Source organism: Oerskovia flava (assembly GCF_026163685.1).
Taxonomy (GTDB): domain Bacteria; phylum Actinomycetota; class Actinomycetes; order Actinomycetales; family Cellulomonadaceae; genus Oerskovia_A; species Oerskovia_A flava.
In genome coordinates this window covers 1-56,910 of record NZ_JAOXSR010000009.1, presented here as the reverse complement: position 1 = coordinate 56,910, position 56,910 = coordinate 1, and the positions used below count along the sequence as shown (strand labels likewise).

Here is a 56,910-nt window from a genome sequence, read left to right as displayed (position 1 = left end):
GTCGCTGCCCGGCGACCACCCGTCGTCGGGAGGCGCCGAACGTTCCGGTCCTCAGTGTTTTCCATCGACAAGTCTGCCCTACGACCGCAACTTCGCGGGGACGACCGTTCGCAGAGCAGCCCACGGCGTCGGGGAACAGGTCCCAGGGCTGGGCAGGGGGTCCCGAGCGACCCGAGACGCGAGTACGCTGCGACGATGGCGATTCGACGTGTGGCGGGTCTGCCCGCACAGCCCGACCCCGAGCCAGAGCTCGGACCTCAGCACGAGTCGCACCTCGCTCTGGTGCGTCGGGCACGGCGCATCAACCGGGAGCTGGCCGAGACGTACCCCGACGCGCACTGCGAGCTGGACTTCACGACCCCCCTGGAGCTCCTGGTCGCCACGGTGCTCTCCGCGCAGACCACGGACAAGCGCGTGAACCTCACGACGCCCGAGCTGTTCGCGTCCTACCCCGACGCGGCCGCGTACGCGTCGGCCGACCGGCTCGACCTCGAGGAGGTGCTGCGCCCGACCGGCTTCTACCGGGCGAAGGCGCAGTCGCTGATCGGGATCGGTCAGGCGCTGGTCGAGCGGTTCGGCGGGAAGGTCCCGCGCCGGCTGGACGACCTCGTCACGCTGCCGGGGGTCGGTCGTAAGACGGCGAACGTGGTGCTCGGCAACGCCTTCGGTGTCCCGGGCCTGCCGGTGGACACCCACGTCGGGCGCCTGGCGCGCCGACTCGCCTGGACCACGGACGAGGATCCCGTGAAGGTCGAGCAGGCGGTCGGCGAGCTGATCGAGCGCAAGGAGTGGACCATGCTCTCGCACCGGCTGATCTTCCACGGGCGCCGGGTCTGCTTCGCGCGCAAACCCGCGTGCGGCGCCTGCACGATCGCGCAGTGGTGCCCGTCGTTCGGGGTCGGCGAGACCGACCCGGCGGCCGCGGCGAAGCTGGTCAAGAGCTCCTGAGCCGGACGGGTCAGCGCCCGACGCCGCGGAGCCAGTCGATCAGCAGGTCGGCCACCGTGCCCGGGGCCTCCTCGGGCAGGAAGTACCCCGCGTCGTCGACCACCTCGAAGCGGAAGTCGCGGGCGAGCGCGGCCCCGTCGGCGTCGGCGAGCTCGCGGCGCAAGATGCCGTCGCGCCCGCCGTGCACCTGCAGGACCGGGATCGCGACGGGGCGACGCAGCGCGGCAAGGTACCGACGGCCGTCGGGACGCGGGGTGGAGCGGACGGCCCAGCGGATGGACTCCATCGCGGAGTGCGCCGCGAACGGGATCCGCATGACCGTCCGGTAGGTCTCCACGACGTCGTCGTCGAACGGGGCGGCGGCGCCCTCGGCGAGCACCCGGTCGACGAGGTCGCCGGTCGTCAGCGCCCGCTCGGGCAGCGTCGGGAGCTGGTAGAACGCGAGCTGGCGCAGCGCCACGGGGGTCAGCAGGCGGCGGCTCGAGGTGTGCAGGCGGGCCGGGTGCGGGGCGGACAGCGCCGCGACCCCGGCGGTGACGGCGGGCTGCAGCGTGGCCATCGCCCAGGCGAGGCTGCCGCCGGTCCCGTGCCCGACGACGACAGCCCGGTCCGCGCCGAGGGAACGGATCACGCCGGCGACGTCACGGGTGCGGGTCGGGGCGTCGTAGCCGATCGGAGGCTTGTCCGACGCGCCGGTCCCGCGCAGGTCCATCGCCGCCACGCGGTAGCCGGCCGTGGTGAGCGCGGTGATCTGGTGGCGCCACGCCCACCAGAACTGCGGGAACGAGTGCAGCAGCACGACGAGGGGGCGCTCGTCCGCGGCGCGGTCAGCGGCAGGACCTGCCGTCCGGTCCGTCGCAGGCGCCGAGAGCGCGACGTGGAACCGAGCCCCGTTGGCGGGCACGAACTCGTGCCGCCACGGGCCGTCGAGCAGGGCGGATGTGTAGTCGCTGGAGGTGGTGCTCACCCCGCAGAACCTACCTCCTCGGCGTCGCCACCCCCGGCGGGCCGTGAGCGCTCGTCCGGCTGCTCGACGCTGGGGCGCAGGTGCTTGGGCGGGTCGAACCGGTAGCCGACGTTGCGGACGGTGCCGATGAGCTGCTCGTGCTCGGGGCCGAGCTTGGCGCGCAGGCGCCGCACGTGGACGTCGACGGTGCGGGTGCCTCCGTAGTAGTCGTAGCCCCAGACCTCCTGCAGGAGCTGGGCACGCGTGAAGACGCGCCCAGGGTGCTGCACGAGGTACTTGAGGAGCTCGAACTCCTTGTAGGTGAGGTCGAGCGGGCGCCCGCGCAGACGGGCGGTGTAGCCGCTCGCGTCGATCGCGAGCTCGCCCGCGGAGATCTCCTGCGGGCCGTCGTCTCCGGAGACCTTCGACGACCGCTCGATCACGAGGCGCAGCCGCGCCTCGACCTCCGCCGGGTTCGCGGTCTCCAGCAGGAGGTCGTCCGCGCCCCACTCGGCGGTCACGACGGTCAGGCCGCCCTCGGTGAGCACGAGCACGAGCGGCACCGTCAGGCCCGTCGCGTGGAGCAGCCGGCACGTGGTGCGGGCGGCGACGAGGTCGCGGCGGGCGTCCAGCAGCACGACGTCCGAGTCCGGAGCGTCGACCAGTGCGGACGGCTCCATGGGCAGCACCCGGATGCGGTGGGACAGCAACCCGAGCGCGGGCAGCACCTCCACGGATCCACCCGTCGCCGGTGTGAGGATCAACAGCTCTGCCACTGAACCACCTCCTCCTCGGGCGCCTGCTCCCGACTGACCGACTGGATGGTTACCGTATCGCGTGGATCAGAGGTCATGGAGGTGACGTCCACGCCCGCAGCGTCACAGCAGTGTTTCGGACCGCAGCACCATGGTGGTGTTTCGGACGGCCTCTGAGAGCTCGCCCGCGGATCTGGGAGACTCTAGGCGTGCCGACCGCCGTAAGACCTGGACCCGCCCTCGGGCCCGTGCCTGCCCCGCGCCGTTGTGGCGCCCGTCGAGAGGCTCGCGCCTAGTGGACCTCTCGACCCGTGCCGTCGCGACGGCGTGCGTCGCGGCCGCCGTGGCCGTCGCCGCCTTCTTCGGCCCGCTCACCCTCACCCTCGCGGCCGGGGCGCTCGCGCTCCTCGTGGCGATCGGCTGGCCCTCCCTGCTCGACCACCCTGCACCGGGTGGCTCGCGGCTCGTGGTCGCGCTCGCCGGTCTCGGCGCGGTCGCCGCGACAGGCGCGACGCAGGGCGAGCCCGCGCTGCGGAACCTGCCCCTCGTCCTGGCCATGGCGGTCGTGCTGGCCTTCGTCGCCGAGCTGCTGCGGACGGACGGACGACCCCGCCTCGTCGAGTCGCTGTTCGGCACGACGAGCGGCGTCGTGGTCGCGGTGTCCTGCGCCGGCTGGATCGCCGCCGGGCGGAGCGACGCCGGTGCGTCGCTCGTCGTGACGTGCGCGGTGGCCCTCGCGGTCGCGTCCGCCGTCTCCGCCCTGCCCCTGCCCGGCTGGTGGGGCGCCGTGGCGACCGTGGCGCTGGCCGTCGTCGCCGGCGGTGTCGTCAGCGCGGTCATGCCGATGCTGAGCGTCCTCAGCGGGCTGTGGTCGGGGGTCGTGGCCGGCCTCCTCGTGGCGGCGCTGCACACGCTCTTCGACCAGCTCCCAGGCCTGTCGCGGCGGACCGCCGCGGCGACCGCGATCGTGCTCCCGGTCGCGGTCGGGGGGACACTGATCTTCGTGGTGGGACGGGTGATCGTCGGATGATCGAGCGCGTGGTGGTCCTCCTCGCCGTGCTCGCCGTGAGCGCCGTGCTCGGCCTGTGGTGGCAGCGCCGCCAGGGTGCCGTGCGGACTCGCCACCACCACAACCCCGCGGACGACGACGGGTTCGACTGGCTCGCGCACGGCGTCAACCTCGGCGCGCACCGCACGTTCGTGCAGTTCTCGAGCGCCGTGTGCTCTCCGTGCCGCCAGACGGCGCGGGTCCTCACCGAGCTCGCGTCCGCACGCCCGGACGTCACGCACCGCGAGCTCGACGTGGACGACCACCACGAGCTCGTGCGCGACTTCGGCGTGCTACGGACCCCGACCGTCCTCGTCCTGGACGCGACCGGGCACGAGCTCGCCCGCATGAGCGGCGCCGTCGACCGGGCGCACGCCCTGCAGGCGCTCGCCGCGGCCCCGAACGCCGGTGACCCGCAGGCCACCGAGCACACGACCACCCGCTCGCACTGAGCGACCCACACGGAGGAGCACCATGGCGTACAACACGTCACCCGACGAGAAGGCCACCCCGCCGGGCATCGACGCGCGCGGACCGCGCGTCGGGGCGGGCATCACGGCCCTGCTGCTCGCCGTCGTCATCCTCCTGGGGCAGAGCACTGCGGCGCTCGTGCTGCTCGCGGTCGTCGCGGCGAGCTTCGCCGTCGGTGCGGTGCTCGGTACCGAGCGGACGTGGCAGAGCTGGGTCTACCGGGTCGCGGTGCGACCGCGCCTGGGCCCGGCGACGGAGCGCGAGGACCCTCGTCCGCCGCGGTTCGCGCAGTCGGTAGGGCTGGTCATCACGGGTGCCGGTGTCGCGCTCGGCGTGGCAGGCGTCGCGGTGGCCGTGCCGATCACCGCGGCGATCGCCCTCGTGGCGGCCGTGCTCAACGCTGCGTTCGGCCTGTGCCTCGGGTGCGAGATGTACCTGCTCCTCAAGCGCCTGGCTCCTGAGCACCGGCAGGGCCGGTAGCCGGCAGGGTCAGTAGACGAGCGCCTGCGCACCGGGTCGCAGCGACTCCTCGACGAACACCGCCGCGCCGGCGATCCGCACGCCCGGCAGCACGTCGTCCTCGGTGATCCCGCGCCGCGCGGCGCACTGTGTGCAGACGGTGAGGGTGCCCGCGGCGAGGACGACCTCCAGGAGGTCGGGCAGGGGTGCTGCGTGCTCGAGCTCGAGGTCCGCCGCGCGACCAGGGAGCGCGAACCACGCGGACTCGCCCGTGAGCCAGAGGCTGACCGTCGCCCCGGCCGCGATCGCGGCCGCCGCGACGGTGAACGCCTGGTTGGTGGCCTCGGGGCGCTCCAGGCCCGACGTCGTCTTCACGACGAGGGAGCGCTCGGGGGTCGTCGTCGAGGTGCCGGGTTCCGGGGAAGCTGCCGATGTCACGTCCCTGAGCCTATGCCGTGGACGGTCAGTCCATGCCGTGGACGGTAGGATCGACGCCATGTCGACACACACGCTCGAGCTCATCTTCCTGGGGCTGCTGATCGCCGCGACACTGACGATCACGTGGTTCGCGGGGTACGTCGTCTACAAGCTGTTCAAGGGCCAGCGCTGATCACCGTCGGCGCGCCGAGAGGTAGCACGCATGGCATTCGCCTTCCCTGACGGACTCGCTCCCGAGGTCTACCCGCTCGCCTGGCTGGTGGGCTCCTGGCGCGGCGAAGGGGTCATCAGCTACCCCGGTATCGACGAGACGCCGTTCGTCCAGGACGTCGTCTTCGACCACGACGGCGGCCCCTACCTGCGGTACACGTCGACGCTGCGCGTCCTCGACGCCGAGGTCCCGTCGACGGTCCCGGACGAGGGGCAGTGGCCCGAGCGTGACGAGGCGGCTCTCGAGACCGCGGCGTCGCAGGGCACGGTGTGGTCCACCGAGACCGGGTACTGGCGGGTCTCGACCGAGCGTCCCGAAGGCCTGGAGGACGACAAGCACCCGGTCGAGGTCCTGCTCGCCGACGCGTCGGGCCGTGTGTCCGTCTATCTCGGCGCCGTGGGCAACGGCAGGGTCGACCTCGCCAGCGACCTCATCGCCCGGACCGCGACGGCCTCCGAGGTCGCCGCGTCCAAGCGGCTCTTCGGGCTCGTGCAGGGCCAGCTCCTGTGGGTCTGGGAGCTCTCGGCGTTCGGTCAGCCGCTGCAGTCCTACGCCTCGGCGAAGATGGACCGGCAGTAGCCCGCACCGGTAGCCCGCACCTCAGCCCGGTCCGCCGACCGAGGAGCCAACCCACCAGCGACTCGAGGAGCCGTACCGTGACACACCACCCCAGCCCTCTGCTCTCCCGCCACGGGGCGGTCGAGGCCGCCGGCCCCGACGCCGGCGTGGCCTGGCACTACGGCGACCCGACGGGTGAGCAGCGTGCGCTGCAGACCGGTGGCGCCGTCGTCGACCAGTCTCACCTGGGCGTCGTCCGTGTCACCGGCCCCGACCGGCTCTCCTGGCTCCACTCCATCACCTCGCAGGACCTGCTGGGCCTGGAGCCGCGCACGTCGACCGAGCTGCTGGTCCTCAGCCCGCAGGGGCACGTCGAGCACGCCGCGGGCGTCGTGGACGACGGCGAGTCCACGTGGCTCCTCACCGAGGGGTCGCACGCGGCTGGGCTCGCCGCGTGGCTCGAGCGCATGAAGTTCATGATGCGCGTGGAGATCGCCGACCTCAGCGACGAGCTCGCCGTGCTCGGCGAGCCCCTCGACGCCGAGGGCGCGCCGGGCGAGCCCGTGACCTGGCGCGACCCGTGGCCGCACGTCGCCCCCGGCGGCACCCGGTACGGACCCGCCACGGACTCGCACCCGGGTGCCGAGCGGCCCTGGCGGCTGGTCGTCGTGCCGCGGGCGGAGCTTGCCGACGCCGTGGCCGCGCGCGAGGCGGCGGGCTGGCGGCTCGTCGGCACGTGGGCGAGCGAGGCGCTGCGCGTCGAGGCCTGGCGGCCACGGCTCGCCACGGAGGTCGACCACCGCTCGATCCCGCACGAGCTGGACTGGCTGCGCACCGCCGTCCACCTCACCAAGGGTTGCTACCGCGGCCAGGAGACGGTCGCGCGGGTGCACAACCTCGGCCGTCCGCCGCGCCGCCTCGTGATGCTGCACCTCGACGGGTCGGGGCACCTGCTGCCGACCCCCGGTGCGGAGGTCGTGGTCCGCACGGCCGAGGGCGCACCGGCGGGCCGGTCGGTCGGCACCGTGACGACCGTCGCCCGGCACCACGAGCTCGGCCCGATCGCCCTCGCGGTCCTCAAGCGCAGCGCGCCGGGCGACGTCGAGGTCCTCGTCGAGTGCGACGGCGGAGCCGTCGCCGCGACGCAGGAGGTCGTCGTCCCGGCGGAGGGCGTGTCGGTCGACCGCCCGGAGTCGCGCGGTCAGGTGGCGCGCGGGCTCACGCCCCGCGGCGCGGACGCACCCCAGAACATGCTGTGACCTCCGCGGCGCCCGGGCCGGACGAGCCGCGCGCCGTCGGCCTCGCCCGTTCGGCCTTCCGCAGGCTGCTCCTGCGGGCCCGGATCCGCCAGGGTGCCTCGCGGGTCCGGGTCGGGTTCTGGCCGATCGTCCAGGCGTCCCTCGCCGCGGGCGTCGCGTTCGCGATCGCGTACTACCTGCTGGGCCACGAGTACCCGTTCTTCGCCCCGGTCTCGGCCTGGGTGTGCCTCGGCTTCAGCCAGGACCGTCAGGTCCGCCGGGTCCTGGAGCTCGCGGTCGGGGTGGCGGTCGGTGTCGGGCTCGGGGACCTCGTCGTGCACGTCATCGGCACCGGCTGGTGGCAGGTCGCCCTCGTCCTGGCCGCCTCCGCGCTCGCGGCGCGGTTCATCGACCGGGGGCCCCTTCTCGCGACCCAGGCCGGGGTGCAGGCGATCGTGATCGTCGGGCTGCCCGCCGTCCAGGGCGGGGGTCCCCTCGGCCGGTGGACGGACGCCCTCGTCGGGGGAGCGATCGCCCTGTTGGCTGCGGCGCTCACCCCGGGCGACCCGCGGCGTCGGCCCAGGATGCTCGGCGCCGAGGCGACGACGGAGCTGGCGGAGACCCTCGACCTGCTCACGCGCGGCCTGCGCTCGGGCGACCCTGACGACCTCGAGGCCGCCCTCGTGCGCGGCCGGGCGTCCGAGCCCGCGCTGGAGGAGTGGCACGCGAGCGCCGTCAGCGCGCGGGAGCTGGCGCGGGTGCGCGCCGTGGCGCGCAAGCACCGGACCGAGCTGGGTGACACCGAGCGCCGGGCGGTGCTGGTCGACCGGGCGATGCGCTCGACGCGGGTCCTCGCCCGGCGCTCGCTCGCGTCGGCGACCGGTGAGCACGACCTCGCGCCGGTCGCCGAGATCACGAGCCGGTTCGCCGAGGCCGTCCGGGTCCTGGCCGAGGCGATCGGCGCCGGCCGGGACCCTGTGGTCGCCCGCGAGATCCTTCTCGAGACGGCCGCGACGCTCGACCCGCGGGTGATCGGCGCCGGGGACTGGCAGGTGCAGTCGCTCGTCCTGCTGGTGAGGTCCCCGCTGGTCGACGTGCTCGAGGTCGCCGGGGTCCCGCCGCAGGCAGCGCGGGACGTGCTGCCGGAGCTCTGAGGCGTCTCCCGGGGCGCCGCAGGGCACGGTCGGCGTTCGGTGCACGTGATCCGGGCGGGAAAGGTACCTTCGGGGGATGGAGGTTTCCGTCAGCGCCCTGCGGGCCGAGCTCAAGTCGTGGATCGAGCGGGCGAGGGCGGGTGAGGACGTGATCATCACCGAGCGGGGGGTGCCGGTGGCACGGCTGACCGGTGTCGCGACGGCGGACCTCGTCACCGAGCTGACCCGCGACGGGCTGCTCACCCCGGCGGGCGCCGAGCGTCCCCTCGCCGCCCCGACGGAGCGCGACGAGCGAGCAGCGGGCAGGCCCGCGAGAGGGTCCGGGGTCTCCGGCCTCGTCCGACGTATCCGGCGCTGAACGGGGTCTCGATGGCACTGGTGTACTTCGACGCGAGCGCTCTTGTGAAGCTCTGCGTCCCCGAGAGCGGATCGGTCCTGGCGAGCCGACTCTGGAACGGTGCGGACCTCGTGGCCACGAGTCGGTTGTCGGACACCGAGCTCCGGGCAGCGCTCGCCTCCGGTGCGCGCAGCGGGCTGCTCGACCGGTCGGCGCACGACGACGCGCTCGCGACCTGGGAGAGCCTGTGGCCGGCGCTGCACGTCGTCGAGGTGACGGCAGCCGTCGCCGACCGCGCGGGCGCGATGCTCGGCGGGCCCGGGACGGCCGCGGGGGCCGACGGGCACGCGCTGCGCGGAGCGGACGCCGTGCACGTGGCGAGCGCGCTCACCCTCCAGCACGAGGACACCCTCGTCGCGGCGTGGGACGAGCACGTCTCGCGCGCAGCCCGGTCGCACGGTCTGCGGGTGGTCCCGGAGGCCTGAACCCGGGCGCAGCAGGGAACGGCACGTGCGGTCGCTGCCGTAGGCTCGTCCCGTGAATCTCTTCGGTGCAGCGCAGAACTTCGTGCTCCTGGTCCTGACGATCGTCGTCTTCGTGACGCAGCTCGTCGCCCTCATCGACGCGGCGCGTCGCCCGGCGGGCGCGTTCACCGCCGAGGGCAAGCTGTCGAAGCCGATCTGGCTGGCCATCCTGGGCGTGGCCGCGGCGATCGGGTTCATCGGGATCGGCGGAGGGATCGGCTTCTTCAGCATCATCGCGGTCGTGCCCGCGATGATCTACCTCGTGGACGTCCGTCCGCGGCTCACGCCGTACTCGCGGGGCCAGGGCAACGGCCCGGCGGGCGGTTCTGGCTGGTGACGCCGGACGTCGCGCGCGCGGCCGTCCCGTTGGCCGAGGTCGTCCGGGGCGGGCTGGTCGAGTCCGTGCACCTGGGCCACCTCGTGGTGGATCCGGCGGCCGGTGACCGGCTCGTGCTCGGTGACCCGGCCGTCGTGATCTGGCCGCGGTCGAGCGTCAAGCCGCTCCAGGCGGTGGCGATGGTGCGGTCCGGCCTCGACCTGCCCCCGCGCCTGCTGGCCCTGGCGGCGGCGAGCCACAACGGGGAGGCCGAGCACCTCGCGGGCGCACGCGAGATCTTGGCGAGCGTCGGGCTCGACGAGGCGGCGCTGCGCAACACCCCGGACATGCCCGTGTACGCGCCCGCGGCCTTCGAGTGGCAGAGCACCGGTCACGGTCCCGCCCCGATCACGCAGAACTGCTCGGGCAAGCACGCGGCGATGCTCGCGACGTGTGTCGTCGCCGGGTGGGACACCGCGGCCTACCTCGACGCCGAGCACCCCTTGCAGCAGGTGATCCGCTCGACGCTGCTGGAGCTCACCGGTGACGAGAGCACCCGGGTCACGACCGACGGCTGCGGTGCCCCCCTCTTCGCGACGTCGCTGGCGGGGCTCGCCCGGTCGTTCGGGCGCATCGCCTCCGCGCCGGTCGAGGCGCCGACCTCTCCCGAGGCGCAGGTGGCCCGCGCCCTGTCGGCGTTCCCGGAGATGGTCGGCGGGACGGGCCGCGACGCGACGGACGCCATGCGCGCGGTCCCGGGTCTGGTCGCCAAGGACGGCGCGGACGGCGTGTACGCGGCGGGCCTGCCCGACGGCGGGTCGCTGGCCTTCAAGGTCCTCGACGGCTCCGCCCGCCCGCGCCCGGCGGTGCTCGTGGCGGCCTTGCGGCACCTGGGCGCCGAGCGGCTGGGTGGGACGGACGCCCGGGCGTTGGCCGCCGTCGGGCAGACCCCCGTGCTGGGTGGTGGTGTCCCGGTGGGCGAGGTCCGCGCGACGTTCTCCGGCGCCTCGGCGGAGGCGGCCCGATGAGGGCGGTCGTGCAGCGCGTGACGCACGCCGCGGTCCGGGTAGGCGGCGAGGTCGTCGGCCGGATCGACCGGCCGGGGCTGCTCGCGCTGGTCGGGGTGACGCACGACGACGGCCCCGAGCAGGTCGAGCTCATCGCCCGCAAGATCGCGGAGCTGCGGATCCTCGCGGGCGAGCGCTCGGTGCTGGACGAGGGTGCCCCGGTGCTCGTGGTCAGCCAGTTCACGCTCTACGCCGACACCCGCAAGGGACGCCGCCCGTCGTGGAACGGTGCGGCGAAGGGGGACGTCGCCGAGCCGCTGGTCGACGCGGTCGTCGCCCGCCTGCGGGAGCGCGGGATCGAGGTCGCGACGGGCGTCTTCGGTGCGGACATGGCCGTCGAGCTCGTCAACGACGGGCCCGTGACCCTCGTCCTCGAGGCCTGACGCCGGGGGCGCGCAAGCCTCGACGGCTCTGTCGCGCCCCTCGGGCGGCGTCGTCACCTGCGGAAACATCGTCGTGACACCCGTGACCCGCCGTCGTCACGCGGAGATTGTTAAGATCCCTCATAGTCGTCCGGACGCCGTCGTCCCCGGACTGGAGGGGGTCCGTCATGCCAGGCAGCACGCTGGGCAGCCAGCGCACCACCACCGGTGCGGCCGCAGACCACGGCGGTGGGCCGGTGGGCGGCCCGGTCGCGGGCGGACTGCCCGCCCGGCGGCTCGAACGTCTCTCGTCCCGATCGAGCGAGATCGAGCTCGCGCTCGACGCCGTCTGCGACGGGCGCGGGGCGTTCGTCTGGACGGCCGAGCAGGGCATGGGAGCGAGCGCCACCCTCGAGCTCATCTGCGAGTCGGTCCGCGAGCTGCGGGTCCCCCGAGCGCCCGTGCTGATCCGCTGCCAGCCGCCGTCCGCACCGACGCGGCCCGGGGCCTGCGCCTCGTCGGTGGTCTCGCAGCTCGTCCAGCTCACCGGGCACAGCGTGCCGCCCGAGCTCGCGAAGGCGCTCGACCTGGACCGCGCGGACTACGGCTACCTCCCGGAGGTCGCGGCCGTGGCGCTCGCCGAGTACCTCCTCGCCGCCGCCGAGGGAGCGACCGTCGTCCTCGTCGCGGACGACTTCCACCGGGTCGACGAGCTGAGCCGGTCGATCGTCGTCAGCCTCGTGACCAACCGCCGCAGCCCGGTCGTTCTCCTGGCGACGGCCCCCGACGACGCGTTCCCCCGTCCGCTGCCGCACCCTGTCGAGATGCGTTCGGTGCCGCGTCTCGGACCGGCCGACGCGCTGCGCCTGCTGTCGGTCGACTGCCGGCTCGCGGTGGCTCCGCACGTCGCGGCCCGCCTCTCCGCGCTCCTCGGTGGGAACGCCGCCGCGATCGCGCAGACGGCTCGCCAGCTCACGCCCGAACAGCTCCGCGGCGGTTCGCTCCTGCCCGACCCGCTGCCCGTCGTCCCGGCCGTGCGCGGGCTCCTCGGAGACCGTCTCGCGCACCTGACCGACACGCAGCGCGCGGCCCTGCTCGTGGCGTCCGTCGCCGTGGTGGACCGGACCGACGTCCTGCTCGAGGCGGCCGGGCTCGAGATCGACGACCTGCTCGACGGGCCGCTGGCCGAGCATCTCGCGCTGGTCTCGGGTCGCTTCTCGGTCGTGGACCCGCGCGTGCGGTCCCTCGTGCACGGGGACGCGTGCCTCGCGGAGCGCACGCACGCCCACACGGCGCTCGCCCGGGCGCACGCGCACGCGGGCGAGGCGGATCTCGCGGACTGGCACACGGCGCTCGCGACGCTCGCCGGCGACCCGGCCCTGGTGCCTGCGCTCCTCGGACTGGCTCGCCGCCTGCTGGAGCACGGCGACGTGGTGTGGGCGCACGAGGTCGCGCGCGAGGCGGCGAGCCAGGGCGTGGGTGCCGACCGTGCGGAGGCGTACGCGCTCGCCGGGGTCGCTGCCCTGCAGTCCGGGCACGTCCTCGACGCGGCGGACTGGCTGCGCAAGGCCGCCCGCTCCGGTGACGACGACGTCCGACGTCGTCTCCTCGCCCCCCTCGTGTGCGCCCTCACGTTCGTGGAGGGCCAGGTGCCCGACGACGTCGTCGCGTCGCAGGTCGCCCCCTTCCTCGTGCCGGGGAGCCCGGCCCCCGGGCGCCTGGACGTCGTCCGCGGTGTGACCTCTGCTGCTCGCCTGCACGCCGAGCGGGGTGACGGCACGTCGGCGCTGCAGATGCTCGACGTCGCCGCGCAGCTCGTCGAGGGCGAGCCGGCGGGTGCGCCGGACCTCGCGCTCGCCCGCGCCTGGGTCGCGATCTTCGGCGTGGGGGAGCGGGGCGAGCCGGCCGCCGTTGCGGGGACGGGCACCGAGTACGAGGCGTACGCCCAGGTGTGCCGTGCGCTCGCCCATGCCGCCGACGACGCGCACGACCTCGCTGCCCAGACGCTCGCGAGCGCCGTGGCCGGGCTCGCTCCCGTCCAGCCGGGCGGGCGGTGGTTCGACGGCGCGGACGCCGCGGTCACACCGTTCGTGGAGGCGCACCTGCGTCTTGCGCAGGTCCTCGTGCACTTCTGGGCCGGTGACCTCACCAAGGCGGCGCGCGGGCTCGCCGACGCGGCCTACCGCCTGCCCGTCGGCCTCCCGCTCGCAGGCCTCGGCGTCGCGCTCGCCCGCCGCCTCGACATGGCCGTCACCGGCACGACCGGTACGCTCGCGACCGCGCTCGAGGAGACGTGCGTGTGCCCGACGGCGCGGCCGGTGCGTCTCGGCCTGCTTGTCGACCGGGCGATCGGGGCCGCGTTCTCGCACCGCCACACCCAGGCGGCGACCTTGCTCGAGCTGGCGGCCGAGCGCGAGCGCACCGACTGTGCCCACCTCATCCACCTGCCGGGGCTCGACGACGTGGAGGCGTGGGTGCTCGCGGGCCGGCCCGACGCCGCGCGCCGGGCACTCGACCGGCGCCGGGTCGAGTCGAAGAACCTGCCGCCCGCCACCCGTGCCGCGGTGCTCGCCCGCGGCGAGATCGCGCTCGCGGGGCTGGAGGAGCTCGAGGCCTACCGCGCCGCCGCGCTGGGTGCTCGGCGGGGGAGCCTCTCACCGTTCGAGCACGCCCGCACCGAGCTGTGCGCGGGTCGGGCCCTGTCCCGGCTGGGCGACCTCGAAGAGGCGCAGAGCCACCTGCTGTCCGCCGCCGAGCTCTTCTGCGAGTCAGGTGCGCACGCCTGGGTGACGGTCGCGCAGGACGAGCTCGCGGCCGTCGACGTGCTGCTCGAGCGGGACGGGCGACGCGAGCCGGAGCGGCAGATCGTCCCCGGGCACGGCGAGCACAGCGGCTACAGCGGGCAGAGCGGGCGGGCGGGCGACCCGGGTGGCCACGTGCTCGGCGAGCCCACCGACGTGCCCGGGTCGGACCTGCTCGGCGCCGTGGGTGACCTGCGCGGTCCGCCCCGGCCCGGCCGGGCGGTCGCGAAGCGCTCGGCGGACTCGGACCAGCTCGCGGCGCGGGAGAGCGACGTCTCGGACGGTGCGCTCGCGGACCTGCGCGCACGCTGGGCGGACGAGCTGACGGAGCGGGAGCTCGACGTCGCGCTCCTCGTGGTTCAGGGCGGTGCGAACCGCGAGGTGGCCGACCAGCTGTACCTCTCCGTGCGGACGGTCGAGGTCCACCTCGGCCGGGTGTTCCGCAAGCTCGGCGTGCGCTCCCGGGTCGAGCTCGCTGTCCTCGCCCACCGCTCTGGCCCCTGACGCCCCGACCCGCCCCCAGTCCCGAGACAGAACCCCCGGTGCCGAGGTAGAACCTCGGTTGCCGAGGTAGAACCCCTGGTGTCGAGGTAGAACGCGAGCACCGGGTGCGCGGTCCGTGCGACGCGGCGGCTTCCGTCGTGTGCCGGGTGCCCGTATGTGCCGGACGGGTGTCCAGGAGAATGTCGCGGCACCTACGGGTAAACACGTACGGCGGGGAAATGTACGCAGCGGGAACAATGTGGAAAGTCCTCATCCCGTCGGGCGATCCGCCCACCTACTGTCGGCAGCACCAGGACGCTGCGCACGCGACGGCGGCGTCCCCGAACAGTGAGGCAGACCATGGAAGCACATCCACTACGGCGATGGTCACGACGAGGCACGGTGCTGGCGACGACGGCGGCCCTGCTCGCCTCGACCCTCGGCGTCGGCGCGGCCTCGGCGACCGCCACCTCCGTCCCTGCACAGCCGGCCGTCGCCACGACGAGCACCCCGGCGAACTCGGCCGACAGCGACATCAACGGCTACCGCAACGTCGGCTACTTCACGCAATGGGGCGTGTACGGCCGTGACTTCAAGCTCAAGAAGGTCAAGGACTCCGGCGCGGCCGCGGACCTGACCCACATCAACTACTCGTTCGGGAACATCCACCACGAGACGCTCCGCTGCTTCATCGCGAACAAGGCGCAGGGGCAGGGCCCGAACGGTTCGGACGGCGCGGGTGACGCGTGGGCCGACTTCGGCATGGGCTACACCGCGGCCAACTCGGTCTCGGGCGTCGCCGACTCGTGGGACCAGCCGCTCGCCGGGTCCTTCAACCAGCTCAAGCAGCTCAAGGCCGAGTACCCGCACATCCGCCCGATGATCTCGCTCGGCGGGTGGACGTGGTCGAAGAACTTCTCCCGCGCCGCCGCCACCGACGCGTCCCGCAAGGCGTTCGTGTCCTCGTGCATCGACATCTACATCAAGGGCAACCTCCCGGTGATCGACGGCCGCGGTGGACCGGGTGCGGCGGCCGGTGTCTTCGACGGGATCGACATCGACTGGGAGTGGCCGGGCTCGCTCAACGGTGAGGTCGGCAACCACGTCGACGTCGAGAACGACGCGCGCAACTTCAAGCTCCTCCTCGCCGAGTTCCGCGCCCAGCTCGACGCCTACGGCGCCCAGACGGGCCGCGACTACCTGCTCTCGGCATTCCTGCCGGCCAACCCCGACGACATCGAGGTCGGCGGCTGGAACGATCCGGAGATCTTCGAGTACCTCGACTTCGGCAACGTCCAGGGCTACGACCTGCACGGCGCCTGGGACGGCGCGCTCGCCGGTCACCAGGGCAACCTCTACGACGACCCGGCCGACCCGCGCGCGCCGCACCGTCAGTTCAGCGTCGACAAGGCCGTCAAGGAGTACGTCGACGCGGGGATCGACCCGGCGCAGCTCGGGCTCGGACTCGCTGCCTACGGGCGCGGCTGGAAGGGTGTCACGTCGTCCGACCCGTGGTCCGCGGCGAACGGCGCGGCGCCGGGCACGTGGGAGGCCGGCAACGAGGACTACGACAAGCTCCGCAACCTCGGGACGGGCTACTTCGACGCCGACACGGTCTCGTCGTGGCGCTACGACGGCAACCAGTGGTGGAGCTTCGACGACCCGCAGTCCGTCGCTGCGAAGGCCGACTACATCGTCGCCGAGGGTCTCGGCGGCGGGATGTGGTGGGACCTGTCCGGCAACCACGACGGCACGCTCCTCGACGCGCTGATGACCCCGCTGCGCGCAGCCGGGTCCGGGCCGGTCGACGGCGGCGACCCGACGGGTACTGACCCGACGGGTACTGACCCGACGGGCACGGACCCGACGGGCACGGACCCGACGGGCGGCTCCGGTGACGGCTGCCTGCCCGCGTGGTCGTCCGCGACGGCGTACTCGGCCGGGGCGACGGTGTCGTACGACGGGCAGAACTACCGCGCCAAGTGGTGGACGCAGAACAACGTCCCGGGCACCGAGCAGCACGGGCCGTGGGAGTCGCTGGGAGCGTGCGGTGACACCGACCCGACGGGCACGGACCCGACGGGTACCGACCCGACCGGAACGGACCCGACCGGAACGGACCCGACGGGCACGGGTGGCGACTGCCTCGCCGCCTGGTCGGCGAGCACCGCGTACAGCGGCGGGGCGACGGTCTCCTACGACGGGCAGAACTACCGGGCGAAGTGGTGGACGCAGAACAACGTCCCCGGCGCCGAGCAGTGGGGCCCGTGGGAGGCGCTCGGGTCCTGCTGATCGTCCGACCCCGGTGGTGCGCCGGTCGCGCGCACCACCGGGGTCGCTCTCCCTCCCGTCTGACCGAAAGCAGGACTCATGGACGCCATCTCTTCTCGCCGGGGCGCGCGCGTCACGGCCGTGGCCGCGGCGGGCACGCTGCTGCTCACGATGCTCGTGGGCGGGACGTCGGCCGCGTCGCCCGCCCCCGCCTCACCGACGGTCACGTCCGTCGGCAGCACCGACTGCCACAGCCCGTGGTCGTCGGGCCAGGTCTACACCGCGGGTGGGCTCGCCTCGCTCGACGGACGCAACTACCGCGCGAAGTGGTGGACGCAGGGCGACGCGCCCGGCGCCGCGCAGTACGGCCCGTGGGAGGACCAGGGTGCGTGCGGCTCCGGCTCCACGCCTGAGCCGACGCCGGACCCCACGCCCGACCCCACGCCCGAGCCCACGCCGGACCCCACACCCGACCCCACGCCCGACCCCACGCCCGAGCCGACGCCGGAGCCCACGCCTGCTCCCGACCCGACCGACCCGCCGTCAGGCCACGAGCAGTGCCGCCCGGACGGGTTGTACACCACGCCGGGTGTCGACGTGCCCTACTGCGAGGTGTACGACACCGAGGGCCGGGAGAAGCTCCCGAACGGTCTCGACCGTCGGGTGATCGGCTACTTCACGAGCTGGCGCACGGGTGCGGGCGACCAGCCGCGCTACCTGGCGAACGACATCCCGTGGGACAAGCTGTCGCACATCAACTACGCGTTCGCCCACATCGGGTCCGACAACAAGGTCTCCGTCAACGAGGACGCGCCGGGCAACGCCGCCACGGACATGACATGGCCGGGTGTGCCGGGCGCCGAGATGGACCCGTCCCTCGACTACACCGGCCACTTCAACCTCCTGGCGAAGTACAAGGAGGAGAACCCGGGCGTCAAGGTCATCCCGGCGGTCGGCGGATGGGCGGAGACCGGGGGCTACTTCGACGCGGACGGCAACCGTGTCGCCTCGGGCGGCTTCTACACGATGACGGAGTCGCAGGCGACGATCGACGTGTTCGCCGACTCGGTCGTGGACTTCGTCCGGGAGTACGGATTCGACGGCATCGACATCGACTACGAGTACCCGACGTCGAACAACCAGGCGGGCAACCCGGACGACTTCGCGTTCTCCGACGCACGCCGGGGTCAGCTCTTCGAGGGGTACGTCGACCTCATGCGCACGCTACGGCAGAAGCTCGACGTCGCGGGCGCCGAGGACGGCACGCACTACCTCCTGACGACGGCGTCTCCGTCGTCCGGATGGCTGCTGCGCGGGATGGAGGTCCACCAGGTCGTGCAGTACCTCGACTACGTGAACCTCATGTCCTACGACCTGCACGGCGCGTGGAACGAGTTCGTCGGGGGCAACAGCCCGCTGTTCGACGACGGCAAGGACCCCGAGCTCGCGGCCGGCGGTGTGTACACGGCGTACCAGGGCATGGGCTACCTCAACGGTGACTGGGCGGCGCACTACTTCCGTGGCGCGATGCAGGCCGGGCGCATCAACCTCGGTGTCGGCTTCTACACCCGCGGCTTCCAGGGTGTCCAGGGCGGTGTCCACGGCATGGGCGGTCGCGCCCCGGCGCCGGCCGGGTTCCCGTGCCCGCCGGGCACGAACGGCAAGTGCGGGTACGGTGCGGACGGGATCGACAACCTGTGGTTCGACTCCGACCCGATGGGCAACGCCATCCCGGCGGGGGTCAACCCGATCTGGCACGTGCTGAACCTGCAGGCCGGTGTGGTCGGCGACTACGTCGAGGACTACGGCGTGCCCACGACCCTCAGCGGCACCTACACCCATCACTACGACCCGATCACGAAGAACGAGTGGTGGTGGAACGCGGACCGCAAGGTCTTCCTGTCGGGGGACACCGCACAGGCGATCGGTGAGAAGGCCGACTACGTGGCCGACACCGGGCTCGGTGGGCTCATGATCTGGGAGCTCGCGGGCGACTATGGCTTCGACGCGGCGAGCGGCCAGTACGAGATCGGGTCGACGATGGTCGACGTCATGCACAGCACCTTCAGCGGTGCCGGTGGCTACGGCGCGACCAAGGCGAACGCGGACCGTCAGATGCCCGATCAGGCGCTCGACCTGAGCATCGACTACACGGAGTTCGCGCTCGGGGACAACAACTACCCGATCGCGCCGAAGGTCGTGTTCGGCAACGACGGGGCGAGCGACATCCCGGCGGGGGCGACCATCTCGTTCCAGTACGCCACGACGGACCTGGGGGAGATGAGCGACTGGAGCGGCTTCGGGACGACCACGACGTCGCGCGGCCACACGGGCCCGAACGTGGGTGGGCTGGACGGTGACTTCCACACCGCGCAGTTCACGGTCCCGGCGGGGGGCATCCCGGCGGGCGGCAGCATCACCAACCACCTCAAGTGGTCGTTGCCGATCGCGCAGTTCTCCAACGTCGTCGTGACCATCGACGGGACCCGGTACGCGACGACGTACGACCTCCCGCGCGGGGTGACGGTCGTCGAACCGGGCGGCGGCGGTGGCGACGACGGCGGCGCGGGAGACGACGGCGGTCCCGGCCCGGGCGGGGAGTGCTCCGCTCCCGCGTGGTCGGCGACGGCGACGTACGTCGGTGGCGCGGTGGTGAGCCACGCGGGTCGTACGTGGACCGCCGGCTACTGGACGTCGGGCGACACCCCGGGCTCAGCCCAGTGGGGACCGTGGGCCGACAGCGGCCCGTGCTGACGGCCTGAGCCGCGGCCCGAGCCTCAGGGCTGATCCAGGCCCCGGGGTACGGGGAAACCCGTACCCCGGGGTGATCGGGCATCGAAGGAATGTGGGAACTCCTCATGCCGCGCGGCATCGCCGCACATCTACCGTGATCACTCGAACGAGGCTCGCGGCCACCCGTCCCAGGGGGTCGGTGGCGGGCCGTGCAAGGAAGGCAGCACTCGTGCACCGACGCCGCACCAGCCCACGTCTCTCATCCGCACACCTCGGGACGGGGGAGGGTGCGGCGCCGGAGCTCGGGCCGCGCGCCCGCCGCCGGTCCGGCATGATCGCGCCCGCCGCGTCTCGCGGCCTGCGCCGCGCGACCGGCCCGCTCGTCGTGGGTGCGCTCGTCGTGGGTGTGCTCGCCGCGGGCTGCACCGCGCCGCCGTCGGACGTCGGCCCGTCTGCCGACGCGTCCGCGGACCCTGGCGGTTCCGGTCCCGTGCAGCCCGATGCCGGCCACGGTGACCACCATGCCGATGCCGACGGCGACCGTGTGCCCGTCGGTCCGCTCTCGTTGTTCGCCGCGGACTACTGGTCCGTCATCCAGCCGGGCGAGGGGCTGACGGCCGTGCGCGCGGGCGGTTGCCCGGAGGGCCAGAACTGCCCCACGTTCGAGATCCTCGATGGTGCGGCGCTCGAGGGCGTCAACCCGGATGCGGCCTATCTGCCGGACGACGCCGTGTGCCCCGGCAACGACGCGCTCGACGCCACGGCAGGTGCCTTGGTCGAGAGCTCCGAGGTCGAGGTCGGTGGCGAGTCGGCGGTCCTGAGCCGCTTCTCCGTCGCCTGCGTGGACGACGCCGGCGAGGAGGTGCGCACGACCGAGCAGCTCCAGTGGTACGTCGCCGACGGCCCCTCGGGGGCGGCTCTCGTCGTGGACCGTTGGGCGTTCGAGGGCCTCGAGTCCCGCCTCGCGGCAGCCACCTGGCGCACGACCTGACGAGTACGCCGAGGCACGACGAACGGACAGGGCCCCCGGTGAGTGATCACCAGGGGCCCCGTCTCGTACCGTGCTCAGGTCGTGCGGCCTGCCGACCGCACCGTCACTCCTTGGTGCGTGCCGAGCGACGGTTCCAGGCGACGAACAGGCCGCCCGCAGCCAGGAGCGCCGCGGCGATAGCGGCGAACAGGCCGAGCGACGCGCCGGTCGAGGCCAGCCCTTCGCCGGAGTCGCCCCCACCGGACCCGGGGTTCGAGACCGGGGTGGCGTCGGGAGTGTCCTCGTCCTCTGGGGTGGGCTCGTTCCCGGGAGGGTTCGTGGCGCAGTCGGGTGACGAGGGCGGGTAGCTGACGCTCGTGCTGGCCTCCGGGTTGACCTCGATGATCACCTGGACGCTCGGGCGCACCCAGTCGAACTCGTCACCCTCGACCCACTCATCACCCTCCAGTCGCCAGCCGGGCCAGTCGACAGGGTTGCCCTCGTCGTCGACCACGGCGCCCGGCCACAGGACCCGACCGGACAGCGGGAGCCCGGCCTGCACGACGTCGTCGCCGGTGGGGTTCACCCAGGTGATGGTGGCCTCGGTGGCCTCGCCGTCGTCGGTGTTCACGGCGTACTCGAGGTAGGGGACGTCGCCGTCGCAGATGGGGGCCAGCAGCTCGACCTCGAGCTGTGGGTCTTGTCCGTAGAGACCCGGGTCTTCCTCGTCTGCGGTCGCCGGACCAGCGGCCAGGAAGGTCGCAGCCACGACGAGCGCGACTGCCCCCGTCGTGCGCTGTCGGAACGTCGGTGCCGTCATTGTTCTCAGCCTCATCATCACCGGTTGGACTGGTTGAGCCCGCACGTCGTACGGGTATGCAGGGCCCCAGATTAGTCGGGTTCGGTCCCCGTGAAACCACCCCTGACGGGTGAAAGGCGGGTGATCTTATCGGCTGAGTCCGGAATGCGCCTTCTGGACAGGCGTCCAGGACGTTTTAGCAGCGCTGGGCGTCGATTCCGAGCAGGCCGGGGCTCGTCCCGGTCGGGGTGCTCCACACGTCGAGCCATCCCCGGACCGCGTCGGACGGCGTGAGCACCTCGATCCGCATGCTCGTCTCCTCGCCGGGGTCGAGGTCGAGGGGGAAGGTGAAGGTCTCGCGCCCGTGGGCGTCCCGCTCGGAGCCGGCGACGACCGACTCTCCGCGGCTGACCCCGACCACCTGCCCGCCGACCGGGCTGTGGACGGCGATGCTCGTGCGCACGACCCCGGGCTCGACGACCGCGTCGTACCCGGTGACGAAGGCCGGCAGCGACGTCGCGGCGTCCTCGGGTGCGGCCGACCGGAGGTCGAGCCGGATCGTGTCGATCCGGCCGTCCGCGGTGCACCGCGACTCGACGACCTCGATGTCCGACCGCAGGTAGGCGCTCATCTTGCCGCGGGTGCCGTCGTTGAAGAACACGCCCGGGTCGTCCGCCGCGTGCTCGGAGGAGAAGAACCCGCCGGCGAGCAGCGTCTCGTCGAGCTGCGCCTGCTCCGCCTCGTCGGCCGACCAGGCGAACAGCCGTCGCTCGCCGGTTGCGGCCGCCATCGTCTCTTGCAGGTCGCCCGGCCCGACCACCCCGGAGAGCGCGGTCGCGAAGACCGAGGCGGCGACGGTCGCGAAGAAGTCGTCGACCGCTTCGGGGTCGGCGAAGGTGCGGTAGGCGTCGGTCAGCAGGACGTCGGCGACGTTCTCCGTGTCGAGACCCACCCCGGCGACCTCGATCGGGCCGGTGCGCTCGAGGAGCAGCGAGAGGGCGACGGGGTCGGTCGCGATGACGCCGTCGAGCTCCTGCCCGTGCGCCTCCTGCCACATCTGGGCGGCGAGGCGGGCCGACGTCGGGAAATCGGGCGTGAGGGTGACGTCCTGGACGAACCGCCCGAGGTTCGCCGAGTAGAGCTCCTCGTCGACGGGGTCCAGCGGGAGGACGGGCTCCCCGAACGGGCCGACGTCCCCGCTGGTGGCCTGGTCGACGAGGCGCAGGCGTCCGCCGTCGGCCTCGAGAAGCACCATCGCTCCTGGGATGCCACCCGAGGACCGCAGCTCGGCGTTGGTGAGCGCGAGCAGAAGATACGTGCGGGGCCCGTCGGCGCCGAGCATCGGGGGGAGGAGCGTCGTGATGGTCTCGGCCGCGCCCACGAGGTCGACGAGCTCGGAGGTCTTGTCCTGGAGCTGCCCGACCGGGCCGGCCAGTACCCCCAGGAGCTCCGTCGTGTCGATCGCGTCCATCCGGGCGTCCACGTCGGCGAGCGCAGCGGCCGCGCTCGACACCTGGGGCGCCACGGCTTCGAGCGGCTCGAGGTCGATCGCACCGCCCGCGAGGCTCAGCGCGTCGCCCGTGAGCACGTCGACCGCGGACGTCAGGGGAGGAAGGACGTCCTGGACGAGGTCGTCGACCGCCGCCGCGGACGTGGAGAACGCGTCGACGTCGGTGCCCACCCCGGGGATGCGCGCCGCGAGCCACCACAGCGGCCCGTCGGTGTTGGCGCGCGCGGACTCCGTGAGGGGCTGGACGACGGCGAGGGCGTCCGCCGCGCGTGCGCCGTCGCCCGCGGCGAGCGCAGACTCCACCTCGGGGACGAGCTCGAGCGCGGACCGGAGGTCGCTCTGCGCCGCGTAGGCCTGGTTGGCGAGGATGCCGACGCTCACGAGGAGCGCGACCAGCGCGGCGAGGATTCCCCCGACGATCCACGGCGCCCGGCGACGGCGACGACGGCGCCGTCCGCTCCGGACGGGCGTGGTGGCGGCCGCGGCGTGCTCCGGTGCGGTCATGGGACCAGCGTAGAGGCCTGAGGAACGTCGCCTCGCCCTCGTGCCGGGTGATGTGAGGGTGATATCCGCGGGCCCGGGTGCGAGGATGAGCCGGTGCGAGCCCACCGGACCGGCGTCCTCGTCGGCGTCCTCGTCGGCGCCGTCGTGGTGCTCTCGGGCTGCGCTGACCGCGGCGGCGAGTCCTGGGTCGACGTCACGACGGCTCCCGTCGACGCGGAGGAGGCTGCCGAGGACCCCGCCGGGCACGGCGGTCCCGCGCTCGCCCCTGGCGCCGCGACCTCCGGTGTGCCCGGCCTGTCCACCGATGGCACCGGTGGCACCGGCTGGGGTGCGGCGTGGACCGCCGACGACGATCTCGTCTACGTCGTCGCTTCCGCCTCGAGCACATGCCCGCTCGTCGCGGAGGCCGAGGCGGAGCGCCACGGCGAGGAGGTCGTGGTCTCTTTCCTCGAGAAGGCGGACGACGGGCGCTGTACGCGTGACCTGGTGCCGGTGACGACCGTGGTGCGGCTGCCGCCGGGGGTGGACCCCGCGGACGGGCTGGACCTCGTCGTCGGCGACCTCGGGACGGTGCGGATGCCGCCCTTCGACGACACGCGCGCCGGGACTGCGGCGCCGGAGTTCGTGTGGGGCGGCGACCCGTCCTCATGAACGTCGGTGAGGCAGCCCGGACGGTCGTCGGAGTAGCCGGGCCGGACCGCTGGACGCGGGTGTGCAAGATCGGGCGTACCCGCGACACAGAGCAGGTGTAGGCGCACTCGAGACACCTGGAGCCCCTGTGACATCCCGTGCGGTACCTCGCGGCCCTCGCGACGATGCCTGGTTCGAGCGTCTCTTCGCCGCGCACGCGACGGCCCTCTCCCGGTACTTCCGCCGTCGGCTGCCGTCGCGGGACGGTGGCGTGGGTCCCGACGCCGAGGACCTCGCGGCCGAGGTGCTCGCCACGGCCTGGCGCCGCCGCGAGGACGTGCCCGACGGAGCGGAGCTGCCCTGGCTGTACCGGACCGCGGGGTTCGTGCTCGCCAACCATCGGCGCAAGTCCCGTGCGCTGCCGCTCGCGACGGTTCCGGACGAGCCGGACGACGTCGACCCGGCCGACCTGGCCGTCGTCGACGACGAGGTGCGGCGGGTGCTCGGCGCGCTCTCCCCGCGAGACCGGCGGATCCTGCTGCTCAACGCCTGGGACGGGCTCGGCGGCGACGACCTCGCGGGTGTGCTCGGGGTCTCGCGAGGAGGGGCGGACGCCGCACTCTCCCGGGCGCGCTCACGGTTGCGCGCGGCCTGGGCCGAGGAGGGGGCGGGTGCAAGAACGTCCGCCCCGCTGACACAGGAGGGGTAGAGGATCCGGACCCGCGGATCGCCGAGCTGGAGGGCGTCATGAACGACACGAGCCACCCCGTCCCTGGATCCCCCGAGCCTGGATCAGCGGAGTCCCTACCGCACGAGCCCGGAGCCCCTGAGCGGGACGAGGCGTTCGACCGGGTGCGGTCCGCGGATCCGGCCGCGCGCACCGCGCCCGACCAGGAGGCGCTCGACCGCGCGGTCCGCGACAAGATCGCGGTGGTGCCGACGGCGTCGGACGCGGGCCCCGGACCGGACGAGCCGCAAGACGGCGCGCGCTCGCAGGGTGTGGTGCCCGTCGACCTCGCCGTCCGTCGGGAGGACGCTGCGCGTCGCCGTCGGCGTGCGCCGCTGCAGGTCGCGGCGGTGGTGGCCGGCGTCCTCGTGGTCGGTGCGGGCGGGTACGCCGTGGGGGCTGCGGGAGGTCCCGAAGACGATGCGTTCGGTCCCATCGTGCTCACCGGGCCGGGTCAGGGCGGGGGACGGGGCGGGGATGCCGGGGCCGTGGAGGAGTTCGGCGCGTTGCGCTCCGCCGAGATGGGGGGCATGGCGGACGGTGCGGCGGCGCAGGACATGGCGTCGTCGATGTACTACCCGGGCTACTGGGGCGGGCGCACGGTCTTCCGTGCGGACGGCCTGAGTGCCGACGGGGGCAGCGCGGAGGCCTTCGCGTACGACGCGGCCGGGGTCTTCTCGCAGGAGGAGGCGCTGCGGCTCGCCACGGCGCTCGGTGTCGAGGGCGAGGTCCGCGCGGAGTACGGTTCCTGGACGGTCGGGCCGCAGGACGGTTCCGGGCCGGCGGTGAGCATCCAGCCCGACGGGTTGGCGAGCCTCCACTACAACGACCCCACCAAGGACCCGTGGTACTGCGGCCCGGTGGAGATCCTCCCGATGCCCGGCACGAGCGACGACACGTCGGAGCCCGAGGCATCGGCGGACGAAGAGGCGGCGACGGACTACCCGGGCGAGTGCACCGAGCGGGACCTGGGCCCTGCGCCGAGCGACGGGGAGGTGGAGCGCCAGATGCGGGACGCGCTCGCGACCGTGGGTGTGGACGCGGACCGCTTCGAGGTCGTCGTGGATCGCAGCGAGGATGACGACACCTGGGTGTGGGTCAACGCCGAGGAGGTCGTCGACGGTCAGCGGACCGGGAGCGCGTGGAGCGGGACCTTCACCGGCGGTGGGCTGCAGTCGATGTACGGCGCCCTGGCGGAGCCGGTGTCGATCGGCACCTACGACGTCGTGAGCCCGCAGGAGGCGGTCGAGCGGCTCGGTGACCCGCGCTTCGGCGGCGGGTACGGGGGCCCGGTCGTCTGGGCGCGCGAGGGCGAGATGCAGGAGTGGGTCGAGCCGCCGGCGCCCACCGTCCCGCCGACGGTCGGGAGCGGGGACGCGATCAGGTGGCCGGTCGATGAGGTCGCGATCGTCGAGGCACGGCTGGGTCTCGCGGTCCACTACCAGCCCGACGGCGCGGCCGTGCTGCTGCCTGCCTACGAGCTGCGCGACGCCGAGGGCAACATGTGGTCCTCGATAGCGGTCGTCGACGACCAGCTCGACTTCTCGACCGTGCGGTAGGTCGGCAGGCGCCCTTTTGAAAGGTACTACCAGGCCCTTGACCTCCGACACCCGGTCTTTTGATTGACCACCGTTAAAAGTGTGGTTAGGGTCGCTGAAGATCACCCGGTCTCCGGACGGGGTGCGGACCGTCGTGGTGCGCACCGTCGCCCGGAGCCGGTTGGTCCGGCGGTCGCAGCGAAGCCTCCGCCGTGACGACTCGGGGCCCGTTCGCGGGCACCGCCCGGACCGGGAGCGACGATGCACCAGAAGGCCGCGCACGACCCCACCTCCGCACGACGACCTGCTCGGGAGCGGACCGGCGTCTGGTTCGTCGGCGCCCGGGGCTCGGTCGCGACGACCGCGACGCTCGGCCTCGCGGCGATCGCCGCCGGGCTCGCCGAACCGGTCGGCTGTGTCACGGCCCGCCCGCCCTTCGACGGGGCGCCGCTGCCGGCTTTCGCCGACCTCGTGGTCGGCGGCCACGACATCAGCGACGTCTCGATGGTCAAGCGGGCCGAGCTGCTCGTCGAGGCGGGCATGATCAACGCGCGGCTCCTCGACGCGACGCACGCTGCCCTCGAGCGGGCCGACGCCGAGGTCCGCCCCGGGTACGACCCCCACCTCCGCGCCGGGTCGGCCGGCTCGTCCGGGTCGGCCGGGCACCCTGGTGCCGGCCCCGAGTCGCAGGGCCGCGCGGCCGAGCGGCTGGCCGCCGACATCAACTCGTTCCGGACCCGGCACGACCTGGCCCGGGTCGTCGTCGTCGACCTCGCGTCGACCGAGCCGCCCGCCGAGACCGCCCCGGAGTTCGAGGACCTCGACCTCCTGCAGGCTGCCCTCGCGGACCCGGCACGCACCGTGCTGCCGCCGAGCTCCGTCGTCGCCTACGCCGCTGTCCTCGCAGGCGCGCCGTACGCGGGCTTCACCCCGTCGGCGAGCATGCACCTGCCGGTCCTCCTCGAGCTCGCGACGCAGCGGGGCGTGCCCGTCGCCGGGCAGGACGGCAAGACCGGGCAGACCTGGCTGCGCACCGTGCTCGCGCCCGCGTTCGAGGCGCGCGGGCTGCGCGTGCTGTCCTGGGCGGGCACGAACCTCCTCGGCGGGGGCGACGGCGCGACGCTGGCCGACCCGCAGGCCGTACGCAGCAAGCTCGCGTCGAAGAACCGCGGGCTGCAGGACCTCACGGGCACCGGCGTGACGCCGCTGCACATCGACAACGTCCCCGACCTGGGCGACATCAAGGTCGCGTGGGACCACGTGCACGTCGAGGGCTTCCTCGGGTCGCGCCTGACGCTCCAGACCACCTGGAGCGCCTACGACTCGATGCTCGCCGCCCCGCTCGTGCTCGACCTCGCCCGGCTGCTGGCGCTCGCAGACGCTGCCGGTCTGGGCGGCCCGGTCCCGGAGCTGGGCTTCTTCTTCAAGGACCCGTGGGGGAGCGACGTGCACAGCGCGGCCGACCAGGCCGCCGAGCTCGCCCGGTGGGTCGGGCACGCTGCCGATCGTGCCGCCGACCGCACGCCGACCGAGACGCCGCACCAGTCGTGACGACGAGGACGACCCTGCACGACTACCTCGACCTGGTCCGCGCCCCCGCGGTCCTGTCCGTGCTCGGTGACACGCTCGCGGGCGGTGCGGCGGCCGGGCACCGCCCCACGCCGCGGCGCGTGGCGCTCCCGCTCGCCTCGGCCTGCCTCTACGCGGGCGGGATGGCGCTGAACGACTACGCGGACCGCGACCTCGACGCGCGCGAGCGGCCCGAGCGACCGATCCCGTCCGGCCGTGTCAGCCCGTCGCGGGCGCTCGCCGTCGCGGGCGGCCTGACGACCGCCGGCCTGGGGCTCGCCGCCGTGGGCGGCGGCGCGCGGTCGGTCGTCGTCGCGGTCCCGCTCGCCGCGAGCGTCTGGACGTACGACCTCGCCGCCAAGAACCACCCGACGGGACCCGCCGTGATGGCGGCGTGCCGCGGTCTCGACGTCCTCATGGGTGCGGGCCGGGGGCGGCTGCGCGCCGCGCTGCCCGCCGCGGCCGCCGTCGCGGCGCACACCGCGGGCGTGACGGTCCTCTCGCGGGGCGAGGTGCACGGCACGACGCCGCGCGCGGCAGCGGGTGTGGCCGCCGGGACCACGCTCGTGGTCGGCGCGGTCGTCGCCGGGGTGCTCGCCGACCGCCGCCGCTCGGCGGCGGCCGGGGCGGGTCGTCGTACCGGTGCGGCCACGGCCCTCGCCGCGACCGGGGCGGCCGTGCTGTATGCCGCGACGTGCCTGCCGGCGCAGCTCGACGCGGTGCAGGTGCCGAGCGCAGACCGGGCGTTCACGGCCACGAAGGCCGGCATCCGCGCGATGGTCCCGCTCCAGGCGGCGTGGGCCGCGCGCGGCGGCAGCCTCGGGTCGGTGGGGGTGCTCGCCGGCGTCGAGGTCGCGGGCCGTCTGCTGCGCCGTGCCGCCCGCCGCCCGGGCCGGGCCGAGATGAGCGAGACGTGAGCGGCGCGCCCGGGGTGCCGGCCGACGTCGGGCACCACGTTCCGCCCTTCGCGCTCGGCTACGGCACGAACGGGTTCACCGACCACCCGCTCGACGTGGTGCTCGACGTGCTCGAGCACGAGGGGTACGGCGCGGTCGCCCTCACGCTCGGGTTCCCGCACCTCGACCCGTTCGCGCCCGGGTGGGGCGAGCGGGTCGACGTGCTGCGGGAGCGTCTCGCCGGGATGCACGACGGCGCGGGGATGCGTGTCGTCGTCGAGACCGGCACGCGCTTCCTTCTCGACCCGTACGTCAAGCACCGCCCGACCCTCGTCGACGCGCAGGCCGCGGCGCGGGTGCGGTTCCTCGAGCGGGCCGTCGAGATCGCCGCGGGCCTCGACGCGGAGTGCGTGTCCTTCTTCTCGGGCGTCCTGCCCGACGACGCGTCCCCGGCCGACGGGTGGGCGCGCCTGCGCGACCGGCTCCCCGACCTCGTCGAGAACGCGCGCGGTCACGGTGTGCAGCTCTCGCTCGAGCCCGAGCCCGGCATGCTCGTCGAGACCGTCGCCGACGCGCTGCGCCTGCACGAGGAGCTCGGCGCACCGCCCGAGCTGGGCGTCACGGTCGACGTCGGGCACTGCCTGGTCGTCGAGCCCGACGGCGTCGTCGGGGCGCTGCGCGCCGCCGCCCCGCACCTCGCCAACGTCCAGCTCGACGACATGCCCCGCACCCACCACGAGCACCGCCCGTTCGGCGAGGGGGAGATCGACCTGCCGCTCGTGCTCGCCACGCTCACCGAGATCGGCTACACCGGCGTCGCGGCGGTCGAGCTGCCGCGCCACTCCTACGACGCGCCCGGCCTCGCCCGCCGCAGCATGGCCGCGATGCGCGCGGCCACCGACCACACCAGACGCACGGAGGTGCCATGACCGAGGACGTGACGAGCCCGGCCGTCGACCCGACCGAGGCCACCCACCCGGCGCCGGGGCCGGGTGACCGCTGGCTCGCCGAGGCGCTCGCCGACGTCGGGCAGGACCCGGGCTCGGTGACGCGCGCCTTCGCGCTCGCGGGACGCACGGTCGGCCGGTCGCCGCGGCGACCCGACGTCGACCCCGCGGGCGTGCTGCACGGCACGGTCGACGACGCCGCGCGCGCATCCCTCGTTGTCGCCCTCGCCGACGCGCTCGGACCGGATGCCGGCGCGGCGCTCGGGGCGCGTCTCGCGGACCTCTACCAGCACGGCGACACCGCCGAGCGGCGCGGGGTCCTGCGCGGCCTCGACGCGCTGGTCGCGCGGGGCGGGTCCCTCGCGCCCGAGGTGGTGGCCGTCGGCACGGAGCTCGCCGCCGACGCGCTGCGCACCAACGACCAGAGTCTCGTCGCCGCGGCCGTCGGCCCCTTCGCCCGGAGGCATCTCGGCCAGCACGCGTGGCGCCACGCGGTCCTCAAGCTGGTCTTCATGGGCGTCAGCCTCGACGCCGTCGCGGGGCTCGACGACCGCACCGACGACGAGGTCGCGCGGATGGCCCGCGACTTCGCGGCCGAGCGTCGGGCCGCCGGGCGCGTCGTCCCGCCCGACGTGGTGCGCCTGGCCCCCGACGTCGAGACCGACTCCCCGCAGCCCCCCACCGGACGGAGCGCCTGATGCGCATCTTCGACCCGCACATCCACATGACGAGCCGCACCACCGACGACTACGAGGCCCTGTACGCCGCGGGGGTGCGCGCGCTCGTCGAGCCGGCGTTCTGGCTCGGCCAGCCCCGCACGAGCGTCGGGTCGTTCCTCGACTACTTCGACGCCCTGCTCGGCTGGGAGAGGTTCCGCGCCGCGCAGTTCGGCATCCGCCACCACGCGACGATCGCCCTCAACCCCAAGGAGGCGAACGATGCGCGCTGCCGCGAGGTGCTCGACGAGATCCCGCGCTACCTGCTCAAGGACGGCGTCGTGGCCGTCGGCGAGGTCGGGTACGACTCGATGACGCCCGAGGAGGACGAGGTCTTCGCCCGTCAGCTCCAGATGGCCCAGGTCGCCGAGCTCCCCGTCCTGGTCCACACCCCGCACCGCGACAAGCTCGCGGGCACCCGGCGCACCTTGGACGTCGTGCGCGAGTCCGGTGTCCCGGCGCAGCGCGTTCTCGTGGACCACCTCAACGAGACCAACGTCGCGCTCGTGCGCGACGCCGGGGCGTGGGCCGGGTTCTCCATCTACCCGGACACCAAGATGGACGAGCACCGGATGGTCGCGATCCTCACCGAGCACGGCACCGAGCGCATGATCGTCAACTCTGCGGCCGACTGGGGCCGGTCCGACCCGCTCAAGACGCTCAAGACCGGGCGCGCAATGCTCGCCGCGGGCTTCACCGAGGACGACGTCGACCGGGTCCTGTGGCGCAACCCCGTGGAGTTCTACGGACAGTCGGGCAACCTCGTGCTCGACCCGGTGCCGGGGTTCGTCGCGGGCGACGTCCGGCTCGCCGAGTTCGAGGGCAGCTCCGTGCTCCGCGGCGTCCGGACCTGAGGGCACCGTGCGACTGTCCTACTGCACCAACGTCCACCCGGCCGAGGACCTCGACGGTGTCCTCGACCAGCTCGCCCGGTACGCCGGGCCCGTGCGGGAGGCCGCCGGGCTCGACGTCCTCGGGGTCGGGCTGTGGCTGCCCGCCGTGCTCGCGCACCGCCTCGCCGGCTCTCCCGAGGACCGGGACCGGCTGCGCGCCGCGCTCGTGGAGCACCGGCTCGAGGTCCACACGCTCAACGCCTTCCCGTACGGCGGCTTCCACGACGACGTCGTCAAGCTCGCGGTCTACTCGCCCACCTGGGCGGACCCGGAGCGTCTGGCGTACACGCTCGAGTGCGCCGAGGTCCTCGCCGATCTCCTGCCCGACGGCGTGGACGGCTCGATCTCCACCCTCCCGCTCGCCTGGCGCGAGCCGTGGTCGGCGGCCGACGACGCGGCGGCGACGGCCGCTTTCGCCGAGCTGTCGGCCGGTCTGCGGGAGATCGCCGCGCGCACGGGATCGACCGTGCGGGTCGCGGTCGAGCCCGAGCCGGGGTGTGTGCTCGACACGGTCGAGGACGTCGTGGCGTGGCTCGCTGCGCGCACCGGCCCGGCGGGTGGGCCCCTCGGTGCCGTCGACCCCGAGCACGTCGGGGTGTGCCTCGACACGTGCCACCTGGCGGTCTCGTTCGCCGACCCCGCCGAGGCGGTCCGGCGGATCACCGACGCGGGTCTGCGCGTGGTCAAGGTGCAGGCCTCGGCCGCGCTGCACGTGGCGGACCCGGCGGACCCGGCCGCACGCTCCGCCGTCGGGCGGTTCGCCGAGCCGCGCTACATCCACCAGGTGCGCGAGCGCGCGGCGGACGGCGCGGTCCTCGCGGCCGACGACCTGCCCGAGGCCCTCGACGACCTCCCCGGCGCCGGCCCGTGGCGCGTGCACTTCCACGTACCGCTGCACCACGAACCCGCGCCGCCCCTGGCCGCGACGACCGACGTCCTGCGGGCGGCGGTGGCGGCGGTGCGCGCGGCGCCCTACGGCGACGCCGCGCACCTCGACGTCGAGACGTACACGTGGGCGGTGCTCCCGGAGGCAGCGGTCGCCGACCACGGCGACGACCCGCTGGTGGCAGGCATCGCCCAGGAGCTCCGCTGGGCGCTGCAGAACCTCTCCCCTTCCGCCGAACACGACCTTGCTGCCGCCACGGCGCCCACAACGACATCAACCTCGGGCTCGGCGGCGAGCAGCCCCGTGGTCGAGGGCGGCGAGGCGTCCACGCCGACCCCTGTATCCGTCCGGAGGACCGTATGAAGCCCGTGCTGCTGCTCGACGTCGTCGGCCTCACCGCGAAGGCGCTCGCCCACATGCCGCGGCTGCAGCGGCTCGCGGCGGGCGGCTGGGACTCGCAGCTGGCGACCGTGCTGCCCGCCGTGACGTGCAGCGTCCAGTCGACGATGCTCACGGGCCTGGCGCCGGCCCAGCACGGCATCGTCGGCAACGGCTGGTACTTCCGCGAGCTGGGCGACGTGTTCCTGTGGCGCCAGCACAACCGGCTCGTCGCGGGGGAGAAGCTCTGGGAGACGGCCCGGCGGGCGAACCCGGACCACCGCAGCGCGAACGTGTGCTGGTGGTACGCCATGGGGATGACGACCGACGCCACCGTCACCCCACGACCGATCTACCACGCCGACGGGCGCAAGTCGCCGGACGCGTACGTCCGGCCACCGAGCCTGCACGACGACCTCGTCGACCGGCTCGGCGACTTCCCGCTCTTCACCTACTGGGGCCCGACGGCGTCCATCGCCTCCTCCCGGTGGATCGTCGCCGCGACCCGCCAGGTCCTGCGCACCCACGCCCCCGACCTGACGATGGCGTACGTGCCGCACCTCGACTACGACCTGCAGCGGTTCGGCCCGGACTCGCCGCAGGCCGACGCCGCGGCGGCGGAGCTCGACGGCGTCCTGGCGCCGCTGCTCGACGACGCGGCCGAGCAGGGCGTGACCGTCCTCGTGGTCTCGGAGTACGGCATCGCGGAGGCGAACCGTCCCGTGCACCTCAACCGCGTGCTGCGCCGGGAGGGGCTGCTCGAGGTCTACGTGCAGGACGGTCGCGAGCAGCTCGACCCGTGGACGTCGCGGGCGTTCGCGGTCGCGGACCACCAGGTCGCGCACGTGTACGTCGCGGACCCGGCGCACGTGCGGCGCGTCGCTGACGTGCTGCGGTCGGTCCCGGGCGTCGACGAGGTGCTCGACCGCGAGGCCCAGGCCCGGTACGGGATCGACCACGAGCGGTCGGGCGAGCTGGTGGTCGTCGCCGAGCCCGGTGCGTGGTTCACGTACTACTTCTGGCTCGACGACGCCCGCGCGCCCGAGTACGCCCGCGGCGTCGACATCCATCGCAAGCCGGGCTACGACCCGGCCGAGCTGTTCTTCGACCCGGCCGACCGGTTCGCGAAGGCGAAGGCCGGGCTGAACCTCGTGAAGAAGAAGGCCGGGCTCCGGTACGCGATGTCGACCGTGCCGCTCGACGCCACGGTGGTGCGCGGCACGCACGGTCGCCTCCCGGACTCGGCGGCCGACACCCCGCTGATCCTCTGCTCGGACGCGCAGGTCCCGGCCTCGGTGGCGGCCGCCGTCGGGTCGGACGGCGGGCAGGTGCCCGCCGCCGCGGTGCGCGACCTGGTGCTCGAGCTGCAGGGCCTGACGGTCCGCGCCTGACGAACCTGCCGGGAGACCCCTCGTCCGCGAGGTAGAACCCCTGTACGCGAGGTAGAACTCCTGTACGCGAGAGAGAACCTCCGTGCGCGAAGTAGAACCCCTGTGCGCTACCGGGGTTCTACGTCGCGCACGGAGGTTCTACCTCGCGTGGGTGTCTCTGGGGGCCAGTCGTCGTCGGGGGTCAGTCGTCAGTCGTCGTCCTCGTCCTCGTCCTCGTCGTCCGTCGGGCCGGCGACCAGCAGGTCGATGTGCACGCCGAGGAGGTTGCCGTCGGCGTCGTCGGTGCGGACCACGGGGTAGTGCCCGTCGCCCCAGCCCGAGTGGACGAGCACGACGTTCTCGCCCTGGGTCGCGCCCGGCAGGAGGATGTTCGCCGCACCGGTGCGCAGGTGCTCGGGGTCGTCCATCCGGGCGAACCAGCTCGTGTCCGTCCCGTCGTCGAAGACGGTCTCGTACCAGTCGCCCGCGGGCATGAGGGCGGTGACGGCGTCGGCGTCGGCGAACGCCACCGTCCCGGCGTCGACGGGCACACCGAAGTACTTCCCGTCCGACAGCTCCGCGGCGTCCGCTCCCTCGGGGACGACCGGGCGGACCGCGGCGACCTCGCCCTCGGCGAGCACGACGCTCAGGTACGCCTCGCGCAGGTGGCTCCCGTCCTTCTCCGTCGAGACGTCCGCGATCGTCACGCGCACGGGGTAGCTGCCCGGCGGCACCGGCACGACGAGACCTTCCCCGAGCAGGACGAACGGGTCGCTCGCCTCCAGGCGTCCGCTGCGGACCCACAGCTCGCCGAGCTCGTGCACGCTCAGCGGGTACGCGCACCCGGGCACGGCGCCCGTGCGCAGCGCGAAGAACTCGGGGTCCGGGGCGGTGTCGGTGCTGCTCAGGGGCTCGTCCATGGGGACACCGTAGGGCACCGGCAGCACGACGGCGGGGTGGTGACCGGCTCCGAACCGGTCACCACCCCGCCGCCGTGCGCGCGGACTACGAGCAGCTGATCTGCTCGTAGGCGGCCTCGTACTCGGTGGTCACGTCCACGCCGTCGATCGTGGCGTTGCCGGTGACCGTCACGGTGCCCTCGTCGACCGCGACCTGTCGGGTGTTGAACGTCTGATAGGCGTTCTTGCCCGCGCCCACCTGGGGGAAGGCCTTGTCACCGAACGGTGTGTCGAACGAGACGGACGCCGCGACGTCGCTCTCGTTGAGCGCACGCACCGCGAGGTGCGCGCGCGGCCCGATGCACCGCGTCTCGGCGGTCACGGCGAGCTCGACGGTCGCGTCCGACGTCGACACGTCGACGACCTGCCACCGCGAGGTGGGCCGTGCGTTGTGCATGTGCAGCATGAGCAGCTTGCCGGTGCCGTCCGCGGCCGCCTCCTCGGAGCGGTGCACCGTGAGCGACGTGTCGTCAGCCCCGGCGAAGAGCAGCGAGTCGGGGGCACCGCCCTCGAACCAGTACGCGGGGGCGTACGGGTCACCGGTGAACGTCTCGCTCGCGTCGACGATCTGGTCGGGTGACGTGGCGAAGACCGAGTAGGTCACGACACGGAACGTCGGCTCGGTACCGGGCGTGATCCCGAGCGGCTCGAGCGGGAGGGGCACGACCAGCACGTTGTTGTCGAAGACCGACGTGTCGACGTCGCCCCACTGCGAGTTCACGGGGATCTGGGTGAGGAGCGCACCCGCCGCGTAGGCCCCGTCGGGGTCGTCCTTGAGCGCGTACGTCTCAGCGAGCGTCACGTCCGTCTGGAGGTCGTACTTCCAGACCACGGTCTCGAACTCCGGGTCGCCGTCGCCGTCGAGGTCCGTCTCCACGACGGGGATGACCCGGCTGCCGAGCGTGGCCCACTCGCCGTCGACCGCGACACCGATCCCGATGGTGCCGGTGGTCGGGTCGCCGCCGGCGGCCTCGATCTGCGGTGCGGTGGAGGAGAACCCGATCGCCCGCAGGTCGCCCGCCGCGATGAGCGACGCGGACGTCCCCTCGGCGGCGTCGGCCTCGAGCCGCGGGCTCGTGGTCTTCAGCTCGAACGGCGCGAGGATCGAGAGCCAGCCGCCCGACGCGACGCCGCGACCGGACAGGTCGAGCGAGGCCTCGGTCGCGTTCTCCCCGCCGAAGACGACGGGGTCGGCCGACAGGTCGCTGACGAGCTTGGGCGCCGCCTGGACGGGCACGCGCAGCTCGTTGCCGCCGCCCTCCGGGGTGAGGACGACGCGGCCGGTGACCATGGAGACGACGTCCCGCGGCACCCCGAGGAGGGTGGGCGACGACGTCGGGTCGAGCTCCTTCTCGAGGGTCGTGGGGTCGGCCGTGAGGGTCACGGTGACGACGCCGGACCGCCCGGGGGCGACCGTGACCTCGGCCGGCGTCACCGTGACGGCGGCACCGCCCGACGTGCTGGACGACGTGAAGCCCGTCGAGTAGGTGACCGGCTCGTCGCCGGTGTTCTTCACCGTCACGGGCTTGCGCAGGGTGACGGTGTCCGCCCCGACGGGGACGACGCCGTAGGAGACCGAGACGAGGTCGGGGTCCTGCGCGGCGAAGGCGAGGGTGGTGCCCTGGGTGGCGTCGAGCGCGTCCACGCGCCCGGAGCCGACCCGCTCGGGGCCGTAGGCGGTGCCGGACCCGTCGAGGCCGGTCCACACGTCGTTCGTCGCCGTGTTCATGACGGACGCCTTGACCTCCTGGGGCGTCCACCCCGGGTTGGCCTGCTTGACGAGCGCGGCGATGCCGGCGACGTGCGGCGCGGCCATGGAGGTGCCGGACTTGATCGACGCACCCGTGAGCCGGCCGGAGGCGGCCGAGGCGATACCGGTGCCGGGCGCCGCGACGTCGGGCTTGACGACGCCGAGCGAGCCGTGGACGCCGCGCGACGAGCCGGCGTTGAGGGTGTCACCGATCTCGGGGAGCTCGACGAACTCGGAGTTCGCGTACGACGGGCCGATCGTCATGACGACCGTGCCGTCCTCGATCGCGGGCCGCAGCTCGTCGTGGCTCGGTCCGGTGAGCTGCGCGCCGGGGATGCCCGCGTTGCCGGCGATCCCGGCCTCGAAGACGGGCAGCTCGGAGGTCAGCAGGACACCGACGGCGCCGCCGGCCTCGGCGTTGTTGAACCGCGCCGCGCTGCCGCACCAGCCGGCGGAGGTGGAGTCGTCGTCCCAGTACAGCAGGACGATGTTGCCGTCGGCAGCCGCTGCCTGCTCCTCGGTGAACGGCTGGCAGCCGGTCACGTCGGCGCCGAGGAACGCGACCGGTGCGGTCACGTCGTCCTCGCCCGCGTAGTTCACGGAGTTCTGCGCGGGGTAGGTGCCTGCGAGCTCTGCGGGCTCGACGACCTCGACGGCGTCGAACGTCTGCGTGTTGCCGACGGAGTTCGCGACGGTCAGCGCGGACCGGGAGTTGCCCGGCGAGCCGCCGACGTCGACCGCGTCCCCGGCGTTGCCCGACGCGATGACGGACAGCGTCCCCAGGCGCGAGAGCTGGTCGATGAAGAGGTTCTCGGGGTCGTCGACGGGGGTGGCGTCGGAGCCGAGGGAGAGGTTGACGATGTCGAGGCGGTCGGAGAGGTCCCCGTCGCCGTTCGGGTCGGCCGCCCACTCGAGCGCGTCGATGACGACGCCCGTGGAGCCGCCGAGGTCACCGAAGACCTTGAGCGAGTACAGCCCGGACTCGGGGGCCGAGCCGGGGCCGACCTCCCAGTCGGAGATGTCGTCGAGCTCGGTGTAGTCGCCCCGGAAGGTCTCGCCGTCCGCGGTGACGCCGTACGCCCCCGTGGTGCCGGCGACGTGCGAGCCGTGCCCGGAGCCGACGGAGTCGAGGGAGTCGATGGGGTTCTCGTCGGGCGTCGGGACGAGGGTCGTGCCGGGCACGGTCCCGCTCGCGTCGTAGTCGTAGCCCGCGAAGTCGTAGCCGCCGAGGTACTTCACCTCGTCGAACGTCCCGTCCGGCACGGGGCCCTCGCCGCGCTCGCCGTAGGCGAGGTCGAAGGCCTCCTGGGTGCCGGGTCCGCCGAACGCGGCGTGCGTGTAGTCGATCCCCGTGTCGATGATGCCGACACGGACGCCCTCGCCGGTGAACCCGGTGTCCTGCCAGGCGGCCAGCGCCTCGGTGAACGCGGCACTGCCCTTGTTCGCGGGCTGCTTCGGCACGATCCGGTAGACGGCGGTCACCGCGTCCTCGCGGGCCAGCGCACGGATCCGGTCGGCGTCGCCGGTGACGACCACCCCGGCGACGAGGGTGCTCGTCACGGAGAGCTGCTGCGGCATACGGGCCCCGGCGGTGCGCGCGGTGGCCTGCTGGGGGACGACCTCGTCGGCCAGCTCGGCCACGTCCTCGCGACCGGCCTCGACCTGCGAGGGGCTCGCGCCGGACTCGCTGAGCTCGACCCCGGACGGGGCGTCCAGCTCGACGAAGGCGGTGACCGGTCCGGTGGCGTCGGCCAGGGAGGGAGTGATCTTGTCGGTGGGCGCCAGGTCGGCGCTCGCGACCGGCAGCCCGGGCCCGTCCGCGGGGTCAGGTGGCGGGGCGGCGGCCGCGGGCAGTGCGGCGGCCGACGCGACCGCGAGGCTGGACAGGGCTGCTAGCAGCGAACGGCGCTTCATCGACACTCTTTTCCCCGGTCTGACCGGTGTCTTCGAGGGTTGTGCTGGATGGGTCCTTCCCTCGGCGCCGGCGGGTTGTGCCGACAGCCCATGTGCACGCTATAGGCGAATCGCCGCAGGCGACACCGGAGCGTCCCGCGGTTGTCCACAGGCGTGCGACAGGTACGAGACACGGCTGTCCAGGGGCCCCTAGGATCGCGGCGGGGGCAGCGGGACGTCGGCGTTCCGCGGTCGTCCTCACCCGCGCGTCAGGTCCACGGGGTCGTACAGCCCCGGGGCGTGGCCTCAACGCACAAGGAGCAGAGGATGAACAGACGTGGTTCTCGCCGTACCGCACTCGTGGCGGCCGTGGTGCTGATCGCCGGGGTCGCCGTGGGAGGGACGCTCCCGGCGGGCGCATCGGAAGCCGTACCCGCACTCCCGGGCGAGGTGGACCCCGGGCCGACCTGCACGGTCGGCGCGTCGCCCGCCCTGCCTGGCCAGGACCCGGCCACGGTGCCCGACCCGGTGGAGGAGTGCTTCGACTCTCTCGCGGAGGCGCTCAGTCACGTCACGGGTCTGCCGGAGCACCAGCTCGCGGACGTCGCGACGACCCGGGAGGGGGTGCGTGAGATCGCCGTCGCGCACAACGAGGCCGTGGCGGCCGGCGCCGACCGCGCGGCCCTCGCGGCGGGCGTCGCAACGCGGACGACGGGCGCCGCCGGTGCCGCCGACCTCACGGTGAAGAACGGGTCGACGGACCTGGGGGCCGTCCGTGCCACGGGCGCCCTGGATGCCGTGACGCCGTCGTCGTCGATCTTGCTGGGCTTCATCGCGAAGGGTTCGAACTGGACCGGGGCGACGAGGATCTTGTGGGGCACCAGCGGGAACGGTTGCCGCACGGGCTCGACGTACGGCTTCCCCAACATGCGCAACGTGGGCTACAACAACGTCATCAGCTCGGCCGAGTCGTACTCCGGCTGCTGGGGGACGTACTACGACGAGTTCAGCTACAAGGGTGCTCGGCGCAACTGCACCCCGACCTGCTCCACGATGGGCGTGATGGACAACAGGACGTCGTCGATCGTCTACCGCCCGGCCGGCACGCTCGGCTGACGCGTTACGGTCGGGGGGTTCTAGATCCCGATGCGAGGAGTACTCATGGCAGTCCGTACCGCACGTACCGCGTGGAATGGTTCCGTCTCGGAGGGCTCGGGTCAGGTCGAGCTGACGAGCTCGGGGACGGGCACGTTCGACGTCTCCTTCCCTCGTCGCGAGGCGGAGACCGCCGACGGTGTGACGAGCCCCGAGGAACTCATCGGCGCCGCGCTCTCGTCGTGCTACTCGATGCAGCTCAGCGCCCTGCTGGGCGGGGCGGGTGCGACGGTCGTCGCGCTCGAGGTGACGGCCGACGTGACGTTCGCCGCGGACCCGGCCGGCGGCTTCCACATCCCGTCCGTCGCACTGACGGTCCGGGGCGAGGTCGAGGGGATCGACGCCGAGGGCTTCCGGAAGACGGCCGAGGAGGCGAAGGCCACCTGCCCGGTGTCCAAGGCGCTGACCGGCACGACCATCACGCTGGACGCGACCGTCGAGTCCTGACGGCGTCTGCGCCCGCTCTGCGGAGCGAGCCCGCCCGCTCCTGCTGCCCGACGCCGCGGCCCACCCGGGCTGCGGCGCTCACCCGGGCAGCAGGGGCGGGCTCTGGGTTCCCGCACCCTGCGCGAGCCCGTCGATCATCTCGGCGAGGACCGACCGCGCGTCGTGCACGGGTTCCCAGTGCAGCAGTGCCCGCGCGCGGGCGGAGTCGAGGACGGGCACGCCGATGGCGGCGTCGAGCCAGCCCGGCTCGACCGGCGCGACCCGCGCGTGCCACGCGAGGGACAGCGCGCGCTTGAGGGTCGGCGCGGCGACCTCACGAAGATTCCCACCCGCGACGACGTCCGCGACGTCGGCGCCGGTCAGCACGTCGTCGTGGGCGAGGTTGAACCCGCCGTGGTGGCGGCCGACGACGATCTGGCGGTACCCCTCGGCCGCGTCGTCGGCGTGCAGGAGCTGGATCCGCAGGCCACGGGGCCACACGAGCGTCGGCAGTTGCCCCGACCGGCGCAGCGGCGCGGCGAGCAGCCGGCCGAAGAGCAGGCGCGTGAGCTCGCTCGCGGCGTCCCGCTGGACCGTGAAGGCCGAGCGCACACGGGTGACGACGAGCTCGGGGTGGTCCTCCTCCAGCTCGTCGAGCATGCGCTCGACCGCGACCTTCGACCGGCTGAGCACGGAGGTCGCGATGCCCTCGGTGGGCCAGGTCTCGAGGCGGGGGACGTCGTCGGGCGGGGCGGCCGGCGGGCCGACGGGGGAGTAGACGCTCGCGCACGACGCGACCACGAGGTGCGGGACGCCCGCGGCGACGGCTGCGCGCGCCACCCGCCGGGTCCCGGTGAGGTTGACGCGGTCCAGGTGGGCGGTGTCGTGGCTCGGGCTGAGGGCCCACGCGAGGTGCACGACGGCATCGGCCCCGGCGAACGCCTCGGTCAGCCGCTCGTGGACCACCCCGCGCGGGTCCGTCAGGTCGCAGCGCACCCAGTGCGCGGTGTCGAACGGCGGGACGACGGTGCTCGTGCCGTCCGCCCGCGGCACCCGGCTGGCCACCGCCACGACCGAGGTCACGGTCGGGTCGAGCGCGAAGCGCCGCAGCAGCGCCGAGCCCACGTTCCCGCTCGCCCCGACGATCACCACGCGCATGCTCTCTCCCTCGCCTCGTCCGTCACATCGCCTCCGCACGCTCTCGCAGCACCGTGCCCGGCACCACCCACCTTGCCAGCAGCCCCGAGCAGCGCGCGCGACGAAGCGCCCGGCAGACGAGCACCGGACCCGACGCCTGCCGGACCCGACTGCAGCAGGGCGCTCGCGGATGCGAGAATCGCGGACGTGTCAGCTGAACCCGAGACCACCGGAGCGCCCGCACCGACCGAGGCGCAGGAGCGGGACGCCCGTGCGGAGGAGGAGCGCTCCGCGGCGAAGCGAGAGGCCGAGCGCGCCGCCGACGCGGCCCGGGACGCGCTCGCCCGGGCGCTGCGGACCGTGACGCGCGGCGAGGTCGACTCCTCGGTGCGGCGCCGCGCCGAGTACTCGACGGACGCCTCGAACTACCGGGTGGTCCCGGAGGTCGTCGTCTTCCCCAAGGACACCGACGACGCGATCGCGGCCCTGGACGTGGCCCGTGAGCTGAAGGTCCCGATCACCGCGCGCGGCGCCGGGACGTCGATCGCGGGGAACTCCATCGGGACGGGTGTGGTCCTCGACTTCTCCCAGCACGTGCACCGGGTGCGCCGGATCGACCCGCAGGCGCGCACGGCGCGCATCGAGCCGGGTGTGGTCATGTCGTCGTTGCAGGCGCAGGCCGCGCCGCACGGGCTGCGGTTCGGGCCGGACCCCTCGACGCAGAACCGGGCCACCCTCGGCGGCATGATCGGCAACAACGCGTGCGGCCCGCACGCGGTCGCGTTCGGCCGCACGGCCGACAACGTCGTGGACCTCGACGTCGTGGACGGCACCGGGCGGCGCTTCACGGCCCGCTCGGGCGACCCGACGTTCGCGGACGTGCCGGGCCTCGCCGACCTCGTGCGCGACAACCTCGCGCTGATCCGCACGGAGTTCGGCCGGTTCGGCCGGCAGGTCTCGGGCTACTCGCTCGAGCACCTCCTCCCGGAGAACGGCTCGGACCTCGCGAAGGCGCTCGTGGGCACCGAGGGGTCGCTCGTGACGATCCTCGGCGCGACGGTCCGGCTCGTGCCGATGCCCTCGAAGCCGACGCTCGTGGTGCTGGGCTACCCGGACATGCCGAGCGCGGCCGACGACGTCCCCGCCCTGCTCGACCTGCACCCGTTCGCGATCGAGGGCCTCGACGCTCGCCTGGTCGACGTCGTCCGTCGCCACCGCGGGGAGGCGTCGGTCCCGCCGCTGCCCCCGGGCGCGGGCTGGCTGATGGTGGAGGTCGGCGGGCAGACCCCTGCCGAGGCGCAGGCGAACGCCGAGGCGATCGTGGCGGCGTCGGGCAGCGAGGCGACGATCATCCTGCCCGCGGGCCCCGAGGCCACGGCCATGTGGCAGATCCGGGCCGACGGCGCGGGGCTGGCCGGGCGCACGCCCGCCGGCAAGCAGGCGTGGCCGGGCTGGGAGGACTCCGCGGTGCCGCCCGCACGGCTGGGCGCCTACCTGCGCGACCTCGACGCGCTCATGGCGCGCTACGGCGTCGACGGCCTGCCGTACGGGCACTTCGGCGACGGCTGCATCCACCTGCGCATCGACATCCCGCTCGAGACGTCCGGGTCGGTGCTGCGCACGTTCATGACGGACGCCGCGACGCTGGTCGCGAAGTACGGGGGCTCGATGTCGGGGGAGCACGGCGACGGCCGGGCGCGCTCCGAGCTGCTGCCGCTGATGTACTCGGCGGACGCGATCGCGCTCATGGAGCGGTTCAAGGCGCTGTTCGACCCCGAGGACGTGATGAACCCGGGGATCGTGGTACGTCCGAGCGCGATCGACGAGGACCTGCGCCGGCCCCAGGCCCGCCCCGTCCTCGCGAAGGTCGGCGCCGACGCCAAGGGCATCAGCAAGCGGGCGGGCTTCACCGGGTTCTCGTTCGCGCACGACGACGGCGACCTCACCAAGGCCGTGCACCGCTGCGTGGGCGTGGGCAAGTGCCGCGCGGACACGAGTGCGTCGGGTGGCTTCATGTGCCCGTCGTACCAGGCGACGAAGGACGAGAAGGACGTCACGCGTGGCCGCGCGCGCGTCCTGCAGGAGGCCGTCAACGGCACGCTCGTCGGTGGGCTCACGGCGCCGGAGGTGCGGGAGTCGCTCGACCTGTGCCTGTCCTGCAAGGCGTGCTCGAGCGACTGCCCCGCGGGCGTCGACATGGCGCAGTACAAGTCCGAGGTGCTGCACCGCACGTACAAGGGGAAGCTGCGCCCCGTCGACCACTACGCCCTGGGCTGGCTCCCGCGCTGGGCGCGCCTCGCGGGCACGATGCCGCGGTTCGTCAACAAGCTCCTGGGCGTGCGTCCGATCGCGCGGCTCGTCCTCGCGCTCGGCGGGATGGACACCCGCCGCGAGGTGCCGGCGTTCGCCGAGGTGCCGTTCCGCACCTGGTGGAAGCGCGGCGGTGCCACGCAGGGGGTGCCCGGGCTGGCGCTCGGGCAGCAGCCCGGTCGCCCGCCGGGCGCTGCCCCGCGGCCCCGGGTCGTGCTGTGGACGGACTCGTTCAGCGACGCGCTGTCGCCGAGCGTCCCGCAGGCCGCGGTCAAGGTCCTCACAGCCGCGGGCTACGACGTCGTCGTACCCGACGAGCAGGCGTGCTGCGGGCTGACGTGGATCAGCACGGGCCAGCTCGACGGGGCGCGCAAGCGGCTGGAGAAGCTCCTGTCCGTGCTGGGCCCGTACGCCGTGAACGGCATCCCCATCATGGGGCTGGAACCCTCCTGCACGGCCGTGCTGCGCTCCGACCTGCTCGACCTGTTCCCCGACGACCCGCGCGCGAAGGCCGTCGCGGCGGCGACCCGCACGCTCGCCGAGCTGCTCACGTCGGTGGACACCGCACCCGACACCCGCAGCGGCTGGACCCTGCCGGACCTGTCCGACGTGACCGCCGTCGTCCAGCCGCACTGCCACCAGCACTCGGTCATGGGCTTCCGCGCGGACGAGCGGCTGCTCAAGGACGCCGGTGCGCGGATCGAGGTGCTCGCGGGGTGCTGCGGGCTCGCCGGGAACTTCGGGATGCAGAAGGGTCACTACGACGTGTCGGTCGCCGTCGCGGAGAACGCGCTGCTGCCCGCGCTGCGCGACGCCGCCGAGGGCGACGTCTACCTCGCCGACGGGTACTCGTGCCGCACGCAGGCGGACCAGCTCGCCGGGGTGCAGGGCAAGGCGCTCGTGGAGCTGCTCGCCGAGCGGTTGTGACCCGGGGCTACCGGGCGGGCGTCCCCACGCGCACGACCATCTTCCCGACGTTGGCGCCGCGCATCATGTCCAGGAACGCGTCGACCGTGTGGTCGATGCCGTCGACGACGGTCTCGTCGTAGGCGATCTTCCCCTCGGCGAACCAGCCGGACATGTGCTCGCGGAACTCCGCGGCGAGCCCGAGGTAGCCTCCGAGCGTGAACCCCTGCAGGGTCAGCCCGCGGGTGATGAGGTTCCCCAGGTTGTCCGGCCCCGGCGCGCGGTCGGTCGCGTTGTACGCGGCGATGGCCCCGCACAGGGCGACGCGGCCGCCGTCGTTCATGACGTCGAGGGCCGCCTCCAGGTGGTCGCCGCCGACGTTGTCGAAGAACACGTCGACACCGTCCGGGACGAGCGCGGGGAGCTGCGTGCGCACGGGGGCGGCCTTGTAGTCGAGGGCGGCGTCGTAGCCGTAGCGCTCCGTGAGCAGCTCGACCTTGCGCGGTCCACCGGCGGACCCGACGACGCGCGCCGCGCCCAGCAGGCGCGCGATCTGCCCGGCCGCGGTCCCGACGGCGCCCGCGGCACCGGAGACGAGGACCGTGTCGCCGGGCTTCATGCCGGCGATCGCGGTGAGGCCGACATAGGCGGTGAGGCCGGTGAGGCCGAAGATCCCCAGGTGGACCGACGACGGGTGGCCCGGGATCTCGGGCGCCACGCGGAACCCGGCGGCGTCCTCCTGCACGACGTCCCGCCAGCCGTGCTGGTGCAGCACGAGCGCCCCGACGGGCAGCTCGTCGACCGTCGTCTCGACCACGCGTCCCACGGCGCCGCCGGTCATGGTCTCGCCGAGGGCGAAGGGCGGGGTGTAGCTCTTCACGTCGTTCATGCGGCCGCGCATGTACGGGTCGACGGACACGAACTCGTTGACCACGCGCACCTGGCCCGGGGCGAGGTCGCCGTACTCGACGGTGACGGTACGGAAGTCGTCGGAGGTCGGCCAGCCCTCGGGACGGGCGACGAGCTGGACCTGCGTGCTGAGGGCGGACGACATGCGGGGACCTCCGGGGGTGCGGGGTGCGGGTGGGGTGGTGCGTCGGGTAGGACGCGGGGTGGTGCGGGGTGCGGGTCGCTCGGTCAGAGGACCAGCCCGGCCACGGTCGCCAGGACGGCGAGCAGCGGCAGCATGCCCTGCTTGATCGCGGCGGCGCGGTGCGCGCGCGAGGACAGGAGCAGCACGAGCGCGGCGGCGAGCATCGACCCGGTGCCGGTGAGCACCAGGGTGATCCCGACGGTCTGCTCGCCTGCCAGGTGCAGGACGATGCCGAGCACGGTCGCGATCGCGAGGAACAGGTTGTAGAAGCCCTGGTTGAACGCGAGCGAACGGGTGGCCTCGGCCTCCTCGTGGGTCGTGCCGAACGTCGCGCGAGCCCGTGGGCTCGTCCACGCCACGGACTCCAGGTAGAAGATGACGACGTGCAGTGCCGCGGCGGCGGCAGCGATCACGAGTCCGACGGCGATCATCCGGCTGCTCCTTCGTCTGGGGTCGGCGGCTCCGACCTTTTCTGTAACGATCGTTCCACAACATATACTGGACCGCACGGTTCACAAAAATTGTGGGAGGAGCGTGGATGGGCAGGCCTCAGACGTTCGACACGGCGGACGTCGTGCGCGCGGCGCGCGCGACCTTCTGGGAGCACGGGTACGAGGACGCGTCGATGCCACGCCTCGAGGTGTCGACCGGCCTGCGCCGGTCCAGCCTCTACCACGCCTTCGGCAGCAAGCGCGGGCTCTTCGACGCCGCCGTGACGAGCTACCTCGACGAGGTCGTCCGCCCCCGCCTCGCCGCGCTCACGGCTCCTGACGTCGCACCCGACGCGGTCATCGACTACTTCGCCGGCCTCCGTGCCGCGCTCGCCTCCCCCGGGACCGTCCAGGCCGAGAGCGGCTGCCTGCTCATCAACGCGGCAGGTGCACCGATCGGCAAGGACCCCGTCGTGCGCGAGACCGTCGCCGCCTACCGGGCAGAGCTGCGCACCGCGGTCCGCGCCGGCGTCGTCGCGCACTTCCCGGACCGCTCCGCCGCCGAGCACGACCGCGTCGCCGACCTGTGCACCGCGCTCCTCGTCTCCGCGCTGCTCCTCACCCGCGTCGACCATCCGCAGGCGCTCGCGAACCTCGACGCGGCGCTCGACCTGCTCGCCTGACGACCGTCAGGGGTGTCGCGCGTGGTGCTTGCGGTCGGTGATGTGTCAACGCGACGTCCCGGCCGCGCGCACGGCGTCGGCGAGCCGTCGCACCGCCTCGGCCACCCGCGCGTCGGCGAGGTTGCCATACCCGAGGACGATCGTCGTCGAGAGCGCGACGGGGTGAGCCTGGTAGCGGCGCAGGTCCACGACAGCCACCGCGCGCGCCGCGGCCTCCGGCACGACGTGCGCGGCGTCGGGCGCCTCGTCTCCCAGGTGGAGCAGCGCATGCATGCCGGCGGCGATGCCGCGTACCCCCGCTGCGGGCAGCTCGTGGGCGAGGGCTGCGAGCAGCGCGTCGCGGCGGCGTCGGTAGCGCCCGCGGGCCGCGCGCAGGTGCCGGTCGTACGCGCCTGACCCGACGAGCCGCGCGAAGGTGAGCTGCTCGACGACGGACGGTCCCGACGTCGGCCCGTGCTCGCGCGCCACGGCCTCGCGCCAGCGCGGCGGGACGACCATCCACCCGAGGCCGAAAGCCGGGGACAGGGTCTTGCTGATCGAGCCGAGCAGCACGACGCGGTCCGGCGCGAGTCCCTGGAGCGCGGCGACGGGGCGTCGGTCGTAGCGGAACTCGGCGTCGTAGTCGTCCTCGACGACGAGGCCGTCTACCTCTCGCGCCCAGGCGACGACGGCCTCGCGCCGCGCGGGAGCGAGAGCCGTCCCGGTGGGGAACTGGTGTGCCGGCGTGAGCAGAGCGACCCGTGCCCCTGTCCGGCGAGAGGCGGCGACCAGCGCCGCGGTGTCGACCCCGTCGGCGTCGACTGGCACCGGGACGGGCACGAGCCCGGCCCGCGCCGCGACGTCGCGCAGCACCGGCCAGCTCGGGTTCTCGACGAGCAGGTGCGTGTGCCCGTCCGCGGCGAGTGCGGCAGCCACGCGCGCCATCCCGTCGGTCGCGCCGTGCGTGACGACGACGGCCTCGTGCCCGCCCGCGACGACCCGTGCCCGGTGCAGGTGCCCCGCGATCGCGGCGCGCGCCCGGGGGTGGCCGCTCCGTGCTGGTGCATCGAGATCGTCGTTCGACGCCGTCGAGAGCGCCTCGCGGGCTGCACGCAGCCAGGCGTCGCGCGGGACGTGCCGAAGGTCGGGCACTCCGGGCGCGAGGTCGTACGGCAGGCGAGGGGCGACGCGTGCCTCGCTGCCAGGTGGCGCACCGGCGACGGTCCGCGACGCAGCGGCACGTGGCGACGCAGAGGCGGCCACACGCGTCGCCGAACCGGTGCGCGCCTCCAGGACGCCCTCCGCGACGAGCTGGCCGTAGGCCTCGGTGACGACCCAGCGGGAGACGCCGAGCGTCTCCGCGAGCTGTCGGCTCGGCGGGAGGGCCGCGCCGACGGGCGCCCGGCCCGCGCGCACGGCGTCGCGGACGGCGTGCTCGAGCCGCGCGACGCGCGAGCCCGAGCCGGTGCCGAGGTCGAGCAGCGCCTCCCAGGCGAGCGTCGTCGGAGGACCGAGGACTGACGGATTGGTCTGCTCCGCTGCCATGGAATCGGACCGTACACCCAGGCCGATGAGTTCGTAGCGTGGACGACGCCATCATGACCCGCACGATCAGGGAGAGCACCATGCGCTACCGCACCATCGGCGACGGCCGGACCACCTTCGACGTGTCGACGCTGTGCCTCGGCACGATGAACATGGGCACGCAGGTCGACGAGGACACGTCGTTCGCCGTCCTCGATCGCTACCTGGAAGCCGGTGGGACGTTCCTGGACACGGCGAACAACTACAGCTACTGGCAAGGTGGCCACGGACGCGACAGCGAGGACCTGCTGGGTCGCTGGCTCGCGAACCGCGGCGTCCGTGACCAGGTCCGCCTCGCGACGAAGCTCGGCGCGGCGAAGAAGGACCCGGCGCTCCCTCTGCAGAACGTCGAGCCGACGAACTTCCAGGGTCTTGACCCGCGAGTCGTCGCGTACGAGGCCCACGAGAGCCTGCGTCATCTCGGCGTGGACCACCTCGACGTGCTGTACGGGCACGTCGACGACCTCGACACCCCGCTCGCCGAGACGATCGGGGCGTACGGCAAGCTCCAGGCCGAGGGTGCCGTCGGGATCACGGGCATCTCCAACGTGGCCCTGTGGCGTGTCGTCGAGGCACGCGAGGAAGCGTCCCGGCAGGGGATCGCGCCCTACGGGCTCGTCCAGCAGAACCTCACGTACGTCTATCCGACACCCGAGCCGGGGCGGCACAACTGGGCGTCGTACGAGCTGCTCGACTACGCGGCGTCGACCGGGATGCCGGAGCGGCCACCGCTTGCCGTCGTCGCGTACTCCCCGATCCTTCAGGGTGCGTACGTGCGGCGGGACAAGCCGCTGTGGGACGGGTTCGACCACCCCACCACGCGTGAGCGCATCCGCACGCTCCACGAGGTGGCAGGCCAGGTCGGCGCGACGCCGAACCAGGTCGTCCTCGCATGGCTCCTCGGCGGCGACCACCCCGTGATCCCGGTGATCGGTCCGAGCACCGTCGAGCAGCTCGACGAGCTCCTCGGCGCCGTCGACCTCGACCTCGACCCCGACGTCCGAGCACGGCTCGACGCGGCGTGACGCCGGTCCTGAGAAGTTCTCGTCCTGAGGGTCAGGGAGGGATCCCCGGGCTGGGCGTCACGATCGGATGACGATCCGAGCCGGGAGCGCGGGACGCGTGGAGCGCGTCCTAGGGTCGGTCCATGGGAGCTCTGGACCGTGCCCGACGACACGCGCTCGCCCCTGCGGTGCTGCTCGCCGTCGGGGTGGGCGCGGTCGCAGCCGGTTGCGTCGGGCCCTGGGGCGGCGACAGGGGAGGCGTGACGGTCGACGAGGTCGCCCTGTGGGGACCGAGCGTGGGTGCGGGCGACGCCGCGCTGATCGAGGGACGCCTCACCGTCGACGGCGGGTGCGTCTACATCACCGACGGGTCCGGGGTCCGCTGGCTCCCGGTCTTCAACGAGGACCGGGTGGCCTGGGACGGCGAGACCCTGCGGACCGGCGACGGCGCGTTCGTCGCCGGCGACGCGATCAGCATCGCGGGCGGTGTGCTGCGCGAGCGCGTCGCCCAGGACTGGGAGCCACCGGAGGACCTGCACGTCCCGGACACCTGCGCACCGGACGCCGTCTGGAACGGGGCCAGCTGACCCGCGGCGCTCGTGGGCGTGGGACCAGGCCGGTGGTGCATCCTTGACGTCGTGAGGGTCGAGTACACGAGCGCGGTGCCGGACGACGTCCCGGAGCGCCTCGCCACCGAGGTCGACGACGCCGTGGAACCCCGGACCTTCGCGCCGCTCGACGCGGCCGCGGCGCGGGAGCTCGCGGAGCGCTACCTCGAGCACTTCCTCAAGTTCACCGGCACCCGGGCGGAGCGGCTCGAGGACGACGCGGAGATCGAGGTCTGGGACGAGGTGGGAGACCGTGCGCGCGAGGAACCGGACCCGCTGCCGCTCCTCGACGCGCTGGTGACGCTCGGGTACGAGCGCGTCCCGCTCGACGATCACGCGTTCCTCGCGTTCGTGGCCGCAGGGGCGGTCGAGGACGCGGTGGTCGAGCGCACCGATCTCCGCGAGGCGATCGCGGAGCGGTCCCGCACTGGACCGGCGTGGCGCCTGGCGGTGCAGGACGTGTGGGTCGACGCCGACCTCGCGGTGACGCTCCCCGCACCGCTCGACGAGCTCGTCACGATGCTCGGCACGCCGGACGGCACGCCGGGCGGCGCCGGACGCCGGGAACGTCGCCGAGCGTCGAAGCGCCAAGGTCGCCGTGGGCGCCACCGCTGACGCGAGCGTCTGAGACGATCACGGCATGGAGTTCCAGGACGTCGTGCGCCGACGCCGTATGGTCCGCCGGTTCACGGACGAGCCGGTGGCACCCGAGGCGGTCGAGCGGTTGCTGCGCAACGCGGTGCGTGCCCCGAGCGCGGGGTTCGCCCAGGGCTGGGCGTTCGTCGTGCTGACCGAGCCCGACGACGTCGCACGCTTCTGGGAGGCCTCCACCCCACCGCCTGGGGGCAGGCAGATGGGCACGTGGCTCGACGGGATGCGCACGGCACCGGTGATCGTCCTGGTCCTGACGTCGAAGGACGCCTACCTGCGGCGCTACGCCGAGGACGACAAGGGCTGGGCGGACCGGGACGAGAACCGCTGGGCCGTGCCGTACTGGCACGTCGACGCGGGGATGGCCTCGCTGCTCATGCTCCAGACGGCCGTCGACGAGGGACTCGGCGCGTGCTTCTTCGGTGTGCAGCCGGGCGAGGTCCCGCGCCTGCGCGAGGCGTTCGGCATCCCTGACGAGTTCGCGCCGACGGGCGTCGTCGCGCTCGGGCACCCGGGGGACGACCGCCCGAGCGGGTCGCCCCGCCGTCGTCCCCGCAAGCCGCTCGACGACGTCGTGCACCGGGGGCGCTGGTAGCCGGGGCCGGAGGGCGTTCGATCGACCGATGACTTCGGGCGCCGGGACGGGTCCACAGGACCGAGAGCCGGTCGGCGGCTCGACGACGGGAGTCAGGCATGGGCACGCTGCTGGTGGTGGAGAACGTCTCGCTCGACGGGGTGGCGCAGTCCCCGGGACGGCCGGACGAGGACACACGCGACGGGTTCGACCGTGGAGGGTGGGCGACCACGTGGTTCGCCCAGGACCCGGAAGGGGCCCGGGCGGCGATGAGCGGCGGCGGCGTGACCTCGGCGTTCCTCTTCGGGCGCCGCACCTACGAGGACTTGGTCGGGTACTGGCTCACGACACCCGAGCCGAACCCGTTCGCCGACATCCTGCGCTCGACGCCGAAGCACGTCGCGACGCGCACGCTCGACGAGCCGTTGGCGCACCCGGCGTCGCACCGGCTCGGGGCCGACCTCGTCGACGCGGTCACGGCGCTCAAGCGTGACGTCGAGGGCGAGATCGTGGTCCTCGGCAGCATCCGCCTCGTGCACCAGCTCGCGGCCGCCGGGCTCGTCGACGCCTACCTCTTGACGACGGTCCCGGTGCTGCTCGGTGACGGGCTGCGGCTCTTCGACGGCACACCGGCGCACCTCGAGGTCTCGGGCGCGACGGTATCCCCGCGCGGTGCCCTCACGGCGACCTACAGCGTGCTGCCGTCCGGCGCGGGCGAGCCCTGAGGCGAGTCCGTCGGCAGTGACGGCACCGCACTCGTCATCCGCCGTCGGACGTCCGCCGGCAGCTCGTCCCAGTCCTCGAGCGTGTCCAGGTCCGTGGCGGTCCCGGGCTGGTGCACGACGACGGCCCGCACCGAGAGCCGCTCGGCCTCCCGCAGGTGCGCCCCAAGGCTCCCCACCCCGAACCGAAACTGAAACACCCCTTGCCGAACACGACCCTGCTGTCGTTCTCCGGGCGGGGACGGCAGCAAGGTCGTGCTCGAGGGCGAGGAGAGCGGGGGTTCGAGAGCGAGGAGGTTCGTGCCCGAGCGGTGCCGGTCCGTCGCGACGACGACCGGCGCGTCCTCGGCCAGCACCGCCACGACGTCGGCGGGCGAGAGCGCCGGCAGGTCCGCGTGCGCGACCAGCAGCCGCACCCCGCCGTCGTCCGCGACGAGCTCGCGCGCGACGTCCAGCGCCGTGTTCAGCCCGGGCCGGTCCGCGGGCTGCAGGACGATGCGCAGCCGGTCGGCGCGTGCGGTCAGCGTCGGCAGGACGTCACGCCCGTCGTCCCCCTGGCCCGCCCCGGCCCCGTCGCGGGAGCCCGCCGACCCGGCCGCCGGCTCGACGACGAGGTCGTGCAGCGCCCGCCACGCGAAGCGCGGGTCGCCCGTCACGACGACCACCTGGTCGACCTGCTCGACCTCGAGCAGCACCTGCACGACGTGCCGGGCGAGCACACCGATCAACCGGCTGCGCGCCGCCGGGTCCAGCACGTTCGCCAGGCGTGACTTCCCGGAGGCGCCGTCGCGCAGCGGGACGACCGCGACGACCCGCTCGGTCACGCCGACTCCAGCAGCTCGTGCGCGAGGCGCTCGCGGCCCGGCCCGGCGCCCATGATGGTGTCGGTCACCAGCACCTCGAGGCCGAGGTCCCTGATCGCGGGGACGAGGTCCGCGTCGCGCTCGTCGACGCACATGACGTCGACCAGTCCCGCGTACAGGCGGGCCACGCCGAGTGCGGAGACCTCGTGCCCGAGCGACGCGAGCACGGCGGCGGCCGGGCCCTTGAGCGCCTGGCCGCCGACGATGGGGCTCACCGCGACCCGGCGGGCCGAGCTCGTCGCGAGCGCGTCGCGCACTCCGGGGACCGCGAGGATCGGGGCGATCGACAGGAAGGGGTTCGACGGGGCGAGCAGCACGACGTCGGCGCTCGCGACGGCGTCCAGCACACCGGGTGCGGGAGCGGCGTCGTCGGCCCCCTCGTACGTCAGGCCGAGGACCTCGTCGGCGTGCCGTCGCGCCACGAAGTACTCCTGGAAGTCGAGCCGTCCCGCCGGTGTGTCGACGAGGGTCGCGACGCGGTCGTCGGTCATGGGCAGGAGGCGCGCACGCACACCCAGCGCGCCAGCCAGCCGCGCGGTGACCTCGGTGAGCGTCGCGCCGGCGCGCAGGTGGGCGGTGCGCGCGACGTGCATCGCCAGGTCCTTGTCGCCGAGGAGGAACCATGCGTCCTCGCCGAGCGACCGCAGCGTCTCGAGCGTCGTGAACGACTCGTCCGCCCGACCCCAGCCTGTCTCGGGGTTGACGACGCCCGCGAGCGTGTACGCCACGGTGTCGAGGTCGGGGCTGATGTCGAGCCCGTGCAGGCGGGTGTCGTCCGCCGTGTTCACCACGACGGTGAGGTCTGCCCCCGTCCGTTGCACACCGTGGGCGAGCTTGGCGCCGCCCACACCCCCGGCCAGGACCGTCACCCGCACGTCAGCGTTCACGGGCCCGAGCCTACGTCGCGGCGGCGGGCGGGCGGTGCGCCCGCGCGCCCGGTGTGACGCGATCACCGGTGGTCGCGGGGCGAGGGTCCGGGCAGGATGGACGGATGGCACTCTTCGCGTTCTCCGTCGCTCCGCTCGGTGCCGGGGAGTCCGTCACGGACTCCGTCGCCGAGGCCGTCCGCATCGTCCGGGAGTCCGGCCTGCCGAACCGCACCGACGCGATGTTCACGACGATCGAGGGCGAGTGGGACGAGTGCATGGACGTCATCAAGAGGGCGTCGGAGGCCGTGGGGGCCGCAGGCCACCGGGTCTCGCTCGTCGTGAAGGCCGACATCCGGCCGGGCCGTACGGGTGAGCTGACCGGCAAGGTGGAGCGTGTGGAGGCGCGCCTCGCCGACGCCTGAGGCCCCTCCGACCCCACGTGCCGGGACTGCTCCGACACCCGTCCGTGCGGCCCTGGGGCCGTCTTGACCGCCGACGTAGGCTATGCGTCACACGCGTTCGCCCTGAACGTGCTCGCGAACCGATGGAGATCCCTGATGCCCCTGTTCGAGGTGGACGCCGAGCGTCCGGTTCTCGTCCAGCCGTCACCGCCCGGAGGAGCTCTCGGGACCGATGCGCAGCGGGTCGTCGACGGCAACATCGACGGCCTGCTGGGCGAGCAGATCTTCCCCGTCGCGTCGGGCACCACGCCGGACGACCCGCACCTGCTGGCGCTCGACGCCGCGGGGCTGCCCGTGGTCATCGAGGTCGTGGGTGAGCTGACGGAGGCGTCGCTCGGCCAGGCGCTCAACCACGCGGGCCGCGCCGGGCGGTACACGCGCGCCGACCTCGCGGGCCAGTACTCCGGCGGTGCGGGACGGTTCCACCAGGACGTCTCGACCTTCTACGACAACGTCCCGCTGACCCGGTCGCAGGCGACGTCGCGCGCCACGGGCGCCCGGCTCATCATCATCTGCTCGAGCGCCGCGCCGAGCGTGCTCGACGCGCTGGACTTCCTGCGGCAGCCGGGGTCACCGGTCGCCGTGCTCCAGCTCGGTGTCGTGCACGGCGCCGACGGTCGGAGGTTCGTCGACGTCTCCCCGCTCACGGTCACCCGGAGCACGCCGGCCGAGCCTGCGGGACCCGAGGTGGCGTCGTTCGCCGAGGGCCTCGCCGTCGGTCGTGCGCTGACGGGCAAGCTCCCCGTCGTCACGCAGCACCCCCGTCCGGCCCCTGCGCCGGAGACTCCCGTCCCGGACCCGCCCCCCGCTCCGAGGCACCCGACCCGCGCTCCGAGCTCTTCCCTGTCCCGCGCGGAGCGTCGTCGGGCGCAGGAGGACCAGTCCCCGACGACCTACGGTGCCGCGGGGTCGACGGTCGAGACCGGCCCGATGCTGCCGATCGACATCGGCACCATCTCGGTCGAGCCGGCGCCGGAGCCACGGCAGTCGCCGCCGCCTGCCCCGGCCCCGGAGCGGGCCCCGTCCTCGACGCCCGACGACGGTCCCGTGCGGCGTGCGTCCATCCTCACCCGGGAGTCGGTGCGCACCCGGGAGTCGATCCGCACGCGCGAGTCCTACCTCTCCCACGGCTACGACGCCGCACCGCAGACCGCCGGCGACACGGGGTACGACCCGTTGTCGTACCGGCCCCCCGGGGACCTCGCCGTGCCTGACTACTCGGTGCCTGACTACTCGGTGCCTGACTACTCGGTGCCCGACCTGCCGACCCCGTCCGCAGGGCAGCAGGTCGTACCCGCACCGCCACAGGCGCACGACGTCCCGCCGCTCGGCCCGGACGACGACCCGGACCTCCTTGCCCTCGCCGGGGCGATCGGTGCGCCGACCCGGCTCGTGTGGTCGCGCCCGCGCCGCGGGCAGCGCTTCGAGGCCGTCCTCTACCCGGACGGCTTCATCGAGCTGACCGACGGCGCGCGCTTCCGCCACCCGGACGCGGCGGCGGTCGCGGTGTCGGGTACGCACACGGCCGACGGCTGGAGCGTGTGGCGGCTCGGCGACGGCGGGCCGAGCCTGACCGACGCGTTCCGCGCCCACCACGCGTGACCCTCGTGGCCTGAGCGCGGTTCAGTCGGTGGCGCGGACCATGGTCCGGATCCCCTCCGTGAGGCCGACCGTGGCGGTCGTGACCGCCACGACCGTCCACACCCGGCGTCGCATGCGCAGCGTCGTCGTCCTGCCGGCACCGTTGGGGCCGAGCACGGCGACGGGCCCGCCGGGCGCGACGTCGACGTCGATGCCGCGGACCGCGTGGACGGTCTGCCGGGCGCGGCTGCCGGAGCCCGCCACGTAGTCCTTGGTGTGCGATCGAGTGGAGATCCTCCGGGAGCGAGTTTCGGGGCGCGCGGGCGGTGCGCCCCAGGCGCGGGAGAGTCGGTTCGGCTGCAGGTCACCACCGTCGCCAGGGTAGAGGCCAGTTCCTGTCCTCTGGCCGTGCGAACCTGGAGCCATGCTCGAGACCTCCGGACGACTTCTCAAGCTCCTGTCGCTGCTCCAGGCACGCCGCGACTGGCCCGGCGGCACGCTCGCGGAGCGCCTCGACGTGAGCCCTCGCACCGTGCGTCGCGACGTCGACCGCCTGCGTGAGCTCGGGTATCCGGTCCGTGCGACCAAGGGGCCCGACGGCGGGTACCGCCTGGACGCCGGCGCCGACCTCCCGCCGCTGCTGTTCGACGACGAGCAGGCCGTCGCGGTGGCGGTCGCCCTGCAGGCCCCGCCGCTGGCGGGTACCGGGGAGGCGTCGCTGCGGGCGCTCGCGACGATCCGTCAGGTGATGCCGGCACGGTTGCGCAGCAGGATCGACGCGCTCCAGGCCACGGCGGTGGCGCGTGCTGGGGACGAGCGGAGAGAGGTGGACGGCGACGTCCTGCTCGCGGTGGGTGCGGCGGTGCGCGCGCGGGAGGTGCTGCGGTTCGACTACGAGGGCGGGTCCGGCAGCGAGACGGCGGCGCGCGCCGGGGAGCTCGGCCCGCCCCGACGGGCCGAGCCGCACCACCTGGTGACGTGGGGCGGGCGCTGGTACCTCGTCGCGTACGACCTGGAGCGGGACGACTGGCGTACCTTCCGGGTCGACCGGATGGGACCGCGCACCCCGACGGGCCCCCGCTTCACCCCGCGGGAGCTGCCCGCACCGGATGTCGCCACGTACGTCGCGGATCGGTTCGCCCGCCCGCCGGCGCCGGTCCGGGGCGTGGCGGTCCTGGAGGCCTCGGCGGAGGACGTCGCACACTGGGTCGGCGACGACGGCACGGTCGAGGCGCTCGACGTCGGGCGCTGCCGGGTGACTGCAGGGTCGTGGTCTTGGGGCGGCCTCGCTGCCTGGCTCGCGATGTTCGAGGTGCCCTTCCGGGTGGAGGGTCCCGCCGAGCTCGAGGCGGCGACGGCGGCGATGTCCGCACGGCTCCGCGCAGCCGTCGAGGAGGACCTGCAGGAGACGGCGTAGGGCGTCTCGAAGCCGTGGTAGTGTTCTACCCGCGCCGCGAGCCGCAGACATGCGATCTCGCGAAGCCACTCCCGGTCGGGAGGAACAGACACCCCAAGATCGATTCGTACGATCGCGTCCGGTGGCTGGTCCCACGGGAAAAACCCAGCTCAGGAATGGTCAGGACGCACCGCGCCGCCATGATAGAAATGGGACCCGGTTCTTCCCTTTCGATTCCACCGCGAGAAATTGCGCGGGTTTGGAAACGGGGCGGAGAGTCTGGTAAGTTTGACGAGTTGCCCCGAGTGAGGGTCCGCTGGGCGGGTCTGAGTCGGTGTGTGTCGGTTGTTTGAGAACTCAACAGTGTGCTTGATAGTCAATGCCAATATCCCTCGTCGGGTGTCTGGTGGTCATCGTTGTGG

Annotated in this window: 52 protein-coding genes; 38 read left to right on the top strand and 14 right to left on the bottom strand. The window is 73.7% G+C overall.

The window, feature by feature from the left end:
* Positions 1-195 precede the first annotated feature (195 nt).
* Positions 196-948, top strand: coding sequence for an endonuclease III (gene nth / locus OHL10_RS14395; protein WP_265522924.1), 753 nt, complete (start codon positions 196-198; stop codon positions 946-948).
* 10 nt (positions 949-958) lie between these two features.
* Here nth and OHL10_RS14390 read toward each other — a convergent pair whose 3' ends face one another.
* A complete protein-coding gene (locus OHL10_RS14390) occupies positions 959-1,915 on the bottom strand; it encodes an alpha/beta fold hydrolase (RefSeq protein ID WP_265522923.1) in 957 nt (318 codons plus the stop codon).
* The gene (locus OHL10_RS14385) at positions 1,912-2,670 is read right to left on the bottom strand and encodes a winged helix-turn-helix transcriptional regulator (protein ID WP_265522922.1); all 759 of its coding nucleotides are present in this window, start codon (positions 2,668-2,670) and stop codon (positions 1,912-1,914) included. The genes OHL10_RS14390 and OHL10_RS14385 overlap by 4 nt, the downstream gene beginning before the upstream one ends.
* A 274-nt stretch (positions 2,671-2,944) precedes the next feature.
* On the opposite strand from OHL10_RS14385, the gene OHL10_RS14380 reads away from it, so the two are divergent.
* The 3 genes from OHL10_RS14380 to OHL10_RS14370 are packed head-to-tail and all read left to right on the top strand — an operon-like array spanning position 2,945 to position 4,648.
* A complete protein-coding gene (locus tag OHL10_RS14380) occupies positions 2,945-3,679 on the top strand; it encodes a hypothetical protein (RefSeq protein ID WP_265522921.1) in 735 nt (244 codons plus the stop codon).
* Positions 3,676-4,149, top strand: a complete 474-nt coding sequence (locus OHL10_RS14375; RefSeq protein ID WP_265522920.1) for a thioredoxin family protein — start codon at positions 3,676-3,678, stop codon at positions 4,147-4,149. Before OHL10_RS14380 ends, OHL10_RS14375 begins: the two co-directional genes overlap by 4 nt.
* Before the next feature lie 22 nt (positions 4,150-4,171).
* Positions 4,172-4,648 (top strand): DUF4395 domain-containing protein, encoded by a 477-nt coding sequence (locus OHL10_RS14370; RefSeq protein WP_265522919.1) that lies wholly within the window; start codon positions 4,172-4,174, stop codon positions 4,646-4,648.
* Between the two features lie 9 nt (positions 4,649-4,657).
* On the opposite strand, the gene OHL10_RS14365 is transcribed toward OHL10_RS14370, so the two are convergent.
* Positions 4,658-5,065, bottom strand: a complete 408-nt coding sequence (locus tag OHL10_RS14365) for a DsrE family protein (protein WP_265522918.1) — start codon at positions 5,063-5,065, stop codon at positions 4,658-4,660.
* Positions 5,066-5,267: 202 nt separating this feature from the next.
* On the opposite strand from OHL10_RS14365, the gene OHL10_RS14360 reads away from it, so the two are divergent.
* The 12 genes from OHL10_RS14360 (at position 5,268) to OHL10_RS14305 (ending at position 20,111) form a co-directional block, all read left to right on the top strand.
* The gene (locus tag OHL10_RS14360) at positions 5,268-5,855 is read left to right on the top strand and encodes a heme-binding beta-barrel domain-containing protein (RefSeq protein ID WP_265522917.1); all 588 of its coding nucleotides are present in this window, start codon (positions 5,268-5,270) and stop codon (positions 5,853-5,855) included.
* 77 nt (positions 5,856-5,932) lie between these two features.
* The gene (gene ygfZ, locus OHL10_RS14355; protein ID WP_265522916.1) at positions 5,933-7,093 is read left to right on the top strand and encodes a CAF17-like 4Fe-4S cluster assembly/insertion protein YgfZ; all 1,161 of its coding nucleotides are present in this window, start codon (positions 5,933-5,935) and stop codon (positions 7,091-7,093) included.
* The gene (locus OHL10_RS14350; protein WP_265522915.1) at positions 7,090-8,226 is read left to right on the top strand and encodes an FUSC family protein; all 1,137 of its coding nucleotides are present in this window, start codon (positions 7,090-7,092) and stop codon (positions 8,224-8,226) included. The genes ygfZ and OHL10_RS14350 overlap by 4 nt, the downstream gene beginning before the upstream one ends.
* 76 nt (positions 8,227-8,302) lie before the next feature.
* The gene (locus OHL10_RS14345) at positions 8,303-8,584 is read left to right on the top strand and encodes a type II toxin-antitoxin system Phd/YefM family antitoxin (protein ID WP_265522914.1); all 282 of its coding nucleotides are present in this window, start codon (positions 8,303-8,305) and stop codon (positions 8,582-8,584) included.
* An 11-nt stretch (positions 8,585-8,595) separates the two neighbouring features.
* Positions 8,596-9,048 carry a type II toxin-antitoxin system VapC family toxin gene (locus OHL10_RS14340; RefSeq protein WP_265522913.1) on the top strand — a complete coding sequence of 151 codons (453 nt, stop codon included), beginning with the start codon at positions 8,596-8,598 and terminating at the stop codon, positions 9,046-9,048.
* Positions 9,049-9,100: 52 nt separating this feature from the next.
* Positions 9,101-9,424, top strand: a complete 324-nt coding sequence (locus OHL10_RS14335) for a DUF2516 family protein (RefSeq protein WP_265522912.1) — start codon at positions 9,101-9,103, stop codon at positions 9,422-9,424.
* On the top strand, positions 9,421-10,431 hold the full coding sequence (locus tag OHL10_RS14330) for an asparaginase (protein ID WP_322645567.1): 1,011 nt from the start codon (positions 9,421-9,423) through the stop codon (positions 10,429-10,431). The genes OHL10_RS14335 and OHL10_RS14330 overlap by 4 nt, the downstream gene beginning before the upstream one ends.
* Positions 10,428-10,853 carry a D-aminoacyl-tRNA deacylase gene (gene dtd, locus OHL10_RS14325; RefSeq protein ID WP_265522911.1) on the top strand — a complete coding sequence of 142 codons (426 nt, stop codon included), beginning with the start codon at positions 10,428-10,430 and terminating at the stop codon, positions 10,851-10,853. The genes OHL10_RS14330 and dtd overlap by 4 nt, the downstream gene beginning before the upstream one ends.
* Positions 10,854-11,020: 167 nt before the next feature.
* Positions 11,021-14,137, top strand: coding sequence for a helix-turn-helix transcriptional regulator (locus OHL10_RS14320; RefSeq protein WP_265522910.1), 3,117 nt, complete (start codon positions 11,021-11,023; stop codon positions 14,135-14,137).
* A 381-nt stretch (positions 14,138-14,518) separates the two neighbouring features.
* On the top strand, positions 14,519-16,408 hold the full coding sequence (locus OHL10_RS14315; RefSeq protein ID WP_265522909.1) for a glycosyl hydrolase family 18 protein: 1,890 nt from the start codon (positions 14,519-14,521) through the stop codon (positions 16,406-16,408).
* A 78-nt stretch (positions 16,409-16,486) separates the two neighbouring features.
* Entirely contained in the window at positions 16,487-19,141 is a 2,655-nt protein-coding gene (locus OHL10_RS14310; protein WP_265522908.1) for a glycosyl hydrolase family 18 protein, read from the top strand.
* A gap of 208 nt (positions 19,142-19,349) precedes the next feature.
* Positions 19,350-20,111 carry a hypothetical protein gene (locus tag OHL10_RS14305; RefSeq protein ID WP_265522907.1) on the top strand — a complete coding sequence of 254 codons (762 nt, stop codon included), beginning with the start codon at positions 19,350-19,352 and terminating at the stop codon, positions 20,109-20,111.
* Positions 20,112-20,214: 103 nt separating this feature from the next.
* On the opposite strand, the gene OHL10_RS14300 is transcribed toward OHL10_RS14305, so the two are convergent.
* Complete coding sequence (locus tag OHL10_RS14300) at positions 20,215-20,910, bottom strand: peptidase (RefSeq protein WP_265522906.1); 696 nt, start codon at positions 20,908-20,910, stop codon at positions 20,215-20,217.
* Positions 20,911-21,085: 175 nt separating this feature from the next.
* The gene (locus OHL10_RS14295) at positions 21,086-22,903 is read right to left on the bottom strand and encodes a DUF4012 domain-containing protein (protein WP_265522905.1); all 1,818 of its coding nucleotides are present in this window, start codon (positions 22,901-22,903) and stop codon (positions 21,086-21,088) included.
* A 93-nt stretch (positions 22,904-22,996) separates the two neighbouring features.
* Between OHL10_RS14295 and OHL10_RS14290 the strand changes: the two genes are divergently transcribed.
* From OHL10_RS14290 to OHL10_RS14245, 10 genes are all read left to right on the top strand, one after another.
* On the top strand, positions 22,997-23,554 hold the full coding sequence (locus OHL10_RS14290) for a hypothetical protein (RefSeq protein ID WP_265522904.1): 558 nt from the start codon (positions 22,997-22,999) through the stop codon (positions 23,552-23,554).
* Between the two features lie 127 nt (positions 23,555-23,681).
* Positions 23,682-24,242, top strand: coding sequence for an RNA polymerase sigma factor (locus tag OHL10_RS14285; RefSeq protein WP_265522903.1), 561 nt, complete (start codon positions 23,682-23,684; stop codon positions 24,240-24,242).
* A gap of 38 nt (positions 24,243-24,280) precedes the next feature.
* The gene (locus OHL10_RS14280; protein WP_265522902.1) at positions 24,281-25,819 is read left to right on the top strand and encodes a hypothetical protein; all 1,539 of its coding nucleotides are present in this window, start codon (positions 24,281-24,283) and stop codon (positions 25,817-25,819) included.
* Positions 25,820-26,059: 240 nt separating this feature from the next.
* Positions 26,060-27,349 carry an inositol-3-phosphate synthase gene (locus OHL10_RS14275; protein WP_265522901.1) on the top strand — a complete coding sequence of 430 codons (1,290 nt, stop codon included), beginning with the start codon at positions 26,060-26,062 and terminating at the stop codon, positions 27,347-27,349.
* Entirely contained in the window at positions 27,346-28,284 is a 939-nt protein-coding gene (locus tag OHL10_RS14270; protein WP_265522900.1) for an SCO3242 family prenyltransferase, read from the top strand. The genes OHL10_RS14275 and OHL10_RS14270 overlap by 4 nt, the downstream gene beginning before the upstream one ends.
* The gene (locus OHL10_RS14265) at positions 28,281-29,192 is read left to right on the top strand and encodes a sugar phosphate isomerase/epimerase family protein (RefSeq protein ID WP_265522899.1); all 912 of its coding nucleotides are present in this window, start codon (positions 28,281-28,283) and stop codon (positions 29,190-29,192) included. Before OHL10_RS14270 ends, OHL10_RS14265 begins: the two co-directional genes overlap by 4 nt.
* Positions 29,189-29,908 (top strand): EboA domain-containing protein, encoded by a 720-nt coding sequence (locus tag OHL10_RS14260; protein ID WP_265522898.1) that lies wholly within the window; start codon positions 29,189-29,191, stop codon positions 29,906-29,908. Before OHL10_RS14265 ends, OHL10_RS14260 begins: the two co-directional genes overlap by 4 nt.
* Positions 29,908-30,780: a TatD family hydrolase gene (locus OHL10_RS14255; protein ID WP_265522897.1), complete on the top strand. Its 873-nt coding sequence runs from the start codon at positions 29,908-29,910 to the stop codon at positions 30,778-30,780. Before OHL10_RS14260 ends, OHL10_RS14255 begins: the two co-directional genes overlap by 1 nt.
* A 7-nt stretch (positions 30,781-30,787) precedes the next feature.
* Entirely contained in the window at positions 30,788-32,068 is a 1,281-nt protein-coding gene (eboE, locus tag OHL10_RS14250; RefSeq protein ID WP_265522896.1) for a metabolite traffic protein EboE, read from the top strand.
* Positions 32,065-33,474, top strand: a complete 1,410-nt coding sequence (locus tag OHL10_RS14245) for an alkaline phosphatase family protein (RefSeq protein ID WP_265522895.1) — start codon at positions 32,065-32,067, stop codon at positions 33,472-33,474. The genes eboE and OHL10_RS14245 overlap by 4 nt, the downstream gene beginning before the upstream one ends.
* A 188-nt stretch (positions 33,475-33,662) precedes the next feature.
* On the opposite strand, the gene OHL10_RS14240 is transcribed toward OHL10_RS14245, so the two are convergent.
* Together OHL10_RS14240 and OHL10_RS14235 are read right to left on the bottom strand one after the other, a co-directional pair.
* Complete coding sequence (locus tag OHL10_RS14240) at positions 33,663-34,373, bottom strand: DUF4241 domain-containing protein (protein WP_265522894.1); 711 nt, start codon at positions 34,371-34,373, stop codon at positions 33,663-33,665.
* A gap of 85 nt (positions 34,374-34,458) precedes the next feature.
* Positions 34,459-38,076 (bottom strand): S8 family peptidase, encoded by a 3,618-nt coding sequence (locus OHL10_RS14235; RefSeq protein WP_265522893.1) that lies wholly within the window; start codon positions 38,074-38,076, stop codon positions 34,459-34,461.
* A gap of 306 nt (positions 38,077-38,382) precedes the next feature.
* On the opposite strand from OHL10_RS14235, the gene OHL10_RS14230 reads away from it, so the two are divergent.
* Positions 38,383-39,171: a hypothetical protein gene (locus OHL10_RS14230; protein WP_265522892.1), complete on the top strand. Its 789-nt coding sequence runs from the start codon at positions 38,383-38,385 to the stop codon at positions 39,169-39,171.
* Between the two features lie 45 nt (positions 39,172-39,216).
* Positions 39,217-39,657: an OsmC family peroxiredoxin gene (locus OHL10_RS14225; RefSeq protein WP_265522891.1), complete on the top strand. Its 441-nt coding sequence runs from the start codon at positions 39,217-39,219 to the stop codon at positions 39,655-39,657.
* Positions 39,658-39,735: 78 nt separating this feature from the next.
* Here the strand turns inward: OHL10_RS14225 and OHL10_RS14220 are convergent, their stop codons facing one another.
* The gene (locus OHL10_RS14220; protein ID WP_265522890.1) at positions 39,736-40,794 is read right to left on the bottom strand and encodes an NAD-dependent epimerase/dehydratase family protein; all 1,059 of its coding nucleotides are present in this window, start codon (positions 40,792-40,794) and stop codon (positions 39,736-39,738) included.
* Between the two features lie 339 nt (positions 40,795-41,133).
* On the opposite strand from OHL10_RS14220, the gene OHL10_RS14215 reads away from it, so the two are divergent.
* Positions 41,134-44,010, top strand: coding sequence for an FAD-binding and (Fe-S)-binding domain-containing protein (locus OHL10_RS14215; RefSeq protein WP_265523036.1), 2,877 nt, complete (start codon positions 41,134-41,136; stop codon positions 44,008-44,010).
* 7 nt (positions 44,011-44,017) lie between these two features.
* Here the strand turns inward: OHL10_RS14215 and OHL10_RS14210 are convergent, their stop codons facing one another.
* The gene (locus tag OHL10_RS14210; RefSeq protein ID WP_265522889.1) at positions 44,018-45,043 is read right to left on the bottom strand and encodes an NADP-dependent oxidoreductase; all 1,026 of its coding nucleotides are present in this window, start codon (positions 45,041-45,043) and stop codon (positions 44,018-44,020) included.
* Between the two features lie 83 nt (positions 45,044-45,126).
* Positions 45,127-45,513 carry a DUF1304 domain-containing protein gene (locus OHL10_RS14205; RefSeq protein WP_265522888.1) on the bottom strand — a complete coding sequence of 129 codons (387 nt, stop codon included), beginning with the start codon at positions 45,511-45,513 and terminating at the stop codon, positions 45,127-45,129.
* A gap of 107 nt (positions 45,514-45,620) precedes the next feature.
* Between OHL10_RS14205 and OHL10_RS14200 the strand changes: the two genes are divergently transcribed.
* Positions 45,621-46,196, top strand: a complete 576-nt coding sequence (locus OHL10_RS14200; protein WP_265522887.1) for a TetR/AcrR family transcriptional regulator — start codon at positions 45,621-45,623, stop codon at positions 46,194-46,196.
* Between the two features lie 45 nt (positions 46,197-46,241).
* On the opposite strand, the gene pdxR is transcribed toward OHL10_RS14200, so the two are convergent.
* On the bottom strand, positions 46,242-47,720 hold the full coding sequence (gene pdxR / locus OHL10_RS14195; RefSeq protein WP_265522886.1) for a MocR-like pyridoxine biosynthesis transcription factor PdxR: 1,479 nt from the start codon (positions 47,718-47,720) through the stop codon (positions 46,242-46,244).
* Positions 47,721-47,758: 38 nt separating this feature from the next.
* On the opposite strand from pdxR, the gene OHL10_RS14190 reads away from it, so the two are divergent.
* From OHL10_RS14190 to OHL10_RS14170, 5 genes are all read left to right on the top strand, one after another.
* A complete protein-coding gene (locus OHL10_RS14190) occupies positions 47,759-48,784 on the top strand; it encodes an aldo/keto reductase (protein WP_265522885.1) in 1,026 nt (341 codons plus the stop codon).
* A 122-nt stretch (positions 48,785-48,906) separates the two neighbouring features.
* Positions 48,907-49,350, top strand: coding sequence for a hypothetical protein (locus tag OHL10_RS14185; protein WP_265522884.1), 444 nt, complete (start codon positions 48,907-48,909; stop codon positions 49,348-49,350).
* Positions 49,351-49,401: 51 nt separating this feature from the next.
* Entirely contained in the window at positions 49,402-49,986 is a 585-nt protein-coding gene (locus tag OHL10_RS14180; protein WP_265522883.1) for a hypothetical protein, read from the top strand.
* A gap of 25 nt (positions 49,987-50,011) precedes the next feature.
* Entirely contained in the window at positions 50,012-50,617 is a 606-nt protein-coding gene (locus tag OHL10_RS14175) for a nitroreductase family protein (protein ID WP_265522882.1), read from the top strand.
* Between the two features lie 98 nt (positions 50,618-50,715).
* On the top strand, positions 50,716-51,321 hold the full coding sequence (locus tag OHL10_RS14170; RefSeq protein ID WP_265522881.1) for a dihydrofolate reductase family protein: 606 nt from the start codon (positions 50,716-50,718) through the stop codon (positions 51,319-51,321).
* Here the strand turns inward: OHL10_RS14170 and OHL10_RS14165 are convergent.
* On the bottom strand, positions 51,285-52,142 hold the full coding sequence (locus OHL10_RS14165; RefSeq protein WP_265522880.1) for a glycosyltransferase family protein: 858 nt from the start codon (positions 52,140-52,142) through the stop codon (positions 51,285-51,287). The two genes, OHL10_RS14170 and OHL10_RS14165, sit on opposite strands and share 37 nt — an antisense overlap.
* Positions 52,139-53,068 (bottom strand): 2-phospho-L-lactate transferase, encoded by a 930-nt coding sequence (gene cofD, locus OHL10_RS14160; protein ID WP_265522879.1) that lies wholly within the window; start codon positions 53,066-53,068, stop codon positions 52,139-52,141. Before cofD ends, OHL10_RS14165 begins: the two co-directional genes overlap by 4 nt.
* A gap of 104 nt (positions 53,069-53,172) precedes the next feature.
* Between cofD and OHL10_RS14155 the strand changes: the two genes are divergently transcribed.
* Positions 53,173-53,472: an MTH1187 family thiamine-binding protein gene (locus OHL10_RS14155; RefSeq protein WP_265522878.1), complete on the top strand. Its 300-nt coding sequence runs from the start codon at positions 53,173-53,175 to the stop codon at positions 53,470-53,472.
* A gap of 135 nt (positions 53,473-53,607) precedes the next feature.
* The gene (locus OHL10_RS14150) at positions 53,608-55,113 is read left to right on the top strand and encodes a restriction system modified-DNA reader domain-containing protein (RefSeq protein ID WP_265522877.1); all 1,506 of its coding nucleotides are present in this window, start codon (positions 53,608-53,610) and stop codon (positions 55,111-55,113) included.
* A 21-nt stretch (positions 55,114-55,134) separates the two neighbouring features.
* On the opposite strand, the gene OHL10_RS18735 is transcribed toward OHL10_RS14150, so the two are convergent.
* Positions 55,135-55,356 (bottom strand): hypothetical protein, encoded by a 222-nt coding sequence (locus tag OHL10_RS18735; RefSeq protein WP_425499015.1) that lies wholly within the window; start codon positions 55,354-55,356, stop codon positions 55,135-55,137.
* Positions 55,357-55,516: 160 nt separating this feature from the next.
* Between OHL10_RS18735 and OHL10_RS14140 the strand changes: the two genes are divergently transcribed.
* Positions 55,517-56,509 carry a helix-turn-helix transcriptional regulator gene (locus OHL10_RS14140; protein ID WP_265522876.1) on the top strand — a complete coding sequence of 331 codons (993 nt, stop codon included), beginning with the start codon at positions 55,517-55,519 and terminating at the stop codon, positions 56,507-56,509.
* Positions 56,510-56,910 lie beyond the last annotated feature (401 nt).

Coding starts and splice junctions, on each gene's coding strand:
- OHL10_RS14200 (WP_265522887.1), top strand. CDS start 45,621: ATGGGCAGGCCTCAGACGTTCGACACGGCGGACGTCGTGCGCGCGGCG.
- OHL10_RS14280 (WP_265522902.1), top strand. CDS start 24,281: ATGAACGACACGAGCCACCCCGTCCCTGGATCCCCCGAGCCTGGATCA.
- OHL10_RS14245 (WP_265522895.1), top strand. CDS start 32,065: ATGAAGCCCGTGCTGCTGCTCGACGTCGTCGGCCTCACCGCGAAGGCG.
- OHL10_RS14260 (WP_265522898.1), top strand. CDS start 29,189: ATGACCGAGGACGTGACGAGCCCGGCCGTCGACCCGACCGAGGCCACC.
- pdxR (WP_265522886.1), bottom strand. CDS start 47,720: ATGGCAGCGGAGCAGACCAATCCGTCAGTCCTCGGTCCTCCGACGACG.
- OHL10_RS14185 (WP_265522884.1), top strand. CDS start 48,907: ATGGGAGCTCTGGACCGTGCCCGACGACACGCGCTCGCCCCTGCGGTG.
- OHL10_RS14360 (WP_265522917.1), top strand. CDS start 5,268: ATGGCATTCGCCTTCCCTGACGGACTCGCTCCCGAGGTCTACCCGCTC.
- OHL10_RS14205 (WP_265522888.1), bottom strand. CDS start 45,513: ATGATCGCCGTCGGACTCGTGATCGCTGCCGCCGCCGCGGCACTGCAC.
- OHL10_RS14230 (WP_265522892.1), top strand. CDS start 38,383: ATGAACAGACGTGGTTCTCGCCGTACCGCACTCGTGGCGGCCGTGGTG.
- OHL10_RS14310 (WP_265522908.1), top strand. CDS start 16,487: ATGGACGCCATCTCTTCTCGCCGGGGCGCGCGCGTCACGGCCGTGGCC.
- OHL10_RS14225 (WP_265522891.1), top strand. CDS start 39,217: ATGGCAGTCCGTACCGCACGTACCGCGTGGAATGGTTCCGTCTCGGAG.
- OHL10_RS14155 (WP_265522878.1), top strand. CDS start 53,173: ATGGCACTCTTCGCGTTCTCCGTCGCTCCGCTCGGTGCCGGGGAGTCC.
- OHL10_RS14150 (WP_265522877.1), top strand. CDS start 53,608: ATGCCCCTGTTCGAGGTGGACGCCGAGCGTCCGGTTCTCGTCCAGCCG.
- OHL10_RS14170 (WP_265522881.1), top strand. CDS start 50,716: ATGGGCACGCTGCTGGTGGTGGAGAACGTCTCGCTCGACGGGGTGGCG.
- OHL10_RS14255 (WP_265522897.1), top strand. CDS start 29,908: ATGCGCATCTTCGACCCGCACATCCACATGACGAGCCGCACCACCGAC.
- OHL10_RS14375 (WP_265522920.1), top strand. CDS start 3,676: ATGATCGAGCGCGTGGTGGTCCTCCTCGCCGTGCTCGCCGTGAGCGCC.
- OHL10_RS14235 (WP_265522893.1), bottom strand. CDS start 38,076: ATGAAGCGCCGTTCGCTGCTAGCAGCCCTGTCCAGCCTCGCGGTCGCG.
- OHL10_RS14240 (WP_265522894.1), bottom strand. CDS start 34,373: ATGGACGAGCCCCTGAGCAGCACCGACACCGCCCCGGACCCCGAGTTC.
- OHL10_RS14370 (WP_265522919.1), top strand. CDS start 4,172: ATGGCGTACAACACGTCACCCGACGAGAAGGCCACCCCGCCGGGCATC.
- OHL10_RS14210 (WP_265522889.1), bottom strand. CDS start 45,043: ATGTCGTCCGCCCTCAGCACGCAGGTCCAGCTCGTCGCCCGTCCCGAG.
- OHL10_RS14300 (WP_265522906.1), bottom strand. CDS start 20,910: ATGACGGCACCGACGTTCCGACAGCGCACGACGGGGGCAGTCGCGCTC.
- OHL10_RS14220 (WP_265522890.1), bottom strand. CDS start 40,794: ATGCGCGTGGTGATCGTCGGGGCGAGCGGGAACGTGGGCTCGGCGCTG.
- OHL10_RS14140 (WP_265522876.1), top strand. CDS start 55,517: ATGCTCGAGACCTCCGGACGACTTCTCAAGCTCCTGTCGCTGCTCCAG.
- OHL10_RS14295 (WP_265522905.1), bottom strand. CDS start 22,903: ATGACCGCACCGGAGCACGCCGCGGCCGCCACCACGCCCGTCCGGAGC.
- OHL10_RS14175 (WP_265522882.1), top strand. CDS start 50,012: ATGGAGTTCCAGGACGTCGTGCGCCGACGCCGTATGGTCCGCCGGTTC.
- OHL10_RS14275 (WP_265522901.1), top strand. CDS start 26,060: ATGCACCAGAAGGCCGCGCACGACCCCACCTCCGCACGACGACCTGCT.
- dtd (WP_265522911.1), top strand. CDS start 10,428: ATGAGGGCGGTCGTGCAGCGCGTGACGCACGCCGCGGTCCGGGTAGGC.
- nth (WP_265522924.1), top strand. CDS start 196: ATGGCGATTCGACGTGTGGCGGGTCTGCCCGCACAGCCCGACCCCGAG.
- OHL10_RS14345 (WP_265522914.1), top strand. CDS start 8,303: ATGGAGGTTTCCGTCAGCGCCCTGCGGGCCGAGCTCAAGTCGTGGATC.
- OHL10_RS14340 (WP_265522913.1), top strand. CDS start 8,596: ATGGCACTGGTGTACTTCGACGCGAGCGCTCTTGTGAAGCTCTGCGTC.
- OHL10_RS14320 (WP_265522910.1), top strand. CDS start 11,021: ATGCCAGGCAGCACGCTGGGCAGCCAGCGCACCACCACCGGTGCGGCC.